The organism is Streptomyces sp. MP131-18, from assembly GCF_001984575.1.
GTDB lineage: Bacteria > Actinomycetota > Actinomycetes > Streptomycetales > Streptomycetaceae > Streptomyces > Streptomyces johnsoniae.
The window spans coordinates 1-46868 of sequence record NZ_LZNS01000002.1; the positions used below are offsets into that span (position 1 = coordinate 1).

Consider the following 46868-nt stretch of genomic DNA (forward strand, 5'->3'; position numbering starts at 1 on the left):
GGGGGCGGAGCGGCTGGCGCCGCTATTGGAATTCCTTACGGAATTCCGCGCCAACTTGAATTCCCCTTCGGGGAATTCTCGGTGGGTTATGCAGCGCCCCTTCGGGGCGCTTGGTTGGCGTGTTTTGAATTCCCTTCGGGAATTCTTGGGTTGTGGGTTGTTAGCTCCCCTTCGGGGAGCGGGTATTCCCCTTCGGGGAATTGGTTGTGGTATAGGGCCGCGCCGTTGGCGCGTGCTTTGTGTGAGTGCGGGTGGTGGTGGGTTTGGCCCTTTCGGGGCCCTGGTGTGGTGGTGCATCAGTTCTCCGTGCCATGTAGGTTACCGGGTTTCAGTGTACTGCCTGAGCTGGGGGTTTGTCGTGCTGGGGTGTTCGGGGTGGGGTGAGGGTGCGGGCCTTCGGCCCGTGTTCTGGGTTGGCTCGGGCTGATTTCCGGGTGGGGTTTCTTAGGGTGTGCTGGCTGGTTTTTCTGTGGCGCCGTAGCGGGTTCGCCTGGGCTTTTTCTGGGTTGGGGTGGATTCCCGTTCCGGCAATCCTTCGAGGGGTGTTGGACACTTTAGTAGGGTGCCGCCGAGGCGGTTTATCATTTCTGTTTTTGGGTTGGTGTCGAGGCGTCGCAGAAATGGTTCTGATGGGGGTGTGTGGTGGTGCCATCGACCGTGCGTCAGGAATGCTTGTCTGACGTCATTTCAGAGATGCTATTTGCTGGCGGAATACGCGGGGGAAATTCGCCGGGCCTGTCTCCGGGCGGGCCGGGCCTGGGCTGGCGGCCGCCGACGAAGCCCAGGAGGGCCGGCCCTGCCGGGCCCGGCACCGGACCGAGGACGACGTCGACGCGAGCCGGACCGGGCGCGCACCGCCAGCTGCCGGCCACCGCGCCGACGTCGGCGGCGGGCACGAGCGAGCCCGAGACGGCGTGGACGCGGCCCGGGCACGGGCAGAGAGACGGCTTGCAAGCCAAAAACCCCCGGCTCACAGCCCACGACGGCGCCCGGCGGCGGGACAGGCCCAGGCCCCCGGAGAAAGGCCGTCACACGGCCGCACAGGCCCACGCAGACCGCCAGCCGAGGCGCTGGCTACATCGCCTCCCAGGGGATGTCACCACGGTGTGCCCACCGGCCGGTGGCGTCCGGCTCGTACCAGGACCGGCCGCCCGGGAACGCGCACCCTTCGGCGATGATGCCCACGCCCGGCTCCGGATCATCCGCGTCCACCATCGCGGTCATGCCGTCCAACGGGCCGCCGTGCAGGGTCACTTCCGTCCACCGGATCGCGTCCATGTCCACCATCATGCCCACCGCCGGGCCCCCCGGTGGGCTGAGTTGTCAATCCCGAGCTGACCAGCAGCGCAGCGGCTTGCGAGCCTGGCGGCATGATGTGGCCCATGACCGAGGCAGGCACCATCCCCGTCACCGCCCGCGTGGCCCACGGCACCAAGGAGCAGCTCCAGGAGCTCAAGCCGGTGTTCGCCGACGAACGGCGGCGTGCCCGGGAGATGCGAGGTGAGGAGCGATGGAGCACCGAAGGGCTGCGGGGGCGGGAGGCGGCGGGCCGACGGGCTGAGTGGCTGGAGCACCGGGCGCGGCTGCGCGACCGCGGCGAGCTGGTAGACACGCTGGATGTCCTGGTGGCACTCGGGGTGCGGGCCGAACTCGCCTCGCGTGGCTGGGATGTGGACTGGCCGCCGTTGCCGGCCGAGGCGCTGCTTCCCGGCCGCTGGCCGGGCTCGCGGGATGGTGGCTGGCCGGAGAAGGTGCCGCTGAGGCTGCCGGCCGGGCTGGTCACCACGGTGTGGTCTGCGTGCTGGCACACCAGCGCTGAGCCGATCGCGCAGCTGCGGGACTGGCGCGACCGCCACCCCGACGCCCTGCCCACCCGGGCCTTCCGCAGCCGGGGCGAGGACCAGGCGCTCGATGAGTACCAGCGGCTGGCCGCTCAGGTGACCACCGCCGGCGAGATCTGGCGGGCCGGAATTAAGCGCGGTCTCATGGACGTCGTCCCTACCGTCAAATAACGGATTGCAAGCTAAGAAGGACCTGGTCAGAGGGCATTTGGGTTGTTGCGGTGAGGGGGAATTCCTCGCTACCGTCATTGGGTCATGACGGAGTGTCGAGGGGATGCAATGACTGTGGGAGAGCTGACCGGCATTCAGCCCGGCCAGGACGAGCGGGAAGATGTGCGCGGCGCCGGCGAACCGGTCGCCGCGGCGGGCGGGAACGCCAGCGAGCAGGAGCCGACGGACTACTTCAGGTGGTCGGACGTGCCGTTCAGCCTCGCGTGCCGCTCGCAGCTGGCGAAGGCGGATCTGCCCCGAGAGCCGGGCGGGCCGGTGCGCGGCTACCTCAAGACGTCGGACTGGCGGGGGAAGAAGGACTGGCTGCCGCTGTTCGCGGTCAGCGAGTCGGTGCCCACCGGCGCGACCGGCGGGCAGCTGGCGGCCGCGGAACGGCGCAGCAGCGCGGTGCGGGAGTGCGGCGAGTGCGGGGCGCGGTGCCAGCAGCCGCTGCACGAGCGGGACGACGGCCGGCACCTGTGCCTGATGTGCGGCAAGATCGCCCGCGTCCGGGAGCGCCAGGCGCAGCTGCGCGAGCGCCGCGGCGAACTCGCTGTGTGGGCGCGCCAGCTGCTGGACGCCGGAGGGCTGGCGATCGTGTGGGTGACCGTGCACGAGGCGCCGCTCACCCCGGGCGGCCGTCGGCGGCCGCCGCTGGCCGCCCGGGTCCATGTCGTCGACGAGGCTGGGCAACGCCTGGCCGACGTCCTGGTCCGCCTGGCTGGCCCGAGGGCTGCGGGCGTGCCCGAGGGCGCCCTCCCGGCCGACGAGGGCGTCGCGGCGCTGGACGCGGCGTTCTCCGGGCGCCGGGCGGTGCTGTGGACGGACGGAGGGCTGGAGACCGTCACAGCGCGCCTGGCGGCCCTCGGGCACCCCCTGGAGCCTGTGGAGCGGGTGCGCAGGCCGGTGACGTGGAACGGGCCGGGAGGCGGGAGCTGGAGCGGGCAGGTTCGCGACTGCCTGGCCCAGTGGCGCGGCGAACTGCGCCCCGACACCGGCGAGCTGCTCGTGCCCTGGCCGCCCGGCACCGCCGACCGGCTCTGGCTCGCCCTGGCCCGCATCGCCGCGGGCGCGGCTGAGGACGGCTGATCGCGGCGGGCACAGGCCCGCCGACTTCCTGGTGCCCCGGCTCTCCGGTGAGGGCCGGGGCACCGCCATGTACCGGTGCAGTCCGGATCAGGTGTCGCCGCGAACGCGCCGGACCATCCGGCCCAGGCGGGTCCGGGGGCCAGCGAGTTCGCGGCGGCAGGCGGCGCAGAGGGCGGCCCGGTACGGTCACCATCATGACAACACGCCGGGCCCAGACCTTGTGGGAGATGTCCCTGACCGCCGGCAACCTGCTGGCCGACATCGGGAACCGCGAGACGCCGGGCGAGGAGGTCCCGCCCGCGCGAGAGCCCGTCGTCCTGCTGATCGGTGCCGGGATCCACCACCAGCTGGCCCGCCGCGGCCTTCTCGACGGAGACCTGGACATCGTCTGGGACACGACGCTGTTGGGCACCGACGGCTTGCTCGACACCCTGGAGCGCAGCGCCTACACCGTGCTGGAGGCATCCCCGGCCGACGAACCGTCCCGCACCGTGCGCGAGCAACTGCTCGCCACCGGAGCCAGCACCCACCCCGACGATCGCTACCGCTGGGAGCGGGTCCGCGCCGCCGCCACTGCGGCGGTGCGCGCCGCCGGAACCGAGGCGACCGCCTGGGCCCGCCTGCCCACCACCCTGCAGGACGTGATCGACGGCGAGCGCCGCCGCCGCCAACTCGCCCAGTTGGCAGAGCACTTCAGCGAGGAGTACTAATCCCGGTCCGGCCGACGCGCCGGACACGGCGCAGCACCCCAACGAAGCCGTCCGGCCGGACGGCTTCGTTGGGGTGCTGGCCCGCTGATAGCGTCGGTCAACACCGCATTGGAGGGGGCGCGTTGTGAACGACCTGATGGGTGGGCTTCCGCGACCGATGGTGGAGCGGATGGGCCGCATGAGCGGTATGGCGCTGCGGGGCGTCATCGCGCTGATCGATGGGGCACCCGATACCTTCGCCGCCCTGGTGGAGCGGATCGGTACCTGGGATGACGACCCTGGCCGAGTACCGTACCCGATGCCGCGTTACCGGTTCCCCACCCAGGAAGTCCTGCGGATCGTCAACGACTTCTTCAGCGTCGTCGAGAAGGCCGGCCCCCCGCTGCCCAACGAGGTCGTCGTGGAGGGTGCGCGAGAGCTTGTCGCGCGGTACGCCCCCGGGCAGTACCGCGAGGCCGCCCTGGCGAAGCTGGCCGCCTTCCCGGCCGGCGCGGAGCCGATGGACCTCTCCGGCGGCGAGGACGACGGTCCCGTCGACTTCGTCGTCGCCTCCGCTGCGGCCGCGTGGCTGGCCTGCGGTGCCGGCGGACGCATGGCCATGCCGCAGGCGATCCGGCTCCGCCTGCTGGAGCAGGTGCGCCGCGCGGAGAGCGCCGCCATCGGGGCCCCGGAGCGCGAACAGGTCAACCAGGTCAGCGATAGGGATGCGCTCGCCCTGCTGGCTGACCTGTACGACGAGGACTACGCCCGGCTCATTCCCGGCCCGCGGCAGCGCGGCCCGTGGGAGTGGGACATGCTCTCCGTTCTCAAGGAGCACCTGCTGGAGACGCCGGCGGATGCGACCACTCCCGAGCAGCGCGGGGAGCTCAAGGACAAGCTGCTCACCATCTTGCTGGCTGCCGCCGCCACTCAGACGAAGACGAAGCTCTCGGTGCGCACCGTGGGCAAGCGGGTCCAGCCCAAGCGGAAGCCGAAGCGCAAGCGCTGATCATCCGCGCCCGCCCAAGGGCACCTCAGCCAGCACGTCCCACCGGATCTCGCGGCGGTCGTGCCACTCAGCGACCAGCGACAGCGTCGTGACCTGCACCGTGACCGGCTCGCCGGGCAAGTCGGACAGCAACATCTTCAGGGCGCCACGGTTGGCCAGGTGCCCCTCCACGCCGGCATAGGCGTGCGAGAGGTGGGGGTACGAGCTCGCGGGGATGAGCGGCCACCGGTCGCCGACCACCGCGCGCTGCGCCTGCCAGGTCAGCTCCCACAACTGCCGGTGCGACCGGCCGGGGTAGCCCTTGCTTTCGATCGCCACGGTGCCGATGTCCGGGCGTGACAGCGTGAGCTCGAACGAGGCAAGGTCGGCGGCCCGCCTGGCCACCTCAGCGGCGAGCTGGTCGACTTCGGCCGCGCTCGCGCTGTCCTGCGGTCCGGCGTGCAACACGGTGATGTGCATCCACTCCGGCTTCACCGGGCACAGGCCGGGCTGCTCGGCCAGCGTGCGGTACGGCTCGTACAGGCGCTCACGGGCGAGCGGCCGAGGGGGGATCACCAGCCAGTGAAGATCTTTCCGAAGGGGTGGCCAGGCATGGCTACGGCTTTCGACCCGCGCGAAGAAATCCTCCATGCAATCACCCCTCCGGTCGGCGAATCCGCGCCCACGCTACCGAGTCTCGCCCCAAACAGCCCCGGGCAACCCCGGCCGGGTCTGGCTCGCCCTCGCCCGCCCGGAATCGAGCGTCGCGCGGACCCCGGTCTCACGGCACCCACCGGACGGCGGCGGTCTCAGCCATGAGTAGTGCCTTTCTGCCCTGTGATGATGGACGTGGTGGGGGTCAGGCTAGACCGAATGCGGGTCCGGATCAGGTGTCGCCGCGAACGCGCCGGGCCATCCGGCCCAGGCGGGTCCGGGGGCCGGCGAGTTCGCGGCGGCAGGCGGCGCAGTGGGCGCTGTCGGGGGGTGGGTGGTACTGCAGGGTCGGGTCCTGGCCCCAGAGGTCGTCGTGGCGGGGCTGGCCGCAGCGCTGGCACTGCTGACGGCGGGCTTCTTCCTCCGCTGCGGCGGCCTGCTGGGCGGCTTCTTCGTCCTCGCGCTGCTGGCGTTCTTCCTCGTATTGCCGGCGACGCTCGGCTTCTTCCGCTTCGCGCTGCTTGCGGAGTGCTACGTGCCGTTCCAGGTAGTCGTCGTGGGTGTTGTGGTTGGTCAGCGCGGCCGCGAGTGTCTCGCCGGGCTGGTGTCCGTAGCGCCACCAGATCGGGCCGTAGGGCCCGTGCTGCTTCAGCCGCGCGAGGGTGGTGACGATGATCGGGATCGTGTCGGCGTACTCGCGCCAGCCGTCTTCCTCGCGTGCCTCGGAGCGCCAGCCGTTGTAGGACTGCCAGCGGGCGGCCCAGTGGTCGCGGGTGAGGTCGTGGACCTTGTTCATGCGGTTGTTCAGGGAGCGCTCGCCGCCGCCGGTGAACACGATCGCCACCGGGGGGTGGCCCTCGCGGTCGTCGTCGGCGTAGAGGGTGCGCCAGTACGGGATCTGCTTCTCTCCGAACTCGCCGCCGTAGTCTTTGGTCTTGCGGCGGAAGAACCGGCGGTAGCGCTCGAACTTCGCGGCGATCCGCTCCGGGGTCTCGTTGCCGTTGTCCACCTCCAGGCACAGCAGCGGCAGTGGCGGGTCCGTCTCGGGGGCGACGAGGACGGCGTCGGCGCGCGGGCTGCCCTTGGAGGGGGAGGACACCGAGCCGGTGATGGGCAGGACCACCTCCGTCGTCCAGCTCGCGACTGTGCCGATCCCCGGCGGCCGCTCCTCCTGCTGAGGGATGCCGGCCAGCGGCTCCTGGTCGACGTCGTCGTGCTCCTGGCCGTCGTCGAGGACGTCGTCGTCGTCCTCGGGCTGCGGGCGGGGCTGGATGAACGCCAGGATCGCCTCGTTCACGGCCATCGGGTGCTCCGCACCATGCCGGCCCGCGCCGCGGCCGGTGCTGCCCATGTCCCGGTCTTCGGGAAGCACCTGCGCCGCGGCGTCCAGCCCGGCCGGGGTGAGCCGCCACAACTTCTTCGACCTGGGCTCGCGGTTGCCCGGCCCCTTCTTGGCCGCCGTGGCCTTCGGGATGGCCTTCTGGCCGCGTTTGGGCGGCTTCCGGCGCGGGCCCTGGGTCCAGCCGTCGGAGACGACCAGGCCGTGCTTGTGCAGGTCTCGCAGCGCGTTCCGCAGGCCCGTGGCGTCCCGCCAGCCCGGCCGCGTCAGCCGCCAGAGCTGGTCGGCCGTCGCCACCTTCCACACGCCCAGCGCCGCCAGCACGTCACCGCGCAGGCGCGATGTCGAACCTCCGGGGTAGAGCTTGGATCCCACCGGCCGTCACCTCCGTTGTCGCTGTCCGTCGTCCCCGGCCGCCGGCCCGGTGCTCGCCGCCTCCCTCACTTCCTCCCCCGGGCAACCCCACCTAATAGGGGTGTCGGGGTTTTGCTGACCCCTTGTCCGGCCGAGTGACCAGGGGAAACACTTAGTTGGCAGAGAGGTATGGCGGTATTGGAAACAATATTGAGGGTGCTATGGATACGTGTATGGACGACGCCGGGTTCCCGAAAGGTTGACCACCGGCTCGACTCGCGTGGGCGGGACGGCTGCCGCCCCCGATTCTGCCGAGAGCTCGCTCTTCCCCCAGGCGGGCGTCGCGAGCAGTACCGCGGGCGGAGAGTCGGCAACGGCCCGCCGTCGGCCGGCCGCAGCCGGAAGCGAAGTCGGCCGCGGGGTTCCCGCGGGGATCGGGGCAGCGCCCCTCGGTGGGCACGAGGTGGTCTTGCACAAGGTGTCCCAGAGCTAGCTGACGGCCCCGCACCCGGCGCCAGGGCGTGGACTAGGACGGCCACGCCAGGAGGCGCCGGGCAGCGCACGCGGAGGTGCCGGAGTTCCGGGGCTGCGCCGATCAGATGCGCCAGGTGCGGATGCGGTCGGCGGCGTGCAGCAGCAGTCAAGGACCAGCCCTGAGAACGAACGGGCAACAGAAGGCGGGCACTGCGGGCGAAAGGCGTGGACGCTAGTGCGGAACCGGCCGCTGCACAAGTCAACCACTAATGTGTGACGCACTTCACACTACGGATGTGATAGTGTGGCGGCCTGTTGCGGCCGACTTGCCCCTTTTTGCCGTAAACGCAAATGTGAGAGTGTAGCCACGCCGCACGATTCCAAATCCGCGGAAGAAGACGCCGGACACGAGAAAGGGCCCCACCCTCTGCCAGCAAGCTACAGGTGAGGCCCGCGCCGCTGCGGACCAGAGCCCCCGGCCGGTTCAGGCCGGGGGCTCTGGCATGTCAGCCCAGGAACTCCCGCGCGATCCGATAGATCGCGTAGAACGGGCCGACCCAGCGCACCCGGTTGAACCACCGGTCCACTGTGTCGCAGCGGCGTCCCTCCGGCTTCTCAGCCATGCGGGACCACCCTTCTGGAATCCAACGTTCGTGGACTCCCGAGACCTCCACGAAGCTCCATCGGGGTGTGGCCCACCACCTTACCCGCGCAAGCGGGCACCGGATTCGACCCCATGCCTCATGTGCGGCAAATCGGGCAAGCACGCAGGGAGTTGGAAGCCTGCTGCCTCACGCGCGCCCCGTGCGCACCTCAGCGACCTGTTCAGCCATCGGCTCAGCCGCGGACCGCAGTCACGAAGGCACCGTGCAGGGAACGAAGGCCCAACCCGCCGGTACACCCCTCACCGGCCATGCACTCCTTACCGGCACCGGTGATTCCTCGCCAATCCTTGCCAGGTGACACGACGGGTGCCACAGCCACCCGGCAGGCCCTTCACCACTGGTAATTCCCCAAGCACATTGCCCGCGCACGATTCCCGCGCAGGCAGAAACAGGCCACCTACGAACATTCATGCCGGACCGTCCCCCGCTATCACCCCCGACACCAGGAAAGGCCCCCGCCCTCGGGGGCCTTTCACATGCCCGGCCGACACCGGGCATCAGCAACCACGCCCCGCAAAGGAGCACCATGCCCACACGCCGCCGACACCACCCTCGCCGCCCCAACACCCAGCGGCCGCCCATCAGCTCCCGCCCGGCCGTTGCCGGGCAGGAGATCACCCGCGGCATCCTGCATGGCGCCGCCTCGACAGCCGTCCGCGTCCTCCTCGACCTCGGCCGGAGCCAGTAACCACACGGGCTACATCCGCCACGGAGGAGAGGCGGCCTCACGCCGGCGGGGTCGCCGGTGAAGACCCACGCAGCCGGGGGAAGCCGGGTCGGCTGTTTCGCCGCTGCGGAGCCCCACGTTCGGCCCGGCGGCCCCGATGCTGACCAGCACCCCCTGGACCAGGGCTTGACCACTTTGGTCAAGCCTCTTGTCCGCACCCGATTTGTGGGTTGACCATCCTGTGTCCTCCCGGAATGTCCGTGACTGGGATCACCCGTTGCCGGGCCGCAGGTGCCAGCGTCCGTCCGGCCGTTCCCGTCGTTGGCACCCGTGCCAACGGGTGGCAACCGTCGTTGGCAGGGGTGGCAACTCGTTGGCACGGAGCCGTTGCCACCCCCCTGTTCCGGGTGGCAACGGCTCCGGTGGCGGCTGATCAGTTGGGCTTCCAGCCGCGGATCTCCAGGTTGGTGATGTTGGCATCGGGATGGATGCGGCCGGTCTCCACCAGCCAGCCGCGCACCGCGGCCGTGACGTCGCCGCCCGCGGCCTGGACGCGCTGCTGCCACTCGCGCGCGTCCAGGCCCGCTTCCCAGCCGGGGGCGGGCGCGCCGCCGTAGGCGCGCTCTTCCGTGCCGTCCCGGCGCTGGACGACGTTGCGCTTCAGGCCGGGTGAGTCGGCCATCCGGCCGGCGGAGTGCACGTAGTCGCGCTTTCGGGCGCGGACGGTGAACGCGATCTTCCCGTCGACGGCGGCGGTGTTGTCGATGACCGGGCGCAGCCGGGAGGCGCCGGAGGCGATGTGCTGGCGTCCGGCGCGGGCCAGCCGCGAGTTCCCGGGGGTCTCGATCTGCTCCTTCACCCGGACGCGGGCCGTCTTGCCGCCCTTGGTGCGGCGGCGGGTGGTGTGGCTGGCGGCGATCCCGCGAAGGTCATCGACATCCCGGATGCCGCCCTGCACGGCGCGCACCGCGGCGTCGAGGGCGGGGACGAGGGAGGCGCCCTTGCCCTTGGTGAAGAACTGCGAGACGAGCGAGCTGTTGCGCCCGAGGATCTCGCCGACCTGCTTCCTGCTGTAGCCGGCGTCCAGCAGCTGCTGGGTGAGGCGCGCCGCCTCACCGGGCTGTCCCTGCGGGCTCACGCCGCGGCCTCCTCGAGCTCATCTTCGTCCTGGTCGCAGTCGTGGTTCGACCAGGTCTCGCTGCCGTCGGCCCAGTACGCGTCTCCGGACGTTCCGCAGTCGTGGCAGTACCACTCGCCGTACCAGCTGACGTCGCCATCCTCGCCGCAGTCATGGCCGGCACCCGGGCTGTCCTCGTCGTCCCACAGCTCTTCCGTCCCGGCGGCCGCGCATCCGTCGCATTCCCAGCGGCCGCCCCACGTCACCTCGCTGCTCACCGGCCGCCCGCCTGCTCGTCGGCGAGGTGGGCGCGCCCGAGGGACTGCAGGACGAAGAACTCCTCCTCCGTAGTGGGCGGCGTGAGCGGGCCGGGCAGGTGGCCCTTGAGGAGGTAGTCGCCGGGCTGCCCGTGGTAGGGCCAGGCCGGGTTGGCGGTGGTGTAGATGGCGTCGGTGCGGAACGCCACGACCGAGCCGGGCGGGAGGTGGAGGGCGCCGACGTGGACGTCGTCCTCGCGCATCCGCATGGACAGCAGCGCCGCCCTGGCGCCCGACCACACGCCGGCGGCCCATTCGGGATGGGCGTAGGGGTCGCGGGCGAACCCGGCCTGCCGCTGCCAGGTGATGTGCTCGCCGTCGGCGCCGATGATCTGCGCGCCGGCCGGGACCTGGTCCTCACGCCCCACTGGCACGGTGCCGGTGGTGGTGCGGGGCCGCTGGGCGAACCCGCCGATCCCGAACAGCAGGATCGACCTGACGGCGCGTGAGGCGAGGCGGGCGGCAGTGCGCTGCTGCTCATCACCGTGGAGTTCGGCGAGCGCGCGCAGCGCGGCCCAGGCGTCCTTCAGGCGGGTGGACCACTCGCGCAGCGGGGTGCCGGACTCCCACAGCAGCCCGTCCAGGATCTCCACCCGCCACGGCATCAGGTGGTTGCGCAGGGCGAGGTTGATCTCCGCGCCGCCCGCCCAGGTGGTGAAGGTGCGGCCGGGCTCGGCGGGGTAGTGCCAGGCCCGCTCGCCTGGCGCCGGAAGCAGCCCGACGTGGTTCCAGCCTTCGGGGACCGTGACCCGCACCTGCCAGTGGGAGGGCGCGAACAGCGCGTTCGTCTGCTCCTTCTCGCTCATGGCGGCGAACACCGCGGCGGTGACACGGCGAGGAACACCGACACCCGAGGCCCAGGTGTGCTTGGCGTAGGCGAACGTCCTGTCGAGCTCGGTCAGCTGCGGCAGTTTCTCCGGCACGCGCGGCGGGACCAGGAGCTCGGTGCGGCCCTGCCCGGCCGTCGCGTGCAACAGGCCGCGGATCTCCTCCGACATCACCGGATAGCCCTCAGTCCACTTCGAGCCGGGCTTCGTCGGGATCGTGCGGGACCACAGGTCGCGGCCGGTCTGCGAGGGGGAGCCCATCAGCACGACGTCGGGCCAGCCACGGTGCAGCTCCTTCCACAGCAGCACGAACGCGTCCCGCACCGTGGCCGGGTCGGCGCCTTCGGGGTCGACCCACTCGGCGACGGAGCGGATCTCGGTGTGCTGGTCACCGCGCTGCCACCGCCCCACCGGACGGCGCTCGTGAACCAGGTGGCCGGCCATCCGGTCCTTCCCTCGCGTCGACTCGGTCTTCCAGCCCTCCGGCAGCGGGGCGTTCAGCCACGCCGCGACCGCGTCCCGCAGGTACGCGTACCTCTCGGCATCCCGGTGCCATGGGTCACCGGCAGTGATGTAGATCCGCTCCACGCTGGCGGGGATCGTGGCGTAGACAGCGGTCAGGATCTCCCCCACCGACCCGCTGCCGAGCTCGAGGCGCACCGTGGTGTCCCGGTGGACCAGAACGCCAGTACTCGCGTCGAGGAACGCCATCTGCCGCGGCTGCTGGACGAAATTCGGCCGGGTCGAGGTGAGGTTCGGCGTGGCAGCGATCCATCGGTCGCCGTCCTCACCGGCCGGGATCGACGGGAGCACCTTCTGCGCGCCCTCGGGGGAAGGCGCGGCGGCGGGCGTCGACGGCGGCGCGGCCGCGGCGGCGGGGAGCTCCTGGCCGTCGGCGGCGGGGCGCAGCTGCGCAACCGCGCCTTCGGGTTCGACGTCCGGGACCGGGACGGGCCGCTGCTCGGGGACGTCGACCGGCACCTCCGGTGCCGCCGCAGCGTCCGGCGCGAGATCCGGGGCCAGACCGACGACATCGGCGATGGACAGCCCGGCGGCCGGGGCGAGCCGGTCCGCCGTCGCCTTGTCGTAACCGGCGGCCTGCCGGACCAGACGGTCCCGTTCTGCGGCCAGCTTCTCCATCTGCCGTTGCACCGGCTTCAGTGCGTCCCGGACGGCGCGCAGCTCGGTGAGCGTGGCGTTGTACGCCTTGCTGTCCATCAGTAGTCCTCCCCCGAGTGCTGGTCCATTTCCTGCTCGTAGACGGCGAGTTCGGCCAGGATCGGGGCGAGCGCCTCCCGGGCCTGGAGCGGGGTGATCTCGCCGGTGGTGATCGACTCGAGAAGCAGGACGACCGCAGGAATTTCGATCATCGCGCCCCATCCGGCCACGTCTCGCCGCTGCTCGGGGTAGGCCAACCCTGCATTCGCGTGCACCGAGTGAATCGTCTTACCGCCCGCTGTGATGGGCTTGCGGAAGTTGATCGCCATCAGAAGCCGCCTTCCATGTTGACGAACCGGCAGTAGTGCAGCTGCGCGGCGACCGTGGTCGTGCCGGTGGGCCCGCCTCGGTGCTTGGCCACGATCAGGTCGGTCTCGCCCGCGCGCGGGTGTTCCTTCTCGTAGGCGTCCTCGCGGTGGACCAGGATCACGATGTCGGCATCCTGCTCCAGCGAGCCGCTTTCACGGAGGTCGGAGAGCATCGGCTTCTTGTCGGAGCGCTGCTCGGGCCCGCGGTTGAGCTGGGCAAGCACCACCACCGGCACCCCGAGGTCCTTGGCCATGAGCTTGATGGACCGGCTCATCTCGGAGACCTCAACCTGCCGCGACTCCGGCCGGGACCGCCCCGACTGCAGGAGCTGGAGATAGTCGATGACGACCAGGTCCAGGCCCTGCCGTTGCTGAATCCGGCGGCACTTGGCCTTGATGCCCGTCACCGTGGCCACGCTGGCGTCGTCCAGAAGCAGCGGAGCCTCCTGGAAGGAGGCCATCGCCTTCGCCAGGCGTTCCCAGTCGTCGGCGGTCATGCCGTCCTTGGCCTTGATGTGGTGCAGCGCCACCTTGGCCTGCGCGGACAGGCAGCGCAGCTGGAGCTCGCGGCGGGACATCTCCAGGCTGAAGAACGCGACGGTCCGGCCGGCGGTGATGGCCGCGTGCCGGGTGATGTCGAGGGCGAGCGTCGATTTCCCGAGCCCGGGCCGGCCAGCGACGATGACCATCTGGCCGGGCAGCAGGCCGCCGGTCAGCCGGTCGAAGTCGAGGAAGCCGGTCGGGATCCCGGTCTCCCGTTCCCCGCGCTGGAGGGCCTCGATGTCGTCGACCAGGTCGTCGGAGTCGGCCCCGATCGGGATGGTGTCGGTGTCGGCGCGCTGCAGGACTGCCGCGTTGATCTCGGCGGCGGCCGCGTCCTGGATCGCCTCGATGTCGCCTACGCCGGCGTATCCGAGCTGGGTGATCCGGGTGCCGGCCTGGACCAGGCGGCGAAGCATGGCCTGGTCGTACACGATCTCGGCGTAGTACGCAGCGTTGGCCGCCGTGGGGACGACGTTGACCAGCTGGTGCAGGTATCCGGCGCCGCCGACCTTGGCGAGCGCGCTCTCCTTGGTCAGCGCCTGGGCGACGGTGATCGGGTCGGCGGGCTCTCCCTCGTTGAACAGGGCAAGGATCGCGGTGTAGATGGTCTCGTGCGCGGGCTTGTAGAAGTGGCTGGCGTCCAGGACCTCAACAACGTCGGTGATGGCGTCCTTCGACAGCAGCATGCCGCCCAGCACCGACTGCTCGGCATCGAGGTCCTGCGGGGGAACCCGTTCGAACGCGGCGCGTTCCGGGCTGTCGTACTCGGTGGGTACGGTGGTGGTGTTCATCGGTCTCCTGCCCGGCGCATCGGATGGGGATCAGCGGGCCGCCTCTCTCGCGAAGGGGCGGCCCGCCTGCTTTCACGGCCCGAGTCGGTCACGGCTGATCACCGGCCTCGGGGAAGTGCTCTTCGAGACCCTTGAGGGCCTGGGCGCGGCGCTGCTCGAACTCCTCAGCACCACGGACCTGCGCGGCCTGCCGCGCGGCCGCGCGGCCGCGGCGGGACCGAGGGGGGCGCGGGCGCCTGACGGGGGGCGCGAGGAAATCGTCCAGCTCCTTCCCGCGACGCTGCGCGGCCTGCCGGGCACTCGCCCTGGCGGCCTCAACGGCGGCGGGATCGGTGTTCCGTTCGGCATCCGGCGTCGGTGCGTCGCCCGCGCGGCACGGCGGGCATGTCGCGGCGTCCCGGCCTGGGTGGTACGGGCAGCGGTCAGCAGCGGGACCAGCAGCTGCGGAGCCAGCGGATTGGCGCGGCAGGTCCTCGATCCGGCCTTTGAGGAATGCCTTGAGGCTGTGGATCTTCTCCGGCGGGTTCTCCGTCAGCTTGGCGGTCAGGGCGAGGGTGAAGTTCCAGCCCTGGACGGCGGTGACGTCGGCCAGCAGCGGAGCGAGTTCCCTCGTCGTTCTCAGTCCGCATGCCCACCGTCCGGGCAGGCCTGCAAGGAACTCCGCGGCTGCGTGCACCCGGGCAGGGTCCTGCGCAGCGCGAATCTCCTCCTCCCCCTCCGTCTGTGACGTACGGGCCGTAGGGATGCGTGGGGGACTGGAGGGGGAGGAGGTTTCCACCTCCTCCTGGGGGGGTGTGGGGGGGAACGCCTCACCGGTTCCCGGAACGCCGGAAGCGGTTCGACCTGCGGGAATGCGGCTGCCACCGCTTCCCGGAACGCCGGATACGGCGTTTCCGCTTCCGGCGTTCCGGGAAGCGGTCCGACCTGCGGTTTTATCGATTCTCGGCTTCTCGGCGTCTTCCGCTTCCGGCGTTCCGGGAAGCGGTCCGACCTGCGGCGATGCGAGCGGCGACGCAGGGTCGTCTTCGGGCCTCCACGGCTCCGAAACGGGCATGAAGTCCGGGTTGTAGGCCGGCTGCCGGTAGACCTCGTACCGGACCGAACCGAACTGACCGGGCTTCCCGCCGTCCTCCACCCGACGCACGAAGCCGGCCGTGATGAGCCGGTTCACCGACTGGTAGACGGCATCTCGCCCCACGAGCGCCTTCGCGTTCTTCGCCGACCGCACCCCTTCGGCCTGAAGCCCGAGCCACAGATCCTTCACCGTGACCGGCCGATCCTCTTCCAGCGCGAACAGCATGTGCAGGAGCACCACGTAGTCCAGCGAATGTGTCAGCCCCGAGCCGAAGACCATGTGGCGCAGCACGGTGGTCGCGGGCGCCGGTTCCGCGCCGCGGACGATCGCAGCGGTGTCCTCGAGGGCGTGCTCACTCATTGAGCACCCCCGAACTCCTCAGCGGCCTGCCCGAGAGCGGCGAGGGCATCGACCTTGGAGAAGTCGAACCACTCGCCCCGGACGCGTCGGTCTGCGAAGCGGTCGTGCAGGAAGGCCTCCAGCTCCACCCCGCCGCGCGTCGACCACAGCAGCTCGAGCGCAACAGGAGAACCGGTGCGCAGCACCTTCAGGCGGGCCTGTGGGTTCTCGCTGCGGCCGATCTTTACCCTGCCGCGGCCTGCTTCCCGAATCGCGTAGACAAAGCAGGTGCGCTTGGGAGCCGGCTGCTTGGCCTGCCGGGGAACGCGGGGGTGAGCGGACTGTCGAGCCGCACATGGTGTCCGGCGCACCGCGAAAACATCGTCTTCGATTTCCTCGAGGTGGCCGGCCCTTCGCAACCGCGCGAGGATCTCGGCGAAACGCTTGCCGTCCACCCGCCAACCGGCGTCTTCCACGTCCGCCAGCAGCTCGCCAGCGGTCGCATCAGCGTACGGGGGGCGCAGCAGGAGCCAAGCGAGAATGCCGAGGTCCTCGGGCTGCAACGCCCTGTCGGACACGACCTCCGCAGGAAGCACGGCGTACTCGGGAGGCTCTTCGGGACCCGGCCTGAGGATCAGGGAGTCCGACGTGATCACGTTCACCACGTCACCCCCCGCAGCTCCTGGTGGCGCGCGGCGCGGCGGTGGGTATGGATGGGGGCGATGTCGGGGAGGCTGGCTTGGCCGGCGACATAGATGTTCGTCACGCCCGACCAAGGGATCACCAGGGGGCGTTTGTGACCGGCCAGTGCCGGTGAGTTCTGCGAGAGGTGCGTCACACCCCATAGAGGTGTGCGCGCAGCGATCCGTGTGACCGTCCTCGCCGGGAAATATGTTACGGCAGGCGGGTGGCCTGCCGGGTAGTGCTGATTTGACACGTACGGTCCCTGATGTTCAGGGAGCCGCGATCAGCGGTTCTGTGACCCAGGCCACCACATGCCTACTCCTGCTGGGCATCGCGTGTGGTGGCGCCGTATGCTGTTGGGTAGGTGACCACACGGGCCCTGGAGGTCCAGGCACCCAGCGCGGTCACCGCGCTGACCACGACTCCGGAGCTTGCCGGCGGGGAGTCGTTGCTGAGGAGGCCGTCCTGTTCCAGCAGGGCGGCCATCAGCTTTTTACGGGGGAAGCACGAGGGCTGCAGAAGACCGGAGCGCGGCGGACGACGCACGCGTGACACTCGGCCGGGACATCAGGATCACCTCCGTTGCTTCCCCGTCGTGATCGGGTACTCGGACGCACCACCATGCCATACCCACCCCACACGACACGCCCGAACCGCGAAGACGGTGACCTGTCGCGCCGTCAGGCACGGCGCTTGCCAGGCGGTCTTCCAGGCTGGTCACGGTGACTCCTGCGACTGCATGCCGCCTCTGATCGCCGCGATCGCCTGTCGCAGATCCACGGCGGCCGATGATCCGCGGAACCGAGGGGCGGCGAGCAGCGCTTCGACCCGCGACGCCCGCTTGACGATCCACGAGATCTGTTCCTCTGCCGGGAGCGTGAGGATCGGGGCCATGGCTGCGGCGGCGCCCTCGACGTTGTTTTGCTGGACGCGGGCCGTAGCCACGTAAATGTGGGCCAGACGCTCATCGTCGAGGGAGCGCTCCGCCACTGACATCCGTTGCCACGAGGCGATCGCTGACAGCGCCTCCCGTTCGGCGCGTTGTGCGTCACCTGGGCCGCCAGGCCAAATAAGGCTTGATCCGGCGTAGTAGCGGCGCTTGGTGTCGGAGAACGCGAAGAGGCCCGGTACGGAGTCCGGGCGGTCGACAGACTCGTGAACTCGCTCGGCCTCGTCCAACGCAAAGTTCGCACCACGGGAGTCACCGAGGTTCGCCAGAGATTGCGCACGGCCGGACAGGAGCCGAGCCACGCCGGTGCCCGGTACCCCAGGCTGGGCCCGAGCCAGCCCGTCTTCTACGAAGTCGATAGCAGCCGCGTAGTCGCCTTGGAACCGGCTGATCAGGGATTGGGTACCGCGGCTCCACAGCAGCAGTTCGGTATCGCCCGCGAGCTGCGCACAGGAGGCAGCAGCCTGCGCGTGCTCCAGTGCGCTGTCAGGTGCTCCCAGATCGAGTGCGGCGTACGCCAGAATGCCGGAAAGCCGCCCGGCGACGATCAGAAGGTCAGTGCGCTGGCCCGGACCGTGGCGGTGGTCTCGCAAGCGGGAGAAAACATCTCCGCGCAGGGCATGCGCGCGGTGCAGCATAGGCCCAGGCGGAGACGCGAGGTAGTCGATAGCCGTTTCCTCGACGCCGCTGTGAAGGTCGTCGAGTTCCAAGTCTGCCAGGGCGGCGAGATCACGCGACGCGGCGAGGGCGGCGGCGAGGGTCTTGCGGTTAGCCGCCTGGGTGCGCCGGTCAGTCTCTTCTCGCTCGAACGCGGCAACCAGCGCGCCTGCCGCAGAGAGCGCTTCATCAGCGGCTATCGCGAAGTCGGCTGTTGCGGCACGCCGACCGTGCTCGATGTGGTGGATGTGGGCGCGGTCGTAGTGAGTGAGATCCGCGAGAGCGCCGTAGCTCAGGCGGGCAGCGCTGCGGTGCTGACGTAGCAGCTCCGCGAATTCTGCGGATGAGGCCATGTCGCCATCCTGTCGCCGAACGAGCCTGGTTGGAGGGGGGGACGTGTTGTCAGGAGTCAGTGACCTGGCCTGACAACAGGCCCTGGCGCCCAGACAACAGGCAGCACCTTGGATACGGAGCGCGAGAGTGTTGCGCTGAATCCATGAGCGTTAGCAATCGGTATCACGCTGCTTCCTGGGGAAGTGGCAGGTCGTCGTACACCAGCTCCACCCGATCGGCAGGAGCAATTACCCGCAGCAGCTCAAGTGGTCTTCGCTCAGCGCTTATCGTCAGACGGGTCACCTCGAAGACAGGGACTCGCCCGCCGATTCGCAGCCGACCTGCCTCCTGCTCGGTGGGCAGCCGAGCCTTGACTCTTTCGTTCACCGCAGCGGGACGGTGGCCCAAGGCGATGAGCTGGCGATACACACCGCCTTCGATCTTCTTCTCCTTGGACAGCGGGGTGTCTCTGGCGATGTCGGGCGGATACCACGCGTCCTGGGTTTGCACGACATCGTCAGAGCCGATCATGGCAAGTCGGCGGCGGTATACAGCCTCTGTCTTCGCGGGAAGTTGGAGCAACCGTGTCGAGGATTCAGAGATCCTCACGGCTGGAGCCACCAAGTCAACCACCATGCGACCGTCCAAGCCCCGTTCGGCACAGGCGGTCTCCCACGGCCCTTTGGTGCCGCCGGGCTCGATCACACGCGAGTATCGGCTGAGCGGGAGGGGCACGAGAGTGCGGCTGCGCACCACTGTCCCGCGTTTCCGTACCGGCACCACGAGCCCTTCGTCGGCCAGGATGGCCACGGCTCGGCGCAATGTGAGACGCGAAGCTCCGTACTCGCGTTCGAGTTCAGTGAGGCGCGGCAGGTTCGCCCCCTCGGGGAACTCCCCTGCGTTGACGCGTTTCCGCAGGTCGTTGGCAACCTCGCGATACCCGGGCATGGCCCCTCCTCTCCTGACGCAGACTGCGCGGTTAAGGGTACCTGTATTGACAGGCTGAGGTGTGGTCGGCAGTATCTGATTAGGGGTACCACTAACGCAGGGTGTCTGCGTGGATGCGGCACCTCCATGTCAAAAACGGCTCCCCGGTTCTGCCAAGACCACCGGGGAGCCGCGACCGAAGCGTGTTCGTCCCGATGAGGAGAACGACTCCGATGAACCCGATTCTCACACCTCGCCCGTCGGCTGGGCAGCGCGGCATCCGGCCGTCGCCGGCGGATGCGCTGGCCGCGGCGTTCGAGCGGCACGCCGACATGCTGGTCGGCTACATCCGTACCGATCTGGCTGCCGGGGACTGGCAGCTGGCCCGGGACGCCGAGGACGTGGCCGCCGACGCGTGGCTGCTGATCGTCGAGAGCGCTGGCCCTGTTGAGGGCCGGGTGCTCGATGCGGACTGGCTGCGGCTGATCGCCCGTGCCGCGGTGCGCCGCTACCTCGACAGGCGGGGGCCGGAGCGGCCGGTGGGGCTGCGCGGCGTTCGGCTGGAGCACGGCACGGCGGAGGACGGGTTCGAGGACCTGGTCCTCGACTCGTTGCCCGCCGACCCGGTGCCTGCTGACCAGTTGCGCGTGGCGCCGGTGCGGGCCCTGTCCCGGCGTGGTGTTCCGGCCGCGCGTGAGGCGGTGGCGGCGTGATGACGACGATGTTCGAGTCCCGCGCGCTCCGGCAGGAGGCGCACGCGGTGAGCGCGGTCCGCCGCACCGGTGACGCGCGCCGCACCCGGATTCGGTTCTATGCCGAGTTCTACCTGCGCGGCCTGGCCCGCGGCCACCGTGCCGCTGACGCCCGCGACATGTGGGGTACCGACCTGGTGCGCCTGCTCGGGGTCGCCCGCCCGGTGGACCTGCCCGCCCTCGCACGGGCGGTGCTCGCCGAACTGGACGCCCGGGTCGACCGGCTGACGGCCGCCGCGGAGGCGACCGGCCAGCCCGCGCTCGTCGCGCTGGCCCACATGCTGGGCATCGACCTCACCGCGCACTACGAGGCCGACCTGTCCGACGACGGCGGGGCCACCTGGCAGGCGTGGGCCGGGCTCGGCACGCTCACCGGCGCCGAGGTCCGCCGCGACGCGGCCGGCATCCTCACCGAGGGCGGGCAGGCCCGAGCCGACGGCCCGGCCGTCCTGCTCCACTCCCCCGGCGGCGGGCTGACCCGCTGGACCCCGACGGCCCGGGCGGAGGTGGCCTGATGGCGGACTTCGGTAAGCACACGCACGGGCCGAACTTCGGCCGCCGGGTGGCGGGTTGCCCGCGCTGCGACGAACTCGAGGCCGGAGCCGAGCCGGTCCGCTGGACGCGCGGCTGGCAGCGCGAGCAGGAGACCCGGAACGACGCCATCCGGCAGCACGCGCACGAGAAGCACTTCGCGCCCGGCGGCCCGCACGCCCGCCGCGAGTGTGGCCCGGTCTGCACGTTCGGGGACTGGTGACCATGGCCGAGACGATGAACGCCAGCCGGGTGCATGCCCGAGTCGCGGCGACGACATGGCTGTGTGCCGCGCTTGTCGCCGCGGGTGTCGCCTGGACCGCCGGGCTGACGGCGGCGTGGTGGCAGCAGGCACTGCTGGCGGTGCCCGTGCTGGCGGTGATCGCCGCCGACCTGCGGGGCGCGGGCCCGGTGATCGACGCCCGGGTCGCGGTCGTGCACCTGCTGACCGCCCTGGGCTGGGTGCAGACCCCGCTCGCGGTCGCGGGCGGAGCCTGGGCGGCAGGGCTCGGCGCGGAGGCGTCGACGCGGCTGGCACTGGCCGGCGTGGTCCTCGCAGTCGTCGCGCTGTTCCGCACGGCCCCCTCTTCTACTGCGCCGGAAGGAAGTGCCCAATGAGCGAGCAGATGATGACGGCGGAGCGGCTGGTTGAGGTCGAGCGGTTGCGGGCGAGCAACGCCGAGTTGGAGCGGGTGAGCGACGAGGCGTTGGCGGAGCGGGATGCGCTCCACGACCGGCTCGATGAGATGGCCGCCGCGGTCGCTCCGATCGAGGAGATCGGCGAGCACTCCTCGCACAACGACCCGTGGGCGAACGCGCTTGACCTGATCACCCCGGCCGCCGAGGTCGAGCAGATGCGGGCGCGGGTCGCCGAGTTGGAGGCCGAGGCCGACCGGCTGGCAACGGACCGCGCCCGGTGGATGAACCGCTACTACGAGGAGTCCCGCACCTACTGGGATGCCGAGCTGCCGCCGGGCGGCGAGTGCTGTGCGGACTGCGGGCAGCCGGTGGAGTCCGAGCCGTGCCCCGAACACCATCCGGCGACCGTCGCCGAGCGCCTGCGGGGCCGTATTGCCGAGTTGGAGCGGCGTCCGTTCGGCGCCGAGGTGCTCCGCATGGCTGCTGGCGAGACGGAGAAGCTGCGCCGCTTCGAGCGGGTGAGTGGACCGCGCTGGGCCGCGCTGTCGTCGGAGGAGCTGCGCGAGGCGCGCCTGCTGGAACAGCGCCACCAGATGGACCCGCTGGACGGCGCGTTCGCCGAGCTGGCGATCCGGCACTGCAGCGGGACCGGGATCAATGAGCCTGCGGGAGGTGGGCTGTGAGTCTGACGGAGTTCCAGGAGTCTCGCCGGCAGGACCGGATCGCGGACCGGGAGCAGGAGCGTGAGGACCGGCGCCAGGCGGAGGAGGCGCGGCTGCGGCGGGAGGAGCAGCAGCGCCAGGAGCGCCTGGAGCTGAAGCGCCTGTCGGTGGAGGAGGCCGACCGGCGGCGGGAGCAGGACCGGGCGGACCGGCAGGCTGCCGCGGAGGAGAAGCGGCGCCGGGCGGAGGCGGAGCGGCAGGCGAAGGCTGCTGCCGCGAAGGAGCGCGCCCGGCAGAAGAAGCAGGCCGCGAAGGAGCGGCGGGAGCGGTGGCAGAAGCGCCTGGTGGCGGTGCCGGCCTGGGTGGCCGAGCACCTGGATCTGGCGGCCGCGCTGGTGGTGATGGGCTGCTCGATCGTGCCGGCGCTGATCTCGCAGGCGTCCATGCTGGGCGAGACCGGGCTGAACCCGCTGATGGTCGGGATGCTGCCGGTCATGCTGGAGTGCGCCGCGTGGGCGGCGACGGCCGGCGAGACGAAGGCGCTGAAGGCGCGTCGGTCGCCGTGGCTGTACCGGGTGGCGATCTACGGGTTCGCGGGCCTGGCGGCGGCGATCAACTGGACGCACGGCCGTGACATCGGCGGGGCCGAGCACGGTACGGCGCTGGGCGCGGTGCTGGCGGCCTCCAGCATCATCCCGATCCTGATCTGGCAGCTCGTGCAGGCCGGCCGTCACCGTGAGCTCGCCCTGCGGCAGCGCGCGGAGCGCAAGGCGCGGCGTCAGGCGCGTAAGGACGAGCACCTGACCCGCAAGCAGCGGCAGGAGGAGCTGCCGGAGGTGTGGGCGGTTGCTCAGAAGCTGCGCGCGATCGCGGGGCGGGCGCGCCTGTCGGAGGAGGACGCGTGGCTGGCCGCGTGGTCGGTCCGCGAGGCGGCTGGCGTGGACCTGCCGCAGGAGTTGCTGACGCTGCTGTCGGCGGATCTGCTCGGGCTGAGGGTTGACGCGGAGTCACGAGTGGCGGAGGCGCTGGCGGACCTGTCTCTTGCCCGCGACCTGCGGCTGAAGGTGTCCGTCAAAGCGCCGCCGGAGAGCCCCGAGGGGAGCGCTGCGGAGTCCGTCAGTAGCGCGTGGACGGTGTCCGCGAACGGGTCAATTACCCCCCCTACCGGGGGTGTTGAGGAGGCCGCGACGGCCCTCGTGAAACGCCTGGAAGGGCCCCTTTTGCGGAGGGAGGTTTCCACACAATCTCCGCAGATCACCCCGTCCGTCCCCGCGCCCGCGCGAACGTCTAAACCCGCGCCTGCGCCCGCGCATGACACGCGCAAAAAGCAGCCCGCACGGACCTCCTCCGACGGCCAGACCGGCACCAAGAAGCGCACTGCGCGGAGCACTGTGCGGACCCTGTCGCCGGGCGCGAAGAAGGCCGCAGCGGAGACCGCGCGACGGGCCACCGCGGAAGAGAACGCGGACATCGAGGCGTGGATCGCGGACCAGCTGCGGACCGGCACCGATGTCACCCGCAGTGACGTCGAGCAGGAGACCCACCGCCGCCGTGTCGCACTTCACGGCGTGCGGAAGGCCGAGATGCCGGGCAAGACCTGGTGCTACGACCGGATCGGCGCCGCCAAGCGCGCGGCCGGGAAGGCTGCCTGATGCCGCGGACGAACATGCGGTTCTGGGACCCGACCGGCGCCAGGTACGGCCTGCCGACCTGGCCCTGGACGCTCGGTCCGTCCCCGGACCACATGGCCACCGAACGCCAGCTGAAGGCCCGGGGCCTGCGCCCCGGCGGACAGGACCCGACCGGCCAGCTCGGATGGCTCCGGGGCGGCGAGGAACGCTTCGCCGCACTGTACCCGGTCGAGCTGGCCCTGCCGAAGCGGCCGATGACCCCAGCGAAATGGGCCGCCGTCCGGAAGGCCTGCGCGGCCCGCCGGATCTGCCCGGACTGCCGTCGGGACGTCGGCTACGAGCCCAGCCGACGACTGGGCGCCTGCAACGACTGCACCGCCAGCGGCAGTTACGCCGCCGCTGCCTGACCAGCCAACTGAAGAACCGACGCGGGACGGGGTCACCGGTCTCAACCGACCAAAGCGATGCCCGGCCCCCGCCCGCGCCGCACCCCAGAGAGGCAGGACCAGCATGACCGACATCCACACCGCCGCGGCAGACACCCCCGGCCCGGACGGCGAGTCCTCGGCCACGGACGCCACGGTGATCCACCTGCACAAGAACCAGCAGGAGCCGGAGGCCCTGGAGGGGCGGGTGATCACCGCCGACGACTGGGAGCACCGCGAGGACCCGGACGGCGACCGGCCCTGGATCGACCCCCGGCTGCGAACGAAGCAGGGGCGCGCCGCCCGCCTCGCATGGCAGCGGCGCCAGGCCCGCCGCGCGGCCCGCCGGTGGGCTATCCGCCAGGGCGGCGCCGACGGCGTGGCGGCCCGCGCCGTGCGCGGCGAGCGCCGCGTCCGCACCTGGGTCGCCGGCGTCGAAGGTGCCAAGGCCCGCGCCGACCTCGCGCTCGCCCGCCAGCTGGTCCGCGACGCCGACCAGGTCGCGCGCCGTGCCCGGTTCGCGGTGCGTGACCGCAAGGCCGTCAAGGAGCTGGCCCGCTCCGCGCAGCAGGAGGCCAGCCGTGCGGTGACTGTCGCGGAGAGCGCCCGGAAGCGCGCGCGGCGGGTGGTCGGGTCGAGGGCCGCAGTGGTCTACGGGCCGGTCGCCGGCGGCGAGCTGGCCGCGTACGCCGCCTACGGCGTGGGCGGCCTCACCGCCGCGGTCCTGCTGACCGTTGCGGGTGCCGCACGGCTGGGCCGCCGGCGCGACGACATCACCGAGCACGAGCACCAGGAGCAGGTCGCGGCCATCCCCCAGCAGTTCGACATCGGGATGACGCCGAGGATGTTCGAGCAGATGCTGCGCCAGGCCCTGACCGAGGACCTGAAGGTCTCGGTGTCCGCGCTGCGGGTCGACCCGCAGGAGTGGGGCTTCGAGATCCAGCTGTGGCTGGAGCGGATGACCCCGGAAAAGATCTCCGCGCAGCTCGACCTGCTCGAGGCATGCCTGCCCGGCGTGCGCACCGGCAGCATCCTGCTGCAGCAGTCCGCCGCCGCCCGCAACGAGTGCACGATCCGGGTGCCCGGCCCGAACCCGTGGAAGTCAGTGCCTCAACTCCCCTACCGGGCGCCGCACTCGGTCAAGACGTCCGAGATCCACACCGCGCAGATCGGCGCGGACATGTCCGGCCGGCCCCTCGCGCTGCCGGTGTGCCGCACCAACGTGAACATCGTCGGCGCCTCCCGGTCGGGCAAGTCGACGATCCTGCGCGCCGAGGTCGACGCCCTCACCGCGACCGAGGACCAGATCGTCATCGGCATCGACCTCGGTAGTGCGGGCAGCGGGTTCGGCGGTCTGCGGCGCGCCATGCACGCCGTCGCCACCACCCCTGAGCAGGCCCAGATGGTCCTGCAGTGGGCGCTCGACATCGGCAAGGGCCGGCCCGCCCTGTTCGACAAGCTCGGCATGGGCATGAACTGGCAGACCTCCGCCAAGCGCCCCGGCATCAAGATCGTGGTCGACGAGTTCCCCGCTCTGGTCCGGGAGTCCCGGAAGGGATACATCGACGCCGCCGGCAAGAAGGTCAGCTGGGACCTGGACGGCATGCTCGGCGAATTCGCCATCACCTCCGCGAAGTCGGACGCGACCATGCTGATCGCCGGTCAGGGCATCACCAGGGAGAAGGTGAAGGACAACACCTGGCTGACCGAGCTGGCGGTCCAGGTCCTGGCCGCCTGCGACACCGACGACGTCGTCCAGGTCCTCGGCGGCGGCGCGATGGCCCAGGGCTGGCGGCCGGACCGGCTCGTGCCCGCGATGGGCGACCAGCTCAACGACGCCTCCGTCGCCTACGTGATCGCCGGATCCGCCTACTGCGAGCCCATCCCCTACCGCGCGTGCTTCGCGCCCGAGGATGAACTCCTTCGCCGCGGCATCGAGCGCGCGCGGGCCGGCCTGGTGGACATCGACCCGGAGTCCGCTGCGCTCAGCGCCATCACCCTGCAGGACCTGATGGATGCCTGTGCCGAGGACGGCGCCCCGGCCGGGAACGCTGGCGTGCCGCAGCTGGTCGCCACCATCCGGCAGATCTTTGCCGACGCCAAGGACCCCGCCGGGCTGGCCCCGGAGGACCTGGCCGACGCGCTCGGCGAGGTCGACCCCGTCCGGTGGGGCCTGGACCACTTCGACGGCGACGACCAGGACGCGCAGGTTGCCGCCCGCGTCGACGCGCTGCGCCAGGCGATCACCGCGGTGCTCGCCCCCACGGGCCAGAGCTGGGCGCTGGAGAAGTACAGCAAGAGCAAGCCCCGCGGCTACCGCCTGCGCGACCTGAAGGCGATCACCGGCGAGGCGTCAGCCTCCTGACCGGGCCGGAACCCGGGCGGAACCGCAGGTCAGCGGAGTGGAACCGGCTCGGAACCGGGCCGGGACCCCACCTCGCGACCGGAACCCGGTTCCCGCCCGGCACCCCGGTTCCACCCTGGTTCCGCCCGCCTGACCTGCGCGTTCCTCCGGTTCCGCCCCGGTTCCGGCCCGATACGACCGATGGAGATGATCATGGCGAGTGAGTTGCTGCGGCCCGCCGACCCGGGCTCCGGCTATCACCGGGTCCTCGCCCGGCGCCGGTTCCGCTACATCCGCCGCGACCCGGCCCACAGCCTGCGCATCACCTGGATCGCCGAGCCGGTGGTATGCCCGGTCTGTGAGACCGACACCGACCTGCAGCTCGTGCTGGACGAGCGCACGGACGTGTTCGTCCAGGTCCACTGCCCCCGCCGCCACACCTGGTCCGACCCGGCCATCGACCCGGCGCACTTCCGGACCTACTCGCGACTGCAGTGGGACGCCGACCCGGACCCGGACCGCATGTGGATCATCGACGAGGGGTTCGGTGAGGAGCCCGCGCCGCCGGTCGACCTGGAGGAGGTCAAGGCCGTCGCGAAGACGGTGGGCCGCCTGTACAAGGCCAAGGCCAAGAGCCGGGTACGCGGCGCGGCTGGCCGGCCGGTCCGCGCCGCCAAGCGCAAGGCCCGAGATGCCGCCAAGCAGCCGTTCACCGCCGCCGCGCGGGCCCTGCGCGGCCGCCGCAAGGGGCAGGAGCAGGAACAGGAGCAGCTGGCCGCGCAGAGCGGGCGGCGCCGGGTCCAGCTTGGGCCGGACGGCAAGCCCATGAAAGTGCCCTCGGTGGCGAAGTACCGCAAGGCCTATGGGGCGCCGGCCCCGAAGAAGGGCCCGGCCTGCCTGGTGTGCGAGGACACCCGCACCATTCCCGGCACCCACATCTCGTGCACCGAGTGCGGCCCGGCATGAACGCCCAGGACGGCCAGAAGAAGGGACTACCAGTGACCGACGCCGACCGCCTCGCCGGGATCGAAGCCCGCTCCCGCGTGCAGCCTCTGGGCACGAGCGACGTGCAGTGGCTGATCCGGCAGGCCAGGCAGATGCGCGCCGCCCTCGACGAGGTGTGGGTCCTGCTCGACGAAGCCGGCAGCCTCATCCTCTCCAGCTACGTCCAGAGGGCTGTCGAGCCCACCCTGCCGGACGGGGCACGCATCCGGGAATGGGCGCGCGCCAACGGATACGACCTGGGCGATGAGGGCCTGATCCCCAAGCTCGCCCGGCTCGATTACCGCCGCGCCCATCCTGAGCTGCAACAACAAACACATGCATACAAAAAGTAGGCCAACTCTAGACAGGCCAACAAAGAGTTGGCATGATTGGGGTTGTTGGGCCACCAGGCCCACGGCCCAAGGAGGAAGAAGACGATGGCGGACACGGCACCCACCCCGGAACAGCTGGAGCAAGCCCGCACCTACGTCAGCGCGGAAATCGCACGCACCGACACCAAAGCGGCCGCCCTGCTGACCGGGCTCAGCCTGCCGATCGCCGGACTGGTCGCCGCCCTCCCCGGCCGCGACATCGACCCGCCGGCCGCCATCGGCGTCGGCCTCGGCGCCCTCGGCCTCGTCGCCGCCATGCTCACCATCCTGTTCGTCGTCCGCCCCCGCCTGACCGGCACCAACACCGGCTACCTCAACTGGGCCGAGGCCGAGAACGACGCTGCAGTCGCCGCCGACATCGCCGCCGACCACCGCGTCGAGCACATCGTCCAGCTCTCCCGCATCGCCCGCGCCAAGTACCAGGCGCTACGGGTCGCCATCGACACCGCCGCGGCAGCCATGGCCGTCCTGGTCATCTCCCTGCTCACCACCCTCATCTGACCAGCCCCGGGGCAGCCGCCATCCCGGCCAAGGACCACCGGCCGCCCCGGGCCCCGAAACAGCAAAAATTCCGGAGGCAGTACATGAAGCGCTTCATCAACACCAAAACCCTGAAGACGACCAAGGGAAGCGACGTGCGCGGCGAGCAGGACGTCGCCGGGCACCTGTTCCGCACGTGCTCCGGCTGCGAAACGGAGCAGTACCACGCAGGCATGGCCGGCGTGCTCAAGGACGTCGTCGACCACGCCCACACCTGCGGCAAGTAGCCCGCCACCGAACCGCGTTACCCAGAAACGGAATAGGAGAACACGTTGACTTACGCACAGTCCGACACGGCCCCCGAGACCAGCCGTAGCCTCGCCGTGCGGCGCACCACCACCCGTCTGCTGCGCGCCACGGCCTACCGGGCCGAAGCCGCCGCCGGGATCGGCGCCATCCTCCTGTTCGCCACGGCAGTCGCCGGCGCCGGGCCGGACTGGTTCCACAGCCACGACCTGATCCCGCCGATGGCCGTCCTGGCGCTGTACGGCCTGGCCACGCTCCTGCAGGAGATGCTCGGGTCGGCCAGCACCCACATCGACCCGGACGCCCGGGACGGCGACACTCTCTTCGCCGCGGCCGATGTGTTCACCGAGCTGCGGGAGGACCTGCGGGCCGGCGCCGACAAGAACGACGTCCTGATCGGTCTGCAGGCCAGCCGCGTGCTGCCCGCTCTGCACGGCACGCTCGCCGAGCTCACCGCCGCGTTCGCCGCCGAAGACCTGGACGAGGCCGACGACATCGACGCCGCCGCCCAGGCCGTCGGCGACGCCGCGCACGCGCTCGGCGAAAAGCACCTCTGATTTCGCCCCGGGGCGGCCGCCATCCCGGCCAGGACCACCGGCCGCCCCGGGCCCCGAACCCGCTCCGACCGGAGCAGGAGGAACCCCCATCCTCCCCCATCCGAAAGGAGCAGAGGAATGACCCCCGCGAAGAAAACCGACCCCGACGACACCGTGGCAGCCGCCCAGGACCTGCTGAAAGCCGCCAAGACCCGGCGTGAGAACGCCAAACGCGCCGCCGACCAGGTCTTCTGGACCGCCGTACGCGACCAGATCGACGCCCGCACTCTCCGGCAGACCGACGCATGCGACGCCATCGGCTACACCCGCGAGTACGTCCGCCGCCAGCTCAAAGCCCTCGCCGACGGCGATTTCAACCCCATCGAATAGCTGATTCCACCCCGGGGCGGCCGCCATCCCGGCCAGGACCACCGGCCGCCCCGGGCCCCCGAACCCATTCGAACCGACAACGAGAGGACGAAGCGATGGCCTGGACGTGGTGGATGGCTCTCGGAGCCGCAACCCTCCTCGCCCTGCGCGTTGTGGTCGCGAAGATTCGGCCGGCCAGGACCTGCTCCTGGTGCGGGCGGATGTCCGGGCACGAGGTGACCGGCCACAGCTACGGGCGGTGCCAGGGACCGCAGCGGGAGCGCCGGGCCGATGAGCAGTTCCGGGCTGAGTTGGAGCGGACCCGCGCCAAGTGGCGCCGGGAGCGCGAGCGGGACACGGCCCGCGCCGCAGCCCAGATCGCCCTGGACACCTCCAAAATGCGGCTGATCAAGGTCGGCACCATCACCACGCGAAGCTCGCGGGGCGCCTTGATCGTCGACATCTCGGACTGGGCATTCGACAACACCTCCGGCCCGTACAGCGGCTTCACCCCTGGCGGGACCCAGCGCACCTTCAACGGCACCGGCGCTCCGGAGAAGTTCCACGGCTGGACGCTCCCCGAACTGCACCTCATCGCCCACGGCGGGCAATGCCGCTGCGACGTCGCCCGCCTGGCCAAGAACACCCGATAGCCCGCTCGACCCGGCGGCCGCCATCCCGGCCAGGACCACCAGCCGCCGCCCTGGGCCCACACCACCCGACCCGCAAAACCCGAACCGGAAGAGAGGACCCCATGAACCGCTCCGTCGAGCGACTCGCACTGTTCGGCTGCCTACTGGCCGCCTTCGGCGAGATCCACCCCTTCTGCGACCACTGGGCGCAGGACTCGGAAACGGCACGATGCAAGCGCCTGTACGGCGATCACCACGTCTACCGAGACGGCGTTCGCGTCGGCGAGGAGACGGCCGACCGCAGCGGCGAGCCGACCATGACGGCCAGCGCACGGGGCCGCCGCGCCGTCGCGTTGCACGTCGCCACCTACACCGCCATCCAGACCGGCGCGGCGGTCGGACTCGCCCGGGCCTTCGGCTACCGAGTCCCGGCCTCCGCGCTCCTGGCTGGCGCCGTGATCAACGGCGCCACGCACGCCGCCCTCGACCGCGGCGCGCTGTTGCTGTGGCTCGCGGACAAGATGGGGCAGCGCGGCTACATCGAGCACTGCCAGGCGGTGCGCCTGGACAAGGACGGCGCGGCACACGCCGAGATCAACGGGCCGGGCAGTGCCTGGATCGAGTTGGACGCGGCCCTGCACCGGATCGTCGGCGTCGGCGCCGCGGCCGTCACCACCTGGATCGCCACACGTAACCGAGGCCTGAAGTGAGGCCCGTGACGGATCAGACCCGTCTCCGGGAAATGGACGACGCCGCTCATCTCGTGCGCACCGGGCTGAAGCGCCTGCGGGCCGCCGCCGACGTCGACGACGTCCAGGCCCTCGCCGACGTCCTTCGCCTTACGCACGACCATCACGACCGCGAGGCCGGCGTCCTCCACGCCCTGGCCGCGCTCCTGGGCACCGTGTGGACCCGCCTCGCGGAGATCGGCGAGGAGCACACCGACCAGGCCGCCGACCGGCTGATGCCCGCTGTGTTCTGGATCGAGGACGAGGCCGGAGACCGTATCGACCGGGTCCGCGAGACACTCGCCCAGGCCAATGGCACCGGTTCCACCACGTCCGTGGACTGGGAGGCGTGATGACGATCCCGGCCACCTACATCGGCATCGACGATGCGGAACTCGCAGCGGCGATCGACGCCGTGTTCTCCGACGCTCTTGCGGCGGACGTGGCGGCCGGGATCGCCGACCGCCCCCTCCTGTCGGCCCCGGCCTCCCGGACCGCGCACCCGCTCGTCACCCTCCCCACCAACGACCTCGTCGACCAGGTCGGCATCGCGGCCGGCCCCTGCCCCCCGGACCCCCGCACCCCCTCCCCCACCATCCAGTACGCCAAGGCCGGGACTCGTGTGGCCGGCCGCGTCACCTGGTGGCTGGTCAAGGGCAGCATCTACGTCACGGCCATCGTGGTGCGCGAGCTCACCAGCGCCGTGTGGGAGCTGATCACCAATAAGCCCGCGCCGCAGCCGCAGCTCGAGTCCGCCCCCGTTCAACCGATGCGACCGAGTGACTTCCTGCTCAAGACCAGCGAGCACCTCCGTGACCGCGGCTGGACCCAGTTCCGGCTGGAGGACAGCCGCGGTCTGTGCGTCATCGGAGCCGAGCGCTCCCTGATCGGCGACGGCGTCGGCTCTCGCGAGATCGCTGAGCGCGCCAACGAGCACCTCCTGGCCGTCGTCCGTGGCTGGTCGGTCCCGAGCTGGAATGACCGCCTCAGTCGCCGCGAGGACCAGGTCCACGAGGCCCTGCGCGCCGCAGCAGGGCGCGCCCGGGCCGCCGGTGAATAGCCACCACACCCAACAAGAGTGGAGAGGACCGCAATGGCGAAGTGGAAGCTGCCGTGGATGAGCCGTTCGGACCGGCGCCTCTGGCGCTCCGCCCGCACCGTCGCCGACCTCGGCGTGCTGATGGCCGCCTGGCTCGAGGGCCAGATCGCCTCACGCCCCGGATATCAGCCCCGCTACGGACCGGACGGAGAAACCACCGACCTCATCCCGGTGCTGGCCGCCTGCAACCGGGCCGGATTCCTCACGGATGACTCCCAGCCCGGCGACGCCGGAGAAGAGCCCGGCGGCACGCTGTGGGAACAGCGGGCCGCCGTCACCGGATTCGTCGTCCACGACAATCACAAGCTCCTCCAGCGCCTGGTCGCCGCCGCCGAGCAGGCCGGGTTGCTGATCGAGCTGCACACCACGCACGACGAATGGCATGACCAGGGCGGCATTGCCGTCACCACCAGAGACGGCAATCGGTACACCACCTACGGCCGCGCGCTGGGTGGTGACGACCTGCGGTTCCTGTGGACCGACTGCCACCGCCAAGCCGTCGACCAGGTCGTCGACGCCATCCAAGTCACCCTGGCCTACCCGCTGTTCGGCCCCGACCGGCTGCTGTGGAAGGTCTTGGCCGAGGTAACCGCCCGGTACGACGATCCGCCGTTCTGACGGCTGCCCTCCCTGCCCGGCCTGACGGCGCCCGGCCGGGCAGGGAGGGGAGTTGTCAGCCGACGTCTCCACAGCAAGAAGGAAGCCGGGGCGTGCCTGGCCTGGCAGCACGAGCACGCCCCACGCACCCGGAGGTGCCCCCCCCAATGATCGCACTCCTCCGCAAAGTTCCAACCGCATTCGCTGTGCTCACCGCTCAGTACCAGTGCCAGCGCTGCCGGGGCTGGTTCGAATCCGACACCCCGTTCACCCTCTGCAACGTGTGCGCAGGGACCTGAGACCCGCGTACTTCCCGGGGCAGCCACCTGCTTGGCCGGCGCGCGGCTGCCCCGGAGCGCCATCCCAACTCTCGAGACGGAGAACCCATGATGCCCGAAACGGCGGCCCCGCCGCCCGCACGCTCGCAGCTCTGCTCGCCCTGCGCCGTGTCCTGGACCGGTGACGAGGCGGACTGCTGGAACTGCGGCCACCCCGCCAGCACCACCCACTCCCACCCCGCCGGCGCACTCCAGCAGCTGCTGAAGATCGTCGGCTCAGGCGCCGCCGCCGCCCCGCTCACCCGCGGCCCGAAGGGGGCAGTCCAGTGATCCTCGCCTTGCTCCTCGGCCCCCAGCAGGCCGCCCGCGTCGTGCGGCAGCTCGCCGACGACCTCATCCACCAGGACCGCATCGACCCCGACCGGGCGCTGCGCATCGTCTGCGACCGGGCACTCGCCGGCGACCCGCTGCTGCTCGCCGCCCCCGGCCAGACCTGGACCCTGCGCGACGACATCGACCCCGACGAGGCGCCCGCCCGCCGACTGGTGATCCTCGGCCGCCTGACCGGACCCGCGCGCATCGTCGTAGCCGACCCCGACCTGCCCGACAGCTGCACGGACGAGCTGCTGCTGGACGTGCTGGAGCTGTACGAGCTGGAGACCTGGCACCTGCCCGACGCTCTCCTCGACGGCGAAGGAGACGGCCAGTGACACGCCGCGCCCCCTACCCGGCCCTCACAGGCGCCGAGCCCTGCCGCCAGCACGACGAACCCGACCTGTGGTTCTCCGACCAGGCCGCCGACCGGGCCACGGCCCGGCGACTGTGCCACGGCTGCCCCACCCGCGTGGCCTGCCTCGCCTACGCCCTGGACCACCCCGCCGCGACCGAACACGGCATCTGGGCCGGAACCAGTCGCGGAGGCCGCGAAAAGCTCCGCGCCGAATTCCGCCGCGCCAACCAGATCAGCAAGGAGCAGCAGACGTGACCGACCCCCGCACCCGTGCCGCCGTCATCGACATGCTCAAAGCCCACGCCCCGGTAGAGACCGTCGCCGACACCACCGGCCTGAGCACCGGCGAAATCGCCGCGATCGCCCACGACGCGGGCCTCACCCGCGAGCACGCCCGCGAGGCAACGCGGTCCCTCCTGGACGCTCTCGCGTGGGGCGAACGCCACGACTCCAAGAAGATCCGGTCCCTCGCCGCCCGCGCCCGCACCGCCCTGGACGACCTGGTGCACCAGCGCCGGACCGAAGCCGAAGTCACCGCCACACAGACGGAGATCGCCAAGCTGCGGAAGCAACTCGCCGCCGCCGAGACCAAGCTGCGCCAGGCCAAGGGCAAGCCCGCCACGGGCGCCACCAGGCCCCACGGCAGGAGCGAGCGCGAACAGATCCGCCAATGGGCCCGCGCCAACGGCCACACCGTGCACGACCGCGGCGCGCTCCCCACCAAAGTCCTGGCCGCCTACCGCCGCGCCCACGGCACCGCCGACACCGCGGGCAGGCCGGTCAAGGGGAGGCCGGCCACGTGACACACCCGAAGTACACCGAGATCATCGGACTCCTCCGGCAGGGCCACTCCAACACCGAGATCGCCCGCCGCCTGCGCTGTGACCGGCACGCGGTCGGTGACATCCGCCGCGCTGCCAGCATCCCCCGCCAGCGGCTCAGTCTCGAAGAGAAGTGGCGTGCGCGGGTGCGCGAGATCAACGGCGGACACATGGAATGGCTCGGTGAGCGGCAGTCCACCAGCGGCACCCCGATCATGCGGTACCGCGAGAAGCCGTACACCGCCGCGCAGATCGCGTTCCGCATCGCGCACGGCCGGGAACCGCAGGGGTACGTCGTCGCCGGGTGCGGCCGCAAGCACTGCGTCGCCCCGGAGCATGTCGAGGACCTGACGACCAGGGCCCGCGTCCGCGAGCAGCTGCGGTACCTGACCGGCGGCGGCCAGCGCCCACCGGTCTGCCGCCACGGCCACGACCAGGCCCGGTGGGGCCGGTATGAGCCCGACGGCACTGCCTACTGCCACGCCTGCAAGCTCGACGCCAAGCGCACTGCGGCCAGCCCGGCCTGGACGGAGTGACGACGTGCCGATCCGCCCCGAGAACCGCGAGCGCTACCCGGCCAATTGGCCGGAGATCTCCCGGTCGGCCAAAGAAGCCGCCGGGTGGCGCTGCGCCTGCACCGGCCAGTGCGGCCGTGGCACTCACGCTGGCCGCTGCCCAAACGCGCACGGTCAACCCGCCTACAGCACCGGCTCGCTGGTCGTCCTGACCACCGCGCACCTCAACCACCAGCCCGAAGACTGCCGCGAATCGAATCTGGTCCCGATGTGCCAGGGCTGTCACCTGCATCACGATCGAGGCCACCACCAGGTCACCGCCGCGCTCACCCGCGCGGTCGCCTTGAAGGCCGCGGGCCAGCTCGAGTTCGACGCGGTCGCAGCGCTTGCTGTCCCCACCGAACCGCAACGCCTGCCGCAGGCGGTCGCAGAACCGGTCACCGCCCTGTGCGACGTCGCGCAGCTCTCGCTCGACATCGGCATCCCGACCCCGCACACCAGCGCCCTGTGAAAGGGGAGATCCGTGAAGCTCACCATCTCGCACACCACGTTCTCAGACGTCGTCGCCTTCGCCAGCCGCGGCCTGCCTGCCCGCCCGCCCGTCCCGGTCCTGGCCGGCCTGAAGCTGACCGCTGACGCTGCCGGCCTGGCCGTCGCCGGATACGACTACGAGGCGTCCACCCGCGCCACCGCGCCCGGCGCCGACATCGGCGAGCCGGGCTCGGTGCTGGTCTCCGGCCGCCTGCTCGCCGACATCAGCCGCGCCCTGCGGCAGGACGTGTATCTCAGCTCGGACGGCGTCCGGCTCGTTGTCGAGTCCGGCAGCGCCCGGTTCACGCTGCACACCCTGCCGCTGGAGGAGTACCCCACCCTCCCTGAGTCCCCCGGGCCCTCCGGGACGGTGGCCGGTGCCGAGCTCGCCCACGCCGTGGCCCAGGTGGCCGTCGCCGCCGGCCGGGACGACACCCTGCCCGTCCTCACCGGCATCCGAATCGAAGCCACCGAGGACTCCCTGACACTGTCTTCCACCGACCGCTACCGCTTCGCGGTGCGCTCCCTGCCCTGGAACCCGACGGACGCCAGCAGTGCCGGCGCGCACGCCCTGGTCCCGGCGAAGACGCTCCTGGACACCGCCAAGGCCCTCGCCGGCGACACCGAGGTCAGCATCGCCCTGCCGGGCAAGCAGGAGATCATCGGGTTCGCCGGCGGCACCCGCCGCACCACCACCCGGATCCTCGGGGGAGACCTGCCCGGCTACCGCACGCTGTTCCCCACCGAGTTCGCCGCCCAGGCGGTCGTCGACATCAAGGGCCTGGTCGCGGCCGCCAAGCGCGTGGCCCTGGTCGCGGAACGCAACACGCCGCTGCGGCTGACCTTCAGCCACGACGGCGTCACCATCGAGGGCGGCAGCAGCGACGACGCGCAGGCGGTCGACCGCGTCAGCGCCAACCTCGAGGGCGACCAGATGGTCATCGCCTTCAACCCCGGCTTCCTCCTGGACGGCCTCTCCGCCATCGGAGCGGGCGGGAGTGAGCGCGCCCGGTTCTGCTTCACCAGCCCGACCAAGCCCGCCGTGCTGCGCGGCGACAGCACCCCCGAGGCCGCCCTGAAGTACCTGCTCATGCCGGTCCGCCTCAACGGCTGACCTTGCCCCGGGGCGGCCGCCATCCCGGCCAGGACCACCGGCCGCCCCGGGCCCCGAACCCGATCCGACACGGAATGAGGAGAACCACGACGATGACCGACATCCTTCCGTCGGCACAGCCCACCCCGGCGCCGAGGCCCGACCACGTCCTGGACGCGGTCACCGCGCAACTGACCCCGACCGTCGTCTGCCTGTGCGGTTCCACCCGGTTCTGGACGGAAATGGCCGAGGCGAACCTGCGCGAGACAGCCGCCAGCCGCATCGTCCTCGCGCCCGGCTGCAACCTCAAGGAACCGCACGAACTGTGGGCCACCCCCACCCAGGCCACGCAGCTCAAGCCGCTCCTGGACGCCCTCCACCGCCGGAAGATCGACATGGCCGATGAGATCCTGGTCGTCAACCCCGGCGGCTACATCGGCGCCAGCACCCGCTCCGAGATCGCCTACGCCGACTTCCTCGGCAAGCGCGTGCGGTACACCACCGAAGAGCACCAGGGCGTCACCGCCACCCGGCAGATCACCTGCCACGTCGCCGTGTGCTCCGTGTGCGGCTACACCTACGACGAAGGCGGCGACTTCGGCACCTACCACTACAACACCTCCGACGAGGCGATCGCGGGCGCGACCGGCGAGGACCCGCAGTACGCGTTCACGCAGCTGCCCGACGGCGCACTCCTGTGCCGCCGATCCGACCGGGCTCACCAAGAGGTCCTCGGGGCGCTGCTGGCCGCCGCCACCGAGACACACATGCACGAGCAGCTCGCCGCCACCGGGCAGCAGCCGGTCCTTACAGAGGAGACCCGGCACGCCGCACTCCTGACCCGGCCCGGCCACCCGAGTCTGCGCATCGGCCCCTACGACACAGAAGTCGAGGCCGACCGCATCGCCACCGGCCTGCGCGAGCAGCTGCACCACACCACCCACGTCCCCGGCACCGTCATCACCACCGTGGTTTTCGACGCCGAACTCCCACACAGTGAGGCGTACATCACCACCAACCCGTACGAGCTCGCCAGCCGCATGGACGCCGACGAAGCAGACGCCGGCAAGGAGACGGCATTCCCCGACACCTACGCCCGGCTGCACGCGCAACTCGGCTACGAACGGGCCCGAGACACCTGGCTCGGGGCGGCCGCCGCCTACGACTGGATGCACCACGACCACGCCTGATCCACAACGTTGAGCCGCCCCCGTCAGCACAGACGGGGGCGGCTCAACGGCGACTGGATCACTCTTCCATGAGCAGTTTGCCCAGGGTGTGCCGGTCCTCAGGGGTCATGTAGGTACGCAGCACCTGGTTCAGCACCGCGGGGGAGTCCCATGGCAGCAGCGTCTCGATGTCCGGCGTTCCTGAGGAGCGGTCCTCCGCCCGGGGACGTCGCTTTCGGGGGGTGGCCGGGGCGCCGTCGGGTGCCGGATGTAGCGCGCCGCGGATCGCTGTGGTGGCTGCCTCGGGGTCGAAGCGGGGGCTCTCCGGCAGGGCCGCGACGGCCTGCACGGCCTTCTTGGCGATGGTGGCGGTGACCGTTTCCTCCGCCTCCTCGGCCGTGCGGTACACATGCGCGGCGGCCGTGACGTCGTACTGCTCAGCCACCGGCACCAGTTCCCAGATTGCGGCCTGGCTCAGTTTGGCTCGAGCTCGAGCCAAATCGTTCGACTGGGAATCGAACAGCGCTTCTGCGATCGGCCACATCCGGATCAGCTTGTTCGCCTGAGCCCTCGTCATCCCCCAGCGGGCCTGACAGTACTCCTCGAACGTCTCGTGTGTGGCCCGGTAAAGCCGCCCCTGCCGGATCACCTGCAGCGCCTTGCCCGCGGCCCAGAACGCGAACTTCAGCGTCTCGATCGCGGCCTCGCACTGAAGAAGAACCTCTTCCTCTTCCTTGACCAGGACCGGCGTGGAAGCGACCGGCTGCCTCGGCGGTGCCGGCAACTTCCGTGCCACATCAGTCGACGTCTCGGGCTTCCGGGGGCCGCCGCTCGGGCCGGTCACTCGGCGCCCCATCACAGAGCCTGTTCGACGCACAGGGCGAGGTTCATGAAATCCTCCCGGGCCCGCAAGGCCGTGCCGGACTCCTTGTACTCCACGACCGTCAGACCGTTCTCCGCGGCGTGGGCGTGGATCTTGTACTTGCGGATCGGATCGGCCATCCGGGGATACCCCCGTTCGTCGATCCAGGTCTTCACCGCGTCCAGGGCCGTGTCCCCGTCCCGGGGGTCATGCAGGTTGATTACCACGAGGAACGGAATCCCCCGCGGCTTCAGGATTCGCTCGATCGTGAATTCTGCCGGCGCCCAGGACAGCCACTCCGGGGTGATCGGCACGATCGCCAAGTCAGCGAGGTCCAGCACCTCCCGCAGCGCATCGGCCACGCGGCTCCCCCCCAGGGGATCCTCACCCCAGGCCGTATCTGGGTCGATTTCCATGAAGCCGGGAGTGTCCACCAGGACGCGCTTGCGGGCCGGATCGCCTTTGAACTTCGACAGGACCCCGACCTCGCCGCGGGTGACCAGGTAGTCGAACGGCAGAGCCTCTTCGGGTACGCGGTCGGCCCAACTCTCCAGGCTGCCCTGGGGATCGACGCCAGCCGCCACGACGGCCGCGTCCTCGATGTCGTTCTGCATGATGCTGCTGCGCCCGATGACGGCGGCGAGGTTGACCGTTATGGTCGACTTTCCCGCGCCACCCTTCTGCTGGATGACGATGATGAACTTCGGGCCGGCCGCCACGTCGATGGCGGATGTTTGAGCAGGGGACATGAAAGCCTCCGTCGCTTCCCCGCAGGTACTCGGATCGTGCCAAGGATGCCAGACTCGCCGCCCACGCCACGCACAGCAGGCGTGGCACCGCCGGTATCCGCGCCCGACGCGCCCCGGAAGATGGAGGGTCTGAAGATGGAGTCAGGAGGGGAGGGACCGCTTGCGGCGGCGTCGTGGTGTCCGGTGCGGCGGTGTGTAGGTCTGCTGCCAGCGTTTCAGGTGCTGCCGGTTGCCCTGACCGCCGCCCGCGGCAGCGATCACCGCGTCGAAGGTGGAGCCCTTGCGCCAGCTGTCCAGCAGGTCACGGTGCACCAAGACGATCGCGTTTCTTGCTGCCGTCGTCAGCGCGTTCCTGGAGAACCGGGTGTTGGTGACGAGCACCGCCACGTCGGCGCGGAAGTTGGTTCTGGTGCCCAGCAGGTCCCGCATGTCCTTGTCGCCGACCGTGCGGTCAGGAGCGAACCGCTTGCACTGGACCACCATGGACCGCCCGTCGGGCAGAAACCCGATTACGTCCCGGCCGCCGTCGTTCGTCCGCCCTACTTTCTGCACTTCCGTGCACCCGTCCCGGCGCAGCAGCGCGGCGACCATGTGCTCGAAGTCGTCGGGATCCATCCCGTCGATCTGGGACATGGACCGGTTGACCTCGAGAAGCCGGTCCTCTTCCCGCCACAGCCGGTCCCGCTCACGCAGACCTCGATGCACCCGCAGGCCCCACCAGCCCAGGCCTCCGAGCCCAGCCAGTACGGCCAGAACCAGCAGGTACGGCCACACCCACGACCAGGCGACCACCACCGCCACCACACCGACCGCGACGCCGACCACCTGACGCTGTAACCGCCGACGCCTCGCCGCCCGCGACTTCCTCCTCGCCATATCCCACTCCTCGCATCCCGTGGACAGAACCTCACAGCCTGACGCAGACGACCTTCCCCAGAAAGGGCGCACAGGCGCGCACGAGCCGTCTTCGCGCGGTGCGAGCGCGCCCCCGCGCTGCCTACCGTGGCCGCCGGACCAGCTGCCGACGAGGAGCCAGACATGCACGAGGACGAACGGGTGGATCCCACTACCTGGACGACGCACGACAGCGACGGCCAAGAGGTGACGCTGCCCTCGACAATCGCGGAAGTCCGGGCCGCTCTACCGGCCGAGAGGCGCGCAGAGTTCGAGCACGAGATGGAGACGACGCCCGGCCAATACCTGACCATGCGGCTGGCGATGTGGGCGCTGGAGACCGTGCACGGAGCCATCGAGGAGATCGACGGCGAGGTGGAGCGCCTGCGCGCCGGAGACTTCTCCCACGTGACCACCACGTTGCCGGCCGAAGGAGAGGCGGGATAGGTGGCCTACCGCATCACCTATGTCGGACTGGCCGACGTCACCCGTACCCGGCTGCCGAAGGACCGACGCCAGGCTCTGGACGAGGCGATGAGCCGCACGATTGGCCACGATCCCTACGGCCACGGCTCCAACGCGCCCAAGAAGGGCGAGCGCGACTACCGCCAGGCCGTAGTCGCGGACATGCTCGTCGTGTACTACGTCAGCGCCTCGGTGCTCACGGTCACTGCCGTCAAGCTCATCAACCTCTGACCGCCGCGGTTTGCAGTCTCCGGCGCATGGCGCATCTCGGTTCGCACTGCGGGCCGCAGGTAGGAGACCTACTGTGTCGTCATGGCGACACAGACGGAACTGATCGAGTACTACGAGAAGTTGGCCGGTGCGTGGGCGAAACGAGCCCAGGCCGCCGGGGACGATCCAGCCATCGCGGCCTCCCTCGCCCAGACCTACGCCACCCTCGCCCTCACTACCGCGCTGAAGCAGAACTCTGCACGGACATCCCTCTTCGGTCAGGGCATCGATGCGCTCATCGGCGCCATGACCAAGCTGACGCGCAAGCTCCCAGCGCAGTGACGTAGCGCCATGATTCCCTCGGCGCAGGCGCGGCCGATGGTCGCCGCACCCGGGGCATGGTCGAGGGCTGCTCGCTCGGATGGAGTACCTCACCGGGTTGTCTGAACGGTGAGGCATCCCGTTGCCCAGCCTGGCGTGACGGAACCGCGTCGGATCCGTCCGCGCTGGCGATCGGCGTCACCAGTCCTGGTTCGCGTGACGACGGGACGTGAAAGCTGCGATCGACTGCGCAACCAGCACCTCGGTTGCCATGATGGATTGGGACGAAAGGTGGGGTTCGTGCGGGGTGACGGGCGGCAGATTCAGACCGCGGTTCTGGGCAGTGCGGGCTCCGAGGAGCCGCTGATGCTGCCGCTGGAGGCCATCGAGCTGGAAACTTTCCGCCGGCGGTACGAGCGCGACACGTTCTGGTGCGGGCTGCTGCTCGGCGGCTGCGGCGGTGAGCTGACGACGAAGCTCTACACCGACCGGGTATGCCACTTCGCTCACCACCCGGGCCCGGACGGGATGGCACGCGAGTGCGGACGCCGAGCCCGTGGCGTCTCCAGCGCGGATCACCTGTATGTGAAGTCCGCGGCCGCCAGCTGGTTCCGGGACAAGGGGGAGCGGGTCGACATCGGCTTCGCCGGGCAGGACGGGGTGCCGATCGGCTCGGTGGTGGACATCCTCTCCCCGCGCGGCGTCCTTCGCGTGCATCTGGACCGGGCGACGCCGCCGGTGTGGGATCAGGACGGCAGCGAGCCCGTGCTGGGAGTGGCCATTCCGGTGGACTCGGAGACCCTGATCCGCCGCTGGTACGTGCACCGCATCCGGCTGGACAGCGAAGGGGCCGCCCGACGGGTCCGGATCGGCACCGAGGCGTTCGCACGGCCCACCGAGTGGTTCGCCCTGGACGACTGCGAGATGACCGACCGCGGCCTGTCCACCCCGGCCGTGGAGCGGATCGTCCGCGAGCGCACCACACGGCCCGCCCGAGCCTGGCCCGCGAAGAAGCCTCGGAAGGGCCCGGACCCGCAGGGGCGGGCGCGGTTCCTGCTGCGGCAGTTGGCCGATGCCCGCAAGGTGGAGGCCGTCGTCGTTGTGACCAGGGTGTGCCGCGACATCGCCGCAGTCACAGGCCTGGACGCAGAGTTGAAGGAGCAGCTGACAGCCGCAGTGGCTGACGCGCAGGACTGGTTGGGCCAGCAGGCCGAAGTCCGCCGTGACCTCTTCTCCCGCCTCGCCGACGCGGTGGCCGGCGGACAGACGAAAGAAGCTCGTGTGCTGCTGATCCGGGTCAACGCCACCGCCAGCCACGACCGGACCGAAGAGGAGGACGACATCGTCGGCACGGCCGCCGACTACCTTGACGCTGTCGCCTCCGCCGCCGCCGACCGCGTGAAGGCTCTGCTCTCAGACCTCCGCCGCCGCCGCCGTTTCGACATGTCGGCCACGGAACTCCGCTTGCTGGTGCAGGAAATCATCCAGGCGGCCGCCCAGGCGGGTGAGCTCCTTGGGACGTATGAGAAGTCCCAGATCGCTGCCTGGACGGCACGTATGGGCCTGGGGACACCGACTCCGACTTCGGCTCGTGCACCGGCAGCCAGCGCCCCGGCCGGGCGCAGGACGCAGCGCAGACCCCTGCACGCTCAGGTGGCACGACGCCACTGGTACAAGAGCAGCTGCCCGCGCTGCCAGGCCGGCAAAGGCGAGAACTGCGTCATCGACGACGAGGCCCGCACCGGCGAAGTGCGGAACGTGCCCCACAACGAGCGCCTGCAGCTGATCGTGGACGAACGCAAGGCCCAGCAGAAGAGAACGCGCCCGTGGCGGGTGTACGAGGTCACCTGCCCCGACTGCGGCCAAGGCGATGGCGAGCGGTGCAGGACACCAGGTGGACCACACCGCTCACGTGTCGAGCGGGCCAAGACGTTCACCCAGCTCAAAAAGCCGCGGCCTGAAGCAATGGCGTGACGGCCGAAGAGCGTCATGCCCGGCGGTGACGCCAGTGCTGGTGCGCTTTCAGGACTTCGTAGCTCCACGCGGTTTGCTGCTCGGTCCGGGTGCTGCCGGTGGGAAGGCCGAGCTGTTGCGCGATCTGCGGGAATCGCGGGTTCATCTGCCTGTCGCGGATCGTGACCAGCGCGGACAGCAGCGGTTCGCCGGCTTCGCGTTCCTCGTCGACGAGCCAGAGCAGGATACTTTCGTCGTCGGGGTGCAGGCGGGGGAGCCCGGGCAGGTGTTTGCGGATCGCGGGCCAGCTGGTGGTGGCGCGGGCGCGGGCGGTCTGTTCGAGGAGCGGCCGAAGGTCGGTCGCGAGCTCCCACAACCGGCTCGTAGCGAGCAGCGCCGGGGCCTTGGCCCGGGCTGGCCTGCCCAAGGCGGGTGCCGGTCGGGGCGTGCGGGGAGTTGCTGCTTCGGCATCCGAGGACCAGACCGTCTTGCGGCGTTCCGGGACCGTGTCAGCCGCCGGCCGTGCCTTCGGGACCGCAGGCCGTCCGGGAGCCGGTCTCGCCTTCGGCCGTTCGCTGCGCGCCTGGCGTCGTTCCTCCTCGCGCCATTCTGGGGAAGCCAGGATCTCCTTGAAGACCTTCAGCTGGGCGCGTTGCTCTTTCGTCTTGCTCGGCGGTGCCTGCGCGGCCTGGCTCCAGGCGAGTTCGTACAAGCTGGCGGCCTCCGCCACCGTGTGGTTGTCGATCGCCCGCTGAAGTTCGGTGAGCGTGCCGTTCAGCGTGCGGCGGATGGAGGCGATGTCCATGGCCGTGAGCGTCGGCCGGCCAGTGGTCCGGCGACGGAAGTCGATCTGCCACGCGGCACCGCCGCTGAGCCGCACTCGCCCGCCCGGCAAGACAATCCCCCCACTCCGAGGCAGTGGCTGCCACATCGATCTGTCAGCCATCGTTCACGGTGGGGCACCCACCGGGCGGGGCGCAAGACCATGGAAGGCGGGGCGCGGCCAGTTCATGGGAGCCGGCGCATCCGAGTGCCTGGCTGCGCCAGGATGACTGGCATGGCTATCACTGAGCCGATTGGGGAGATGAGCTGACTGTGGTGATGATGCGTACGGGCTGTCCGGTAGCCACCGGGCTGACGGTCGGGGAGTACAGCCGCCTGGCTCGGCTGCCGTTCGGCACGGACGAGCTGGAGAGGTTCACCTGGTGCGAACTGGAGGGCGGTCACGAAGGGTCGTGGCACTGGGCCCATGCCCAGACCACAGCGGATGGCACCTGGTGGCTGCGCTGGCATTCCACAGCCCGGGAACTGGTTACCCACCTGCCCTGCCCCGCCGATTCCGTGGACCGGGCCCTGGTCGAATCAGAACCCTGCACCCTGCCGCGTGATCATGAGGGTCGGCACTCCTACGAGTTCGACATCCCCAAGGGTTCCCCCGGCCAGCATCCCGCGCTGACCGTCGGCGAGCTGCGGCGCGCACTGGAGGGACTGCAGGACGACACTCCCATTCGGATCGGTGCGGTCACCGCTGGTGTCCTCGTTCAAGGTGACGTCGAGTGTCTGTTGGCGGGCACCGATCTAGGCTCTGTCCGGGCGGAGGGCGCCAGCGGTGAGTTCGCTGGGTTCCGTAACGCGCTCGTACTGCTGGCTGGCCTTGGCCCATTTCCCGCGCCGTCCGAAGCCGGAGACGGCGAGTGAGGGGACGAGAGGCTTCAGCCCTCCAGCAGGCTGTTGGAGGGCCGTTCACCAGCCCTCATCCTGGACCGGCAACTGAGGTGCCGGCGTTCATCCGCGGTTGCTGTGACCGGCCCGGCGAGGGCGATGTGCCCGGGTGCTAGTGGGGGCTGGTCTTGTTCGTGCTCCTGGTCCCGTCCGGCTCGAGTCTGCCCCGGCTCGCCAGCCAAGGGTCTCAGCCACCGTGCCTGACTCTGTGCATGACGAACGCCTCGCCGAGGTGGATCAGGGGCGAGGCGAGGCGTTCGTCATGATTTACCTCGTCATTTCCAGAGCCCACTCGGGCCGAGCTGCGTACTGCACGTCGGGGTGGCGGTCAATGAGTTCCTGGTGGATCTGGGGAACGTCCCGGCTATGGATCCTGTCGCCGATCTCCCGGAAGAAGGCGACCGTTTCTGACGGGTCCCAGCGGCTACGTGTGCTGCGCACCCGTGAGTACAGGCGATCCGCGCGGTGTACGGGGCCGTTATTTGAGCCCTGCGTGAGGCGTTGTTGGACGCCCTCTATCTGCTCGTTGGTACAGCCCTCTGCCCGCATGGCTTCCGTTATCGCGGCAAGGACTGATCTCAACAGCGGTGGCAGCTCAGACACTTGGCTCCTCTCGCGGGGGCGACGGATCCAACCTGCCCGGCGACAGCGCTGCCTACTCAGATGCGAGCTGGCGGCGCTGAGGGCGGCAAGCCGGGCGGTGGGGATATAGGGCTGGTTTACGGGCTGTCGCTGGGCCTGGGTTCGGTGCGGCGCCTGCGGAGGGCTTTTAAGGCCCAGCGGCCGGCTGTGAGGGTGAGGGGGGCGGCCAGGCCGCCGAGGAAGTCGGGCAGTGAGGCGAGGAGGAGGTTCACCGGCGTCGCCCGGTGGTGTCGGCGGCTGCGGTGGCTCGGGAGATGTGGCGGGTACCGAGGCGCTTGAGCTTGCGCCGCACCCGTTCGCCGTGGGTGGCGGGCAGTCCGGCGTCGATAGCCGCGTTCTCCCAGGAGTCGCCTGTGGTGGCCCAGGCGAGGGCGACGGTCTGTTCGTTCTCGGTGAGGCCGCGCAGGACGGCGGTGATGCGGTCGCTGAAGTCGTAGGCGTGTCCGGGGTATGTCGGCATGACCGGTCCTTTGTGTCGGTGGGGTTCGTCCACGTGTATTGGCGGGATGAGAGGGCCGGAACCGGCAATGAATCTTGCTTCGCGTGTGATCCGCTCCGGCGTCCTCGGTACCCCTCTAGCGAGTCGATGGCGCGGAAACGGGTTGTGCTCGCCGTTGCTGTCGGCTGGTGTTTGGGCCGGGGCTCCGTCCCGTCTGGCGCTGCCGTGGGGCTTGGAGCTGGGGGTTTTTGGCTTGCAAGCCGTCTTCGCACCTGCCTGCGCTGGCCCTCGTCGGGCTGGCCCGGGCCCTGCTCGCCGTCGACGTCCTCGTTGCCGGCGCCGCGGCCGCGCTGGCGGCCCCGACGTCGGCGTCGTCCTCGCCCTGGCGGGCCGCCAGCTCGCCCCCCGCTTCCCGGCCGGGGGGCGGCAGGCCTGGCCCTTCCCTTCCTTCCTCGAGCTCCCCGAGCTGCTGCCTGCGGCAGTCCCGGCGGCGGGGACGGTCGTGGACGTCGTCCTGGCCCTCGCCGCCGACGCTGGCCGCGGCGCCTGGCGGTCCGCCGGAGGCGGTCCGGCTGAATTTCCCCGGCCTATTCCGCCAGGAAAAGCCATATCTGAAATCACGTCAGGTCAGCATTCCTGACGCGCACTAGATGGAGCCACCACACACCGCTGCTGCAAGCAATCCCGGCCGCGCCGCTCGCAATTCTTGAAGCGGCCCCATAAAAGTCGCATCGGGCATTCTGATACAGTGGTCAGTCCCACCTAGAACGAGAATCCAAGCCGCACCTGATAAACCCCGACAAGACCACCAAGACACCCCGGATAATCCACCCGCATAACCCTCGCCAGCGCCCCGGAAACCACCCCACCGAACAGCCCCACCACACGGGCCGAAGGCCCGCCCCACTTCCCACCCAGGCCCTCCCCGAGACACCCCACCCGCACCCAAACACCCAGGTCAGGCACCCACTTGAAAACCAGAAACCTACATGACACCATCAACCGATGCACCCCACACCCTCAGCCCCGAAGGGGCCCACCACCCAACCCACCCCCACCACACCCTGGCGCCCGCCAACGGCGCGGCGCACCCAGCCACCCGAATTCCCTAAAAGGGAATTCCCGCTCTCCGAAGGAGAGCAAAACCCCACCACCCCAACACCCAAGAATTCCCGACAGGGAATTCAAAACACGCCAACCAAGAGCCCCGAAGGGGCTCGACATAAACCCCCCAAGAATTCGCCGAAGGCGAATTCCGGTGGGCATGAATTCCGAAAGGAATTCAAATAGCGGCGCCAGCCGCTCCGCCCCC

At 70.5% G+C, this 46868-nt stretch carries 54 protein-coding genes and 1 pseudogene; 37 read left to right on the plus strand and 18 right to left on the minus strand.

Annotation, left to right across the window (positions count from 1 at the left end; genetic code table 11):
* Positions 1–1074: 1074 nt before the first annotated feature.
* A complete protein-coding gene (locus STBA_RS34915; RefSeq protein ID WP_077063873.1) occupies positions 1075–1278 on the minus strand; it encodes a hypothetical protein in 204 nt (67 codons plus the stop codon).
* 104 nt (positions 1279–1382) lie between these two features.
* Between STBA_RS34915 and STBA_RS34920 the strand changes: the two genes are divergently transcribed.
* The 4 genes from STBA_RS34920 to STBA_RS34935 all read left to right on the plus strand — a co-directional run bounded on the left by STBA_RS34920 (position 1383) and on the right by STBA_RS34935 (position 4838).
* A complete protein-coding gene (locus tag STBA_RS34920; protein ID WP_077063822.1) occupies positions 1383–2012 on the plus strand; it encodes a hypothetical protein in 630 nt (209 codons plus the stop codon).
* 108 nt (positions 2013–2120) lie between these two features.
* A complete protein-coding gene (locus tag STBA_RS34925) occupies positions 2121–3140 on the plus strand; it encodes a hypothetical protein (protein WP_077063823.1) in 1020 nt (339 codons plus the stop codon).
* Between the two features lie 194 nt (positions 3141–3334).
* A complete protein-coding gene (locus tag STBA_RS34930) occupies positions 3335–3850 on the plus strand; it encodes a hypothetical protein (RefSeq protein WP_143659651.1) in 516 nt (171 codons plus the stop codon).
* 169 nt (positions 3851–4019) lie between these two features.
* Positions 4020–4838, plus strand: coding sequence for a hypothetical protein (locus tag STBA_RS34935; RefSeq protein WP_143659652.1), 819 nt, complete (start codon positions 4020–4022; stop codon positions 4836–4838).
* On the opposite strand, the gene STBA_RS34940 is transcribed toward STBA_RS34935, so the two are convergent.
* Both STBA_RS34940 and STBA_RS34945 read right to left on the minus strand, forming a co-directional pair.
* Positions 4839–5468: a 2'-5' RNA ligase family protein gene (locus STBA_RS34940; protein WP_077063826.1), complete on the minus strand. Its 630-nt coding sequence runs from the start codon at positions 5466–5468 to the stop codon at positions 4839–4841.
* Positions 5469–5703: 235 nt separating this feature from the next.
* Positions 5704–7185, minus strand: a complete 1482-nt coding sequence (locus tag STBA_RS34945) for a replication-relaxation family protein (RefSeq protein ID WP_077063827.1) — start codon at positions 7183–7185, stop codon at positions 5704–5706.
* A gap of 1644 nt (positions 7186–8829) precedes the next feature.
* Between STBA_RS34945 and STBA_RS38185 the strand changes: the two genes are divergently transcribed.
* Entirely contained in the window at positions 8830–8991 is a 162-nt protein-coding gene (locus STBA_RS38185) for a hypothetical protein (RefSeq protein WP_171987925.1), read from the plus strand.
* A gap of 412 nt (positions 8992–9403) precedes the next feature.
* On the opposite strand, the gene STBA_RS34950 is transcribed toward STBA_RS38185, so the two are convergent.
* The 10 genes from STBA_RS34950 to STBA_RS34990 all read right to left on the minus strand — a co-directional run bounded on the left by STBA_RS34950 (position 9404) and on the right by STBA_RS34990 (position 19076).
* Positions 9404–10108, minus strand: coding sequence for a hypothetical protein (locus STBA_RS34950; RefSeq protein WP_077063828.1), 705 nt, complete (start codon positions 10106–10108; stop codon positions 9404–9406).
* Positions 10105–10365 carry a hypothetical protein gene (locus STBA_RS34955; RefSeq protein WP_107485301.1) on the minus strand — a complete coding sequence of 87 codons (261 nt, stop codon included), beginning with the start codon at positions 10363–10365 and terminating at the stop codon, positions 10105–10107. The genes STBA_RS34950 and STBA_RS34955 overlap by 4 nt, the downstream gene beginning before the upstream one ends.
* Positions 10362–12449 (minus strand): hypothetical protein, encoded by a 2088-nt coding sequence (locus STBA_RS34960; RefSeq protein ID WP_077063829.1) that lies wholly within the window; start codon positions 12447–12449, stop codon positions 10362–10364. Before STBA_RS34960 ends, STBA_RS34955 begins: the two co-directional genes overlap by 4 nt.
* Positions 12449–12718 carry a hypothetical protein gene (locus STBA_RS34965; protein ID WP_077063830.1) on the minus strand — a complete coding sequence of 90 codons (270 nt, stop codon included), beginning with the start codon at positions 12716–12718 and terminating at the stop codon, positions 12449–12451. The genes STBA_RS34960 and STBA_RS34965 overlap by 1 nt, the downstream gene beginning before the upstream one ends.
* On the minus strand, positions 12718–14091 hold the full coding sequence (dnaB, locus tag STBA_RS34970) for a replicative DNA helicase (protein ID WP_077063831.1): 1374 nt from the start codon (positions 14089–14091) through the stop codon (positions 12718–12720). Before dnaB ends, STBA_RS34965 begins: the two co-directional genes overlap by 1 nt.
* An 88-nt stretch (positions 14092–14179) precedes the next feature.
* Positions 14180–15526 carry a hypothetical protein gene (locus STBA_RS34975; RefSeq protein WP_077063832.1) on the minus strand — a complete coding sequence of 449 codons (1347 nt, stop codon included), beginning with the start codon at positions 15524–15526 and terminating at the stop codon, positions 14180–14182.
* Positions 15523–16167, minus strand: a complete 645-nt coding sequence (locus tag STBA_RS34980; protein WP_171987926.1) for a GIY-YIG nuclease family protein — start codon at positions 16165–16167, stop codon at positions 15523–15525. Before STBA_RS34980 ends, STBA_RS34975 begins: the two co-directional genes overlap by 4 nt.
* A 337-nt stretch (positions 16168–16504) precedes the next feature.
* The gene (locus STBA_RS38190) at positions 16505–16675 is read right to left on the minus strand and encodes a hypothetical protein (RefSeq protein ID WP_171987927.1); all 171 of its coding nucleotides are present in this window, start codon (positions 16673–16675) and stop codon (positions 16505–16507) included.
* Positions 16676–16906: 231 nt separating this feature from the next.
* Entirely contained in the window at positions 16907–18148 is a 1242-nt protein-coding gene (locus STBA_RS34985; protein ID WP_077063834.1) for a helix-turn-helix transcriptional regulator, read from the minus strand.
* 163 nt (positions 18149–18311) lie between these two features.
* Positions 18312–19076, minus strand: a complete 765-nt coding sequence (locus STBA_RS34990; RefSeq protein WP_077063835.1) for a GntR family transcriptional regulator — start codon at positions 19074–19076, stop codon at positions 18312–18314.
* A gap of 212 nt (positions 19077–19288) precedes the next feature.
* Between STBA_RS34990 and STBA_RS34995 the strand changes: the two genes are divergently transcribed.
* The 27 genes and pseudogenes from STBA_RS34995 to STBA_RS36135 form a co-directional block, all read left to right on the plus strand.
* Positions 19289–19768 (plus strand): hypothetical protein, encoded by a 480-nt coding sequence (locus STBA_RS34995; RefSeq protein WP_077063836.1) that lies wholly within the window; start codon positions 19289–19291, stop codon positions 19766–19768.
* Entirely contained in the window at positions 19768–20322 is a 555-nt protein-coding gene (locus STBA_RS35000; RefSeq protein ID WP_077063837.1) for a hypothetical protein, read from the plus strand. Before STBA_RS34995 ends, STBA_RS35000 begins: the two co-directional genes overlap by 1 nt.
* Positions 20322–20561 carry a hypothetical protein gene (locus tag STBA_RS35005; protein WP_077063838.1) on the plus strand — a complete coding sequence of 80 codons (240 nt, stop codon included), beginning with the start codon at positions 20322–20324 and terminating at the stop codon, positions 20559–20561. The genes STBA_RS35000 and STBA_RS35005 overlap by 1 nt, the downstream gene beginning before the upstream one ends.
* 2 nt (positions 20562–20563) lie before the next feature.
* Positions 20564–20956: a hypothetical protein gene (locus tag STBA_RS35010; protein WP_077063839.1), complete on the plus strand. Its 393-nt coding sequence runs from the start codon at positions 20564–20566 to the stop codon at positions 20954–20956.
* Entirely contained in the window at positions 20953–21660 is a 708-nt protein-coding gene (locus STBA_RS35015; RefSeq protein ID WP_077063840.1) for a hypothetical protein, read from the plus strand. Before STBA_RS35010 ends, STBA_RS35015 begins: the two co-directional genes overlap by 4 nt.
* Positions 21657–23291, plus strand: coding sequence for a MerC domain-containing protein (locus STBA_RS39375; RefSeq protein WP_077063841.1), 1635 nt, complete (start codon positions 21657–21659; stop codon positions 23289–23291). The genes STBA_RS35015 and STBA_RS39375 overlap by 4 nt, the downstream gene beginning before the upstream one ends.
* Positions 23291–23677, plus strand: coding sequence for an RRQRL motif-containing zinc-binding protein (locus STBA_RS35025; protein ID WP_077063842.1), 387 nt, complete (start codon positions 23291–23293; stop codon positions 23675–23677). The genes STBA_RS39375 and STBA_RS35025 overlap by 1 nt, the downstream gene beginning before the upstream one ends.
* Before the next feature lie 103 nt (positions 23678–23780).
* Positions 23781–26060: a hypothetical protein gene (locus STBA_RS35030; RefSeq protein ID WP_077063843.1), complete on the plus strand. Its 2280-nt coding sequence runs from the start codon at positions 23781–23783 to the stop codon at positions 26058–26060.
* Between the two features lie 192 nt (positions 26061–26252).
* Positions 26253–27005 carry a hypothetical protein gene (locus STBA_RS35035; protein WP_143659653.1) on the plus strand — a complete coding sequence of 251 codons (753 nt, stop codon included), beginning with the start codon at positions 26253–26255 and terminating at the stop codon, positions 27003–27005.
* A 32-nt stretch (positions 27006–27037) separates the two neighbouring features.
* A complete protein-coding gene (locus STBA_RS36920; RefSeq protein WP_077063845.1) occupies positions 27038–27376 on the plus strand; it encodes a hypothetical protein in 339 nt (112 codons plus the stop codon).
* An 84-nt stretch (positions 27377–27460) separates the two neighbouring features.
* Positions 27461–27916 carry a Pycsar system effector family protein gene (locus STBA_RS35045; protein WP_077063846.1) on the plus strand — a complete coding sequence of 152 codons (456 nt, stop codon included), beginning with the start codon at positions 27461–27463 and terminating at the stop codon, positions 27914–27916.
* An 83-nt stretch (positions 27917–27999) separates the two neighbouring features.
* The gene (locus STBA_RS35050; RefSeq protein ID WP_077063847.1) at positions 28000–28182 is read left to right on the plus strand and encodes a hypothetical protein; all 183 of its coding nucleotides are present in this window, start codon (positions 28000–28002) and stop codon (positions 28180–28182) included.
* 45 nt (positions 28183–28227) lie between these two features.
* Positions 28228–28758 carry a hypothetical protein gene (locus tag STBA_RS38195; RefSeq protein WP_077063848.1) on the plus strand — a complete coding sequence of 177 codons (531 nt, stop codon included), beginning with the start codon at positions 28228–28230 and terminating at the stop codon, positions 28756–28758.
* 117 nt (positions 28759–28875) lie between these two features.
* On the plus strand, positions 28876–29127 hold the full coding sequence (locus STBA_RS35060) for a hypothetical protein (protein WP_077063849.1): 252 nt from the start codon (positions 28876–28878) through the stop codon (positions 29125–29127).
* Positions 29128–29222: 95 nt separating this feature from the next.
* Positions 29223–29759: a hypothetical protein gene (locus STBA_RS35065; protein WP_143659654.1), complete on the plus strand. Its 537-nt coding sequence runs from the start codon at positions 29223–29225 to the stop codon at positions 29757–29759.
* A gap of 101 nt (positions 29760–29860) precedes the next feature.
* On the plus strand, positions 29861–30448 hold the full coding sequence (locus tag STBA_RS35070; RefSeq protein ID WP_077063851.1) for a hypothetical protein: 588 nt from the start codon (positions 29861–29863) through the stop codon (positions 30446–30448).
* A 5-nt stretch (positions 30449–30453) separates the two neighbouring features.
* A complete protein-coding gene (locus STBA_RS35075) occupies positions 30454–30819 on the plus strand; it encodes a hypothetical protein (RefSeq protein WP_143659655.1) in 366 nt (121 codons plus the stop codon).
* Positions 30819–31526 (plus strand): hypothetical protein, encoded by a 708-nt coding sequence (locus tag STBA_RS35080; RefSeq protein WP_077063853.1) that lies wholly within the window; start codon positions 30819–30821, stop codon positions 31524–31526. Before STBA_RS35075 ends, STBA_RS35080 begins: the two co-directional genes overlap by 1 nt.
* A 33-nt stretch (positions 31527–31559) precedes the next feature.
* Positions 31560–32183, plus strand: coding sequence for a hypothetical protein (locus STBA_RS35085; RefSeq protein WP_077063854.1), 624 nt, complete (start codon positions 31560–31562; stop codon positions 32181–32183).
* Positions 32184–32548: 365 nt separating this feature from the next.
* Positions 32549–32770, plus strand: a complete 222-nt coding sequence (locus tag STBA_RS35090; protein ID WP_077063855.1) for a hypothetical protein — start codon at positions 32549–32551, stop codon at positions 32768–32770.
* Positions 32767–33150 (plus strand): hypothetical protein, encoded by a 384-nt coding sequence (locus STBA_RS35095; RefSeq protein WP_077063856.1) that lies wholly within the window; start codon positions 32767–32769, stop codon positions 33148–33150. The genes STBA_RS35090 and STBA_RS35095 overlap by 4 nt, the downstream gene beginning before the upstream one ends.
* The gene (locus STBA_RS35100) at positions 33147–33425 is read left to right on the plus strand and encodes a WhiB family transcriptional regulator (protein ID WP_077063857.1); all 279 of its coding nucleotides are present in this window, start codon (positions 33147–33149) and stop codon (positions 33423–33425) included. Before STBA_RS35095 ends, STBA_RS35100 begins: the two co-directional genes overlap by 4 nt.
* Positions 33422–33973 (plus strand): histone-like nucleoid-structuring protein Lsr2, encoded by a 552-nt coding sequence (locus STBA_RS35105; RefSeq protein WP_077063858.1) that lies wholly within the window; start codon positions 33422–33424, stop codon positions 33971–33973. The genes STBA_RS35100 and STBA_RS35105 overlap by 4 nt, the downstream gene beginning before the upstream one ends.
* Positions 33970–34527, plus strand: coding sequence for a hypothetical protein (locus STBA_RS35110; RefSeq protein ID WP_077063859.1), 558 nt, complete (start codon positions 33970–33972; stop codon positions 34525–34527). Before STBA_RS35105 ends, STBA_RS35110 begins: the two co-directional genes overlap by 4 nt.
* Positions 34528–34531: 4 nt before the next feature.
* On the plus strand, positions 34532–35017 hold the full coding sequence (locus STBA_RS35115) for a hypothetical protein (RefSeq protein ID WP_077063860.1): 486 nt from the start codon (positions 34532–34534) through the stop codon (positions 35015–35017).
* A gap of 12 nt (positions 35018–35029) precedes the next feature.
* Positions 35030–36151 carry a DNA polymerase III subunit beta gene (dnaN, locus tag STBA_RS35120; protein ID WP_077063861.1) on the plus strand — a complete coding sequence of 374 codons (1122 nt, stop codon included), beginning with the start codon at positions 35030–35032 and terminating at the stop codon, positions 36149–36151.
* A gap of 92 nt (positions 36152–36243) precedes the next feature.
* Positions 36244–36630: pseudogene (locus STBA_RS36135) on the plus strand (hypothetical protein); the annotation flags it as partial.
* A 748-nt stretch (positions 36631–37378) separates the two neighbouring features.
* On the opposite strand, the gene STBA_RS35130 reads toward STBA_RS36135, so the two are convergent.
* The 3 genes from STBA_RS35130 to STBA_RS35140 all read right to left on the minus strand — a co-directional run bounded on the left by STBA_RS35130 (position 37379) and on the right by STBA_RS35140 (position 39786).
* Positions 37379–38143, minus strand: a complete 765-nt coding sequence (locus tag STBA_RS35130) for a hypothetical protein (protein WP_143659656.1) — start codon at positions 38141–38143, stop codon at positions 37379–37381.
* 11 nt (positions 38144–38154) lie between these two features.
* Positions 38155–38910 (minus strand): ParA family protein, encoded by a 756-nt coding sequence (locus tag STBA_RS35135; RefSeq protein WP_077063864.1) that lies wholly within the window; start codon positions 38908–38910, stop codon positions 38155–38157.
* A gap of 141 nt (positions 38911–39051) precedes the next feature.
* Entirely contained in the window at positions 39052–39786 is a 735-nt protein-coding gene (locus tag STBA_RS35140; RefSeq protein WP_077063865.1) for a restriction endonuclease, read from the minus strand.
* Between the two features lie 162 nt (positions 39787–39948).
* Between STBA_RS35140 and STBA_RS35145 the strand changes: the two genes are divergently transcribed.
* The 4 genes from STBA_RS35145 (at position 39949) to STBA_RS35160 (ending at position 42774) form a co-directional block, all read left to right on the plus strand.
* Positions 39949–40251 (plus strand): hypothetical protein, encoded by a 303-nt coding sequence (locus STBA_RS35145; protein ID WP_077063866.1) that lies wholly within the window; start codon positions 39949–39951, stop codon positions 40249–40251.
* Positions 40252–40500, plus strand: a complete 249-nt coding sequence (locus STBA_RS35150) for a hypothetical protein (protein ID WP_077063867.1) — start codon at positions 40252–40254, stop codon at positions 40498–40500.
* Between the two features lie 81 nt (positions 40501–40581).
* On the plus strand, positions 40582–40821 hold the full coding sequence (locus STBA_RS35155; protein ID WP_077063868.1) for a hypothetical protein: 240 nt from the start codon (positions 40582–40584) through the stop codon (positions 40819–40821).
* Between the two features lie 195 nt (positions 40822–41016).
* Positions 41017–42774: a hypothetical protein gene (locus STBA_RS35160; protein ID WP_253195317.1), complete on the plus strand. Its 1758-nt coding sequence runs from the start codon at positions 41017–41019 to the stop codon at positions 42772–42774.
* A gap of 13 nt (positions 42775–42787) precedes the next feature.
* Here the strand turns inward: STBA_RS35160 and STBA_RS35165 are convergent, their stop codons facing one another.
* Complete coding sequence (locus tag STBA_RS35165; RefSeq protein WP_143659657.1) at positions 42788–43558, minus strand: hypothetical protein; 771 nt, start codon at positions 43556–43558, stop codon at positions 42788–42790.
* A 290-nt stretch (positions 43559–43848) separates the two neighbouring features.
* On the opposite strand from STBA_RS35165, the gene STBA_RS35170 reads away from it, so the two are divergent.
* Positions 43849–44451 (plus strand): hypothetical protein, encoded by a 603-nt coding sequence (locus STBA_RS35170; protein ID WP_077063870.1) that lies wholly within the window; start codon positions 43849–43851, stop codon positions 44449–44451.
* Between the two features lie 874 nt (positions 44452–45325).
* Here STBA_RS35170 and STBA_RS35180 read toward each other — a convergent pair.
* On the minus strand, positions 45326–45577 hold the full coding sequence (locus STBA_RS35180) for a hypothetical protein (protein WP_077063872.1): 252 nt from the start codon (positions 45575–45577) through the stop codon (positions 45326–45328).
* Between the last annotated feature and the right edge of the window lie 1291 nt (positions 45578–46868).

Coding starts and splice junctions, on each gene's coding strand:
- STBA_RS34915 (WP_077063873.1), bottom strand. CDS start 1,278: ATGGACGCGATCCGGTGGACGGAAGTGACCCTGCACGGCGGCCCGTTG.
- STBA_RS34920 (WP_077063822.1), top strand. CDS start 1,383: ATGACCGAGGCAGGCACCATCCCCGTCACCGCCCGCGTGGCCCACGGC.
- STBA_RS34925 (WP_077063823.1), top strand. CDS start 2,121: ATGACTGTGGGAGAGCTGACCGGCATTCAGCCCGGCCAGGACGAGCGG.
- STBA_RS34930 (WP_143659651.1), top strand. CDS start 3,335: ATGACAACACGCCGGGCCCAGACCTTGTGGGAGATGTCCCTGACCGCC.
- STBA_RS34935 (WP_143659652.1), top strand. CDS start 4,020: ATGGGCCGCATGAGCGGTATGGCGCTGCGGGGCGTCATCGCGCTGATC.
- STBA_RS34940 (WP_077063826.1), bottom strand. CDS start 5,468: ATGGAGGATTTCTTCGCGCGGGTCGAAAGCCGTAGCCATGCCTGGCCA.
- STBA_RS38185 (WP_171987925.1), top strand. CDS start 8,830: ATGCCCACACGCCGCCGACACCACCCTCGCCGCCCCAACACCCAGCGG.
- STBA_RS34960 (WP_077063829.1), bottom strand. CDS start 12,449: ATGGACAGCAAGGCGTACAACGCCACGCTCACCGAGCTGCGCGCCGTC.
- STBA_RS34965 (WP_077063830.1), bottom strand. CDS start 12,718: ATGGCGATCAACTTCCGCAAGCCCATCACAGCGGGCGGTAAGACGATT.
- dnaB (WP_077063831.1), bottom strand. CDS start 14,091: ATGAACACCACCACCGTACCCACCGAGTACGACAGCCCGGAACGCGCC.
- STBA_RS34975 (WP_077063832.1), bottom strand. CDS start 15,526: ATGAGTGAGCACGCCCTCGAGGACACCGCTGCGATCGTCCGCGGCGCG.
- STBA_RS38190 (WP_171987927.1), bottom strand. CDS start 16,675: ATGGCCGCCCTGCTGGAACAGGACGGCCTCCTCAGCAACGACTCCCCG.
- STBA_RS34985 (WP_077063834.1), bottom strand. CDS start 18,148: ATGGCCTCATCCGCAGAATTCGCGGAGCTGCTACGTCAGCACCGCAGC.
- STBA_RS34990 (WP_077063835.1), bottom strand. CDS start 19,076: ATGCCCGGGTATCGCGAGGTTGCCAACGACCTGCGGAAACGCGTCAAC.
- STBA_RS34995 (WP_077063836.1), top strand. CDS start 19,289: ATGAACCCGATTCTCACACCTCGCCCGTCGGCTGGGCAGCGCGGCATC.
- STBA_RS35000 (WP_077063837.1), top strand. CDS start 19,768: ATGACGACGATGTTCGAGTCCCGCGCGCTCCGGCAGGAGGCGCACGCG.
- STBA_RS35005 (WP_077063838.1), top strand. CDS start 20,322: ATGGCGGACTTCGGTAAGCACACGCACGGGCCGAACTTCGGCCGCCGG.
- STBA_RS35010 (WP_077063839.1), top strand. CDS start 20,564: ATGGCCGAGACGATGAACGCCAGCCGGGTGCATGCCCGAGTCGCGGCG.
- STBA_RS35015 (WP_077063840.1), top strand. CDS start 20,953: ATGAGCGAGCAGATGATGACGGCGGAGCGGCTGGTTGAGGTCGAGCGG.
- STBA_RS35025 (WP_077063842.1), top strand. CDS start 23,291: ATGCCGCGGACGAACATGCGGTTCTGGGACCCGACCGGCGCCAGGTAC.
- STBA_RS35030 (WP_077063843.1), top strand. CDS start 23,781: ATGACCGACATCCACACCGCCGCGGCAGACACCCCCGGCCCGGACGGC.
- STBA_RS35035 (WP_143659653.1), top strand. CDS start 26,253: ATGGCGAGTGAGTTGCTGCGGCCCGCCGACCCGGGCTCCGGCTATCAC.
- STBA_RS35045 (WP_077063846.1), top strand. CDS start 27,461: ATGGCGGACACGGCACCCACCCCGGAACAGCTGGAGCAAGCCCGCACC.
- STBA_RS35050 (WP_077063847.1), top strand. CDS start 28,000: ATGAAGCGCTTCATCAACACCAAAACCCTGAAGACGACCAAGGGAAGC.
- STBA_RS35060 (WP_077063849.1), top strand. CDS start 28,876: ATGACCCCCGCGAAGAAAACCGACCCCGACGACACCGTGGCAGCCGCC.
- STBA_RS35065 (WP_143659654.1), top strand. CDS start 29,223: ATGGCCTGGACGTGGTGGATGGCTCTCGGAGCCGCAACCCTCCTCGCC.
- STBA_RS35070 (WP_077063851.1), top strand. CDS start 29,861: ATGAACCGCTCCGTCGAGCGACTCGCACTGTTCGGCTGCCTACTGGCC.
- STBA_RS35080 (WP_077063853.1), top strand. CDS start 30,819: ATGACGATCCCGGCCACCTACATCGGCATCGACGATGCGGAACTCGCA.
- STBA_RS35085 (WP_077063854.1), top strand. CDS start 31,560: ATGGCGAAGTGGAAGCTGCCGTGGATGAGCCGTTCGGACCGGCGCCTC.
- STBA_RS35090 (WP_077063855.1), top strand. CDS start 32,549: ATGATGCCCGAAACGGCGGCCCCGCCGCCCGCACGCTCGCAGCTCTGC.
- STBA_RS35135 (WP_077063864.1), bottom strand. CDS start 38,910: ATGTCCCCTGCTCAAACATCCGCCATCGACGTGGCGGCCGGCCCGAAG.
- STBA_RS35140 (WP_077063865.1), bottom strand. CDS start 39,786: ATGGCGAGGAGGAAGTCGCGGGCGGCGAGGCGTCGGCGGTTACAGCGT.
- STBA_RS35145 (WP_077063866.1), top strand. CDS start 39,949: ATGCACGAGGACGAACGGGTGGATCCCACTACCTGGACGACGCACGAC.
- STBA_RS35155 (WP_077063868.1), top strand. CDS start 40,582: ATGGCGACACAGACGGAACTGATCGAGTACTACGAGAAGTTGGCCGGT.
- STBA_RS35165 (WP_143659657.1), bottom strand. CDS start 43,558: ATGGACATCGCCTCCATCCGCCGCACGCTGAACGGCACGCTCACCGAA.
- STBA_RS35180 (WP_077063872.1), bottom strand. CDS start 45,577: ATGCCGACATACCCCGGACACGCCTACGACTTCAGCGACCGCATCACC.